Here is a 57671-nt window from a genome sequence, read left to right on the forward strand (position 1 = left end):
GCCGCCCGAGTACCTGCGCGAGCCGCAGATTGCGCTCGACGGCGGCGCCGACGGCATGGACCTGGTGCGCAAGATCGTCGCCGGCGCGGCCGAACGCCTCACGCCGAACGGCATCCTGATGGTCGAAATCGGCAACGAGCGCGATTATGCGGAAGCGGCCTTCGGCCACCTCGGCCTGACCTGGGTGACCACCAGCGCGGGCGACGACATGGTTTTCCTGCTCACCGCAGAACAATTGCAAGCACAGTAATCCCCACTCATTACAAAAAGTAGAACATGATCCGTTTCCTGAACGTTAGCCTGATGCGCGGCACCAAGCCGCTGCTGGAAGGCGTCGACCTTACCCTCAACCCGGGCGATAAAATCGGCCTGATTGGTGCCAATGGTGCCGGCAAATCGAGCCTGTTCGGCATGCTGCGCGGCGAACTGCACCCGGACCAGGGCGAGATCGATTTCCCCGCCAAATGGCGCATGGCTTACGTGGCCCAGGAAACGCCGCCGCTCGAACGCGCGGCGCTCGATTACGCCATCGACGGCGACGTCCACCTGCGCAAGCTGGAAGCGGAACTGGCGCGCCTGGAGTCCGAGCCGGAATCGACCGAGAACGGCATCGCCATCGGCGAGATCTACAGCGCGCTGGCCGACGCCGACGCCTACACGGTGCAGTCACGCGGCGAACAGCTGCTGCTGGGCCTTGGTTTTTCGCTGTCGCAGATGCAGCAGCCGATCGCCAGCTTCTCGGGTGGCTGGCGCATGCGCCTGAACCTGGCGCAGGCCCTGATGTGCCCTTCCGACCTGCTGCTGCTCGATGAACCGACCAATCACCTGGATCTGGACGCGATCATCTGGCTGGAAGACTGGCTCAAACGCTACGCCGGCACCCTGATCATCATTTCGCACGATCGCGACTTCCTCGACGAAATCGTCAACGTCATCGTGCACATCGACGAGCGCAGGCTGAAACGCTACTCGGGCAACTATTCCGGTTTCGAGCGCCAGCGCGCGGCCCAGATGATCCTGGCCGCCGGCGCCCTCGCCAAGCAGCAGCGCCAGCGCGCCCACCTTGAGTCCTTCGTGAACCGCTTCAAGGCGCAAGCCTCGAAAGCGCGCCAGGCCCAGAGCCGCATGAAGGCGCTGGAGAAAATGGAAGAACTGGCGCCATTGCGCGCCGCCGCCGAATTCTCGTTCGAATTCCGCGAGCCGCTGTCCGCACCGAATCCGCTGCTGGTGATGGAAGACGTGGACGCCGGCTACCACATCCTCGACGAGCATGGCGACAAGGTCGGCGACAAGGTGATCGTATCAAACATCAAGTTCTCCCTGCAAATCGGCCAGCGCATTGGTCTCCTGGGTGTGAACGGCGCCGGTAAATCGACGCTGATCAAGACCATCGCCGGCGAACTGATGCCGCTGACGGGCGACGCCACGCTCGGCAAGGGCCTGTCGATCGGTTACTTCGCCCAGCACCAGGTGGAAATGCTGCGCCATGACGAATCGCCCCTGTGGCACCTGGCCAAAATTGCGCCGACGGTGCGCGAGCAGGAGCTGCGCAACTTCCTGGGCGGCTTCAACTTCCCCGGCAATATGGTGACCAGTCCGATCCGCCCGTTCTCCGGCGGCGAGAAAGCGCGCCTGGCACTGGCGCTGATCGTCTGGCAGCGCCCTAACCTGCTGCTGCTCGATGAACCAACCAATCACCTGGACCTGGAAACGCGCGAGGCGCTGACCATGGCGCTGGCGCAGTTCGAGGGCACGCTGGTGGTGGTATCGCACGATCGCCACCTGCTGCGCGCCACCACCGACCAGTTCATCATCGTCGCCGACGGCAAGCTGCAACCGTTCGACGGTGATTTGGACGACTACAAGGACTGGCTGTTCCAGACCAAGCTTGGCAAGGGCACCACCGTGCTGCCGGCGGCGGGCAAGGACAACAAGACGGCTTTCCCGGTCGCGACCGCGGTGGCCGCGCCAGCCGCGCCGGTGGCCGACAAGAAGGACCAGAAGCGCCAGGACGCGGAGCAGCGCCAGCGCACGGCCGCGCTGCGCAAACCGATCGAGGGCAAGATCAAGCGCCTGGAAGAGCAGATCGCCAAGCGCAACGAGCAGAAGGCTGAGGTTGACGGTAAGCTCGGCGAAGCGAGCATCTATGAAGCAGCCAACAAGGCCAAGCTGAAAACGCTGCTGGCGGACCAGTCGTTCTACAAGAAGGACCTGGCGCAGCTGGAAGCGGAATGGATGGAGTTGCAGGAGCAGCTGGAAGGTTTGGCGGCTTAATACGCACGCACGGCCGTTACCCCTAAAACCGTCGCCCCCGCCGAGTGCCGCCTTGGCGCGGGGGCGGCGGTTTTCAGGTTAGCGGGAGCGCAGACATGCGCGCGTGACGATTCTCATGCTGCCTTTTGCGCACCGGCGACGCTCTCGCGCCGGATCGACATCAGCTTGTCGATGTCCACCAAAATCAGGCGCCGTCCATCGGTTTCGCCGAGCCCCATCAGGTAGTCGCAGCCGCTGTCGCGGGTCAGGCCCGGAATCGGCGAGATCTGGTCCGGGGACATGCGCACCACATCGGTCACCCCATCGACCACCATCCCCATCACGCACGTCGACAACTGCAGGATGATCACGTCGGTCATCGGGTCGGGCGAAGCGGCGCGCTCCGCGACGCGCTCCGCGACGCGCTCGTTGAACGCGACCCGCATGTCCACCAGCGGCATGATCACGCCACGCGACACCGCTACCCCTTTGACGATCGCGCCTTCCGAGGCGAAGCGTTCGAGCGACTTGAATGTGCGCAACTCCTTCACCTTGCGAAAATCGACCCCGTACTCCATGCCCCCCAACTGGAAGCTCAGGAACTCCATCTTGCCGATCGGGGCAGACTGCGTTGACATCGTGTGCATGGTGGTCCTTTCGTCTTTGCGGGGCTGCGGCAAGGTCGCGAAACCCCATCGTAATGCGCGTGTACAAGGCTCTCGTTGAGCGCGATCAAGGTTTCCAGCGGCCCGCCTGCGCTTGCAATGCAACGGGAACGCTTTACAATGGGGCGGCAATATTCCGGGGGACAATTGCAAACTTGAAGGGTGGACAATGTATCAATGGGTGAAGCGAATCTTTTCGGCTTCCGGGCCGGCGCCGGATGCACCTGGCCGGACGCCAGGCAGCCAGCCGGCACCCGCCGTTGCCGCCAGCGCGGCGCCAGCGGGCAACGCCGCCCAGCTCTCGTTCGAGCAGCGCGACGGGGTCAACGGCAGTTACTTCAATTGGCTGTTCGACAATACCGATGTGACCGGCCTGGATACCACGCCACACGAAAACCAGGTGCTCGACGCGCTGGCAGCCATCCTGGCGTCGCAGCAGTCGGGCGCGGCACTGGTGCGGCGCCTGCCCGGCCTGCTGCCGCAACTGCTGCAAAGCCTGCGCAGCGATAACTTTTCGGGCGCGCAACTGTCGCGCACCATTTCCAACGATGTGGTGCTGGTGGCGGCCGTGATCCGCATGGCCAATACCTCGTTCAAGGGCAGCGGCACCACCATCACCAGCGTCGAACACGCGGTCATGCTGATCGGCCAGGAAGGCTTGCGCCACCTGATCACCAGCGTCGCTTTCCGCCCCATCATCGACCTCAATTCGGGCCAGTACACGCGCCTGCTGGCGCCACGCATCTGGGACCAGTCCGAGCGCTGCGCGGTGGCCAACCGCATGCTGGCCGAGGACATGGGCATCGATCCCTTCGAGGCCTTCCTCGCGGGGCTGGTGCAGAACGTGGGGCTGATCGTCACCCTGCGCATCATGGACCAGATGAGCAAGAGCGAGAAAGAACTGGGTTCCGAGATGTTTTGCGCGCGCCTGGTGCGCGACGCCCGCATCCTCACCTGCAGCATCGGGCGCGAATGGAATTTCCCCGAGAGCGTGGTCAGCGCCATCGGCGAGCAGGCCGGCATGCGCAAGGGCGTGCCGGTGTCGCCGCTGGGACGCTTGCTGACCCAGTCCGATTACCTGAGCAAGGTACGCATCCTGGTCGACAACGAGCGCCTCGACAAGGGCGATCCGGTGCTGTTCAAGGGCCTCTCGCCACGGGCGATGGCGTGCTACCGCGAGCTCGATGCGATCGATGACGACGTGGCGGCAGCGCCCGCGGCGCCGGCGCCGTGAGCGCGACCATCGATCCGGGCCAGGTGGAGTTTTCCGCGATTCGCGCCCAGGGGCCCGGCGGGCAGAATGTGAACAAGGTATCGTGCGCGGTGCACCTGCGCTTCGACGTGGGCGCGTCGTCGCTGCCGGACGCCATCAAGGAACGGCTGCTGGCCCTGTCGGACCAGCGCATCACCCAGGCCGGCGTGGTGGTGCTCAAGGCGCAGCAATCGCGCAGCCTGGAGCAGAACAAGGAAGATGCGCTGCGCCGGCTGCAGGAGCTGGTCGACAGCGTGGCCGTGCTGCCTACGGTGCGGCGCGCGACGCGGCCGACCCGCAGCTCGCAGCGCAAGCGGCTCGACTCCAAGACCCGCAGCGGACAGACCAAGGCGATGCGGGGGAAGGTCAGCGAATAAGCGAATCGGCGATAGCGCGCCACCGTCGCGCTAACTCATACCCCGCTCTGCCAGTCCACCGCGCCCTCGTCCGCAACCAAAATCACTTCGCCCTCGGCGCGCTTGGTGCGCAGCTTGAGCTTGATGTCCTTGGCGGGAAAATCGTAGATGCTGGTGCCGTCCGGGTTGTAGGTCATCGAACGCACCACGGTTTCGCCCTCCAGCCGCTTGACCGCCACCGAACTGACGCCGGTGCTGTCGCTGCGCTGCCGCACCAGCTCCTCCACCAGCGTAGCGCCGGCCTGCTGCTCCGTCTCGGCCGCCTTCACCTCCAGCGATACCTTGGCGATCGCCTTCAAGGCCGGCCCCACCGCCAGCGCCATCTTCTGGAACATCGGCACCTGCTCCTCGGTGAGAATCAGCTCCTTCTTGCGCACCTTGGAGGCCAGCATGACGTACTTGCGCACGTCCTGCTCGTTGGTCATCGCTTCCATCTCGGCCTTGCGGCGCGCCGCCAGCTCGCCGAACTGCGTGACCCGCGCGGACATCGCCGCGATCACGTCATCCAGGCGCGCGGTGTCGGGCTGCAGCGCGAAGATGCTCATCTCGCTCTGGCGGCGCGGCCCGGCGCTGTTGATCGCGACCGTGCGCGCCGCGATGGCGCAGCCCTCGGCCTGGCTGATCACCACTTCATCGGCCATGATCTCGCAGTTCACCGCATGCGTGATCGTTACGCGCGTCCCCGACACGATGCAGCTCTCGGCGCGGTTGATGACCACCTCGCCCAGGCTGGCCTGGATCACCGAGCCCGAGGCCACGCCCTTGACGCGGATATCGCCGCGCGCATTGTGCGCGCTGCCGCCAACCAGGTTGCTGTTCAACAGGACCGTGCCGCCGCGCGAAATGATGCTGCCGAAGACGTCGGCGTGGATGATGATGCCCTCGCCTTCGACCACGCGCTTTTCCTGCACTTCGCCGAATTCCTCGAAGTCGCCGGTCAGCTTGAGGTTTCCCGTGGTGCGCGAACTGACGCCATCGCGGCTGACGATCTTGTCGCCCACCGAAATCTGCCCGCTCGCACTGTCCACGTTCAAAAAACCGGCCTGCTGCGCGATCAGGAATTCGCCCTCGCCCGATACCTCGACCACGGTGCCCGGACCGGCCATGGGCGCCACTTCGGCATCCTCGGGAATGGGCGGATCGATGCGCAGTCCGGACAGCTCGAAACCGGCCGTGCCTGGCACGCGCGGCACCTTCTTGAGCAGGCGCACGCCCTTGTCGACTTGCGGAAAGCGGTTCTGGAAGGCCATCAGATCGAGCTTGCCGTTGGCCAGTTGCAGCGGCGCGTCACTGCGATGCAGGTCGCTGGTCACTTCGATCACATGCGCGTCGCGCCCCGCGCGCGGTTCGAGCAGGCTGGCCACCACCACGCGCTCGGACTTGCCGCTGTCGATGGCCGCGCGCACCGCCTCGACGTCGATCCCGAAGCGGATGCCCTTGCCCCACATGTCGGCGATGAATTCGTCCACGTCGAGCCGGGCCACGGTCTCCGGTCCGTCCGGATCGTCGGGGTCGCTCACATACACCGGCTCGAAAACGTATTCGGCCTTGCCGCGATTGATCTTGACCGCCTTGTAGAGCTGCCGGCGCAGCGGACTGAACGGCTGGATATCGGAAGCGATGCGGATGATCACGTGGCCGTCTGGCGAGCGCGGCAACGGCGGCCCGGCCCCGTAAATGGCCTTGATCAGTAGCGGATAGTCGAGCTCGACCAGGTAGCTGGTGGCGAAGATGCGGTCGATGGCGGCGCTGAAGGTCGTGCCGAGCACGCTCGGGTCGCCGTACACGCCATCCGGGCGCTGGATGATGCACTGGTCCAGCTCAAGCGGCGCAGTCCCCGCCACCGCAGGCGGACGCGGCGCGCTGACGCCAGAAAATTCATTCGACACGACGGCGCTCCATGAGGGGCTTATATACCTGGCAAGTATATTTCGCTATTGGTAAGTTTTTTCTAGCGTAACAGCTTGTGTCGCCCAAAGAAACATTTTGATGCGCAATACTCAACAAATGTAACGTTTGGGCGGGAAGGCGGACAGCGGGGATGGTACCGGCGGGAACGGGCGCCGTGGCGCGCCCGGGAGGGGGTCAGCGGCGCGGCGCGTTCTTGTAGATATCGACGCCGACTTCGTTGATCTGGCGCCGCAGGTCGCGCCGTTCGTCGGGCGTCATCACGCGGCCGCCACGGCGGGCCGCATCGGCCGTGTTCTGGGCATTTTGCTCTTGCTGGGCCTGGAGCTGGCGGCGCTGCTCCTCGGCGCGCGCCTCGAACTGGCGCTGCTGTTGCTGGACGCGCTGGGCATCGACGATGCGCTGGGCGTCGCGTTCCTTGTCGCCAGGGTTGGCCTGGGCCACGGACAGACTGGCGCAAGCGAACAAGCAGCACACGGCGACGCGACGGACGAACGCATGCCCGCAGCGCTGAGCGCTTGCGACTGCCTTGGTTTGAATGTGCGCGTTATTCATCATAATTCCTCTTCCGCGATGCCTGGTAAACATATAAGCTTGACCTGCTTGAGCCCAGTGTATGACCATTTGCACCAAGGCATAAGCCGAATTGGGTAAAGTTTGTAACAGTATGTAATGACCTTCGTGCTGGGTGTTTTATCGGGCGATATGACGTTACCATAGCGACATGAATCTGACAAATCTGACAGCCAAATGAACACACCCTCGACCCCGATCTCAGGCAACAATACAACGCAGGCCAACGCCAATGGCCATGCCGCCAAAATTATGGTAGTCGACGACGACGTGCGCCTGCGCGATTTGCTGCGCCGCTACCTCACCGAACAGGGCTTTTCCGTGGTCACCGCCGAGAGCGCGCCGGCCATGAACAAGCTGTGGCTGCGCGAGCGCTACGACCTGCTGGTGCTGGACCTGATGCTGCCCGGCGAAGACGGCCTGTCGATCTGCCGCCGCCTGCGCGGCGCCGGCGACCAGACCCCGATCATCATGCTCACCGCCAAAGGCGAAGACGTGGACCGCATCGTCGGCCTCGAAATGGGCGCCGACGATTATCTGCCCAAGCCCTTCAATCCGCGCGAACTGGTGGCCCGCATCGGCGCCGTCCTGCGCCGCAAAGGCCCGGACGAGATCCCCGGCGCGCCATCCGAAACGCCGCAGTCGTTCGAATTCGGCCAGTTCGTGCTGGACCTGGGCACACGCACGCTCAAGAAAAATGGCGAAACGGTGCCATTGACCACCGGCGAATTCTCGGTGCTCAAGGTGTTCGCACGCCATGCGCGCCAGCCGCTCTCGCGCGAAAAGCTCATGGAACTGGCGCGCGGACGCGAATACGAAGTGTTCGACCGCAGCCTGGACGTGCAGATCTCGCGCCTGCGCAAGCTGATCGAACCCGATCCATCGTCGCCGCTGTACATCCAGACGGTGTGGGGCCTGGGCTATGTGTTCATTCCTGAAGGCCAGCCACGCTAGTGTTTTCGCGCGATTCGACCACGCCTGACGGCACGCGCCTGAACTGGCTCAGGAGCGGCCTGTTCTGGCGCACCTTCCTGTTGCTGAGCATCCTGACCACGGTGTCCATGGCGTCGTGGATCGGGATGATCAGCGCCGTGCAGCGCGGCCCGCAGGTCGAGCAGACGGCTGACCTGGTGATCTCGGTGGTGACCATCACCAAGGCCGCCCTGACCCACTCGGCGCCCGAACTGCGGCGCGAGCTGCTGTTTGAGCTGGTCAGCAACGAAGGCATCCGCATCTTCACGCTGGAAAGTTCGGACGCGGTCGACCCGCCGCCCGACAGCACCCTGATGCCGGAAATCGAAGCCATCATCAAATCCAAGCTGGGTGCCGACACGCGCTTTTCCAGCCGAGTAAACGGCACCGCCGGCTTCTGGATCAGCTTCAAGATCGACGACGACGGTTACTGGCTGATGCTCGAACGCGAACGCCTCGAAGGCTTGACGGGCGTGCAGTGGCTCGGCTGGGCGACGGTGGTCGGCGCCTTGTCGGTGGTCGGCGCGGCGCTCATTTCGAGCCTGGTCAACCTGCCGCTGGCACGCCTGACCGCGGCCGCGCGCGCCATCGCCCAGGGCAAGAAGCCGGACCGCCTGCCCGAAAAAGGCTCGAAAGAGATCATCGAAGCCAATCGCAGCTTCAACCAGATGGTGGAAGACTTGCAGCAGGTCGAATCGGACCGCGCCGTGATCCTGGCCGGCATCTCGCACGACCTGCGCACGCCGCTGGCGCGCATGCAGCTCGAACTGGAAATGGCCAAGCTCAGTAACGAGGCGCGCGAAGGCATGCAGTCCGATATCGGCCAGATGGACGCCATCATCGGCCAGTTCCTCGACTACGCCAAGCCGACCGAGGCGGCCACCTTCGTGCCGGTCGATATCAGCGACCTGCTGCAGGACACCGCGCGCGAAGCGGAGCGCATGCTTGACATCCATGTGACGACCCATATCGAAGAAGGCGTGCATGTGATGGGCAACGCGACCGACCTGCGGCGCGTCTTCAACAACCTGGTGGAAAACGCGCGCCGCTACGGCAAGACCGAGGGCAGCGATTTTACCGAACTTGATATCTCCTGCCGCATCAAGCCGCATGGCCTGGGCAAGCGCGTGGTGATCGAAGTGCAGGACCACGGCCAGGGCGTGCCGGACGACCATATCGAACTGCTGCTCAAGCCCTTCACGCGCATGGACAGCGCGCGCGGCCAGGCCAACGGCGCCGGGCTGGGGCTGGCGATCGTGGAACGGGTGGTCTCGCGCCACAACGCCGAACTCCAGGTCAGCAACCGTGACGGCGGCGGCCTGCGCATCGCGCTGGTGATGCCACTGGCCAGCTGACGGCGCGTCAGCGCACGATGTAATTGCCGATATCGAAACGGCGCGTGGCCCAGCGGTAGGTGAATGTAAAACCCGGCCAGACCGCGTAATTGCGCCCGCGCCCATCGAGGTACCAGCTTTTGCAGCCGCTGGTCCACACCGTGCCGCGCAGCTTCTTGTGCACCTTGGCGACAAAGTCGCGCTGCACGTCCGCCTTCACCTCGACCGAGTGCAGGCCCTGCGCCCGGATCGCCTTGATGGCTTCAACCACATAATTCACGCTCGATTCGATCATGTAGATCATCGAATTGTGGCCCAGCCCGCTATTCGGTCCGGTGACCGTGAAGTAGTTGGGAAAGCCGGCCACGGCGCAGCCCTTGTAGCAATCCTGGTCGTGCTCGAACAGGCGCTTGCCGCCGCGCCCGCGCACCTCGATGGAGCCGAGCGCATGCCCCACATGAAAGCCGGTCGCGTAAATCAGCACATCGACCGCTCGCTCGGCGCCGTCGGCATCGACGATGCTGTTGGCGCGCACCTCGGCTACCGCGCTGGTGACCAGGCTGACGTTGGGACGGGTGAGCGCCGGGTAGTAGTCGCTCATCACCAGTACCCGCTTGCAGCCCATGGTGTAGTCGGGCGTGAGCTGGCGCCGCAGGAGTGGGTCGGCCACCTGGCGATGCAGGTGGCGCAGGCCGACCGCATGCGCCAGGCGGAACAGGCGCGGCAGGTACAGATAGAGCGGCGCGTTCGCTTCGTAGATCGTGTAGTTGAAGGCGCGGTACAGCAGCCGCAGGGGCGCGAGCATGGTCAACAGCGAACGTTCGCGCGGGCCGATGGCGCGGTCGTGGCGCGGCACGATCCACTGCGCGGTGCGCTGGTAGACGTCGAGCTGCGCCACGATGGGCGCGATGTGCGGCACGAACTGGATCGCGCTGGCGCCGTTGCCGATCACCGCCACGCGCTTGCCGCGCAGGTCGACGTCGTGCTTCCAGCGGCTCGAATGAAACGACGGCCCGTTGAACGTTTCCATGCCGGGCAAGGCGGGTAGCGCCGCGCGGTTCATCGCGCCCAGGGCCGAGACCACGCACTTGGCCGTCAGCGGGCCGGCGCTGGTGTTCAGGGTCCAGTAGCCGCCCTGCTCCTCGAACTGCGCGCCCTCGTAGGCGGTGCCCAGGCGCAGGTGTGGCGCCAGGCCGAAGTCGCGCACGATGGCGCGCGTGTAGTCGAGGAGCTCGGCCTGGCTGGCCAGGCGGCGCGTCCAGTTCGGGTTGGGCGCGAACGAAAACGAGTACACATGGCTGGGAATGTCGACCGCGCAGCCGGGATAGGTATTGACTTGCCAGGTGCCGCCGAACTGCGCGTCCTTTTCGAGGATCACGAAATTGTCGATGCCGGCCTGCTTGAGCCTTACGGCGGCGCACAGGCCACCGAAGCCGCTGCCGATGATGACGGCATCGAACTGGGGAAGCGTCATCGGTTCGGCACGCGCGTCTGCACCAGTTCCGCCCTGAAGCGCGGCTTGCCGTCGCGTTCGAGCGCGTAGCTCAGTTTCAGGCCATCGGGCGAGACGCTCAAGGTCCAGACATTGGTGGCGGCGGCCGGAATCAGGCGCGCGGTATAGGCGTCGGCGTGGAACGCTTGCGCGATGGCGCTGCCGTTGCTGGCGGCCGCGCCGCCGTACATCGTTTGCGCGTCCGGGGTGCCGTCGGCGTGGCGGTGGTCGTGCTGCAGCGTGAGGCCGGATGGTGTGCGGGTGACGATCCAGGTGCGCGAGGTGTCCTCGCCCACGGCGAAGGGAATCCGGATGTCGCTGGCGTTGCAAGCGCTCACCGTGGCGACCAGCTTCTTGCCGGCGAAGGCTGCGCCGCCATCGTCGGGCGCGACCGACGCGCCTTCGTAGACGGCGCCGCACAACTTGCCGAGGTTGGCGAAAAAGGCGTCGCGCGGGTCGGGCGTGTCGGCCGCGCGGCAGGGCAGCGCCAGCGCGCTGGCCAGGACGATGGCAGTGGTGCGCAGGATCATGGGCTTGCTCTCGTGTGGTGATGGTGGCGATGACGATAGGCCTGCGCTCCGCAAAAGTCAACGTTTTAGCAAGCACGCGCTAAGCGCGAATCCGCACATACGTGCATATATGCAAGGGGTATAACGGTACGTCACCGTTCATAACCAGGAGAAGAAGACGATGAAGAAACTGTTAATTGCCGCCCTGATCGCCGGATCGCTCGGCAGCGCCGCCATTCCCGCCAGCTCGGCGGTGATCATCGTGCGCGAAGCACCGCCGCAACCGCGTTCCGAACGCGTGCCGCCACCGCGGCGCGGCTATGTATGGGCACCGGGACACTGGGACTGGCGCAACAATCATCACGTGTGGGTACGCGGTTCGTGGATGCGCGACCGCAGGGGCTACCATTACACCGCGCCGGCCTGGCAAGAGCGTGACGGCCGCTGGGAAATGCAGCGCGGTAACTGGGCGCGTGGACAGCGCGACAATGACGGCGACGGCGTTCCGAACCGTCAGGATGAACGGCCGAACAATCCGAATCGTCAATAATTGATGATGACGGGCTGGCCCGGCGCCACGCGTGGCGTCGGCCCGCGTACTGTTGCCTCAAGCTTCAGCACGGCGACAACTGGCCTCCGCACTGCGTGACGAGGTAGTCGCGCACCGCGTGCACGTCGGTAAACGGCATTTCCCCGATCACCTGGCGGATATGCCGCAATGCATCCCATAAAAATTCATAGTGCCCATCCTTGACCGGCACCAGGCTGTACACGCCTGTGGTGGTGGTGAAAAAGTGACGCTCGTTGGGCACGGTGAATGCCGGCATCAGCGGTGCCCCTTCATCGTCCCAGAAACGCCACAGCGTCGCCTCGACATCGACCGCGTCGCAATAGGCGGACGCGGTCAGCGCGTCGGGGAAGACGAGCAGGGAGCATTCTTCGGTGTCGGCGGCAAAGATCATGATGTCCAATCGTGAGCGCGGGGTGATGCTTTTTGCGGCAGCGCCCGTCCCTTCTCTCAACCGTAACACATAAAACAACATTGCGCGACTACTTGCCGTGCTACCGAACCGCCCACCTTATCAGCCTGCTCCATTTGCACCATCACCTGCGCTCTGGCGCGTGGGAAATGGCGTGGGTCTAGGCCGCCAGCGCCTTGCGCACCGCGCCGGCATCGGCCGGCCGCACCACGCGTGCCACTTCCTGGCCATCTTTCATGACCACCACGGTCGGCCACAGCTTGACCTTGAAGGAACGGCCCAGCGGCCGGCCACTGCCATCTTCCACCTTGATATGGCGCGCGTCCGGAAAGGCGGCCAGCGCCTCTTCAATCAGCGGCGCCGCCGCGCGGCAATGGCCGCACCAGTCGGTGCCAAAGTCCAGCACCACCACGCCCGCCGTGGCGTCGATGTCGCTGCGATCCGGCTGTGCCGGGGAATATGCTGTGCTCATGAGTCTGCTCCTGATGTCATTCGCATAAGCCTACCGCAAAACCGGGCGCATGGCAGCATGCCTCGCATGGTTTGAACCGGAAACATTGCCAATTGCCAATTGAATGGCTACAATAAACCCTTTCATAAGTAGGGTTATCATGGCGATTGAACTGTTCAATAACGGCAAGCACATCTGCCTGATGTTCTCCGACTTGGTCGATGAAGGCGAGGGAGCGTCGGTGCAGTCGAACCAGTTCCTGATCGTTCAGGACGGCACCGGCATCCTGCTCGATCCGGGCGGCGTGCTGACCTACAACGAGCTGTACATGGGCATGAGCAAATACTTTCCGCCCAAGGAGCTGCGCTACGTGTTCGCTTCCCATGCCGACCCCGACATCATCGCCTCGCTGCCGCGCTGGCTGGCCGGTTCGGATACCAAACTGCTGATCTCGTCCATCTGGTCGCGCTTCGTGCCGCATTTTTGCGCGCAAGGCAAGACGGAAGGCCGCATCATCGCCATTCCGGACGAAGGCACCCTGTTGCCGCTGGGCGATACCGAGTTCCAGATCCTGCCCGCCCACTTCCTGCATGCGGAAGGCAATTTCCAGTTTTACGATCCGGTCAGCCGCATCCTGTTCTCGGGCGATATGGGCGCATCGATGTTGCCGGAAGGGCTGGCGATGGAACCGGTGCAAGATTTCGACAAGCACCTGCCCTACATGCGCGGCTTTCATTCGCGCTACATGGTGTCGAACAAGGTCTGCCGCTACTGGGTCGGGATGGTGCGCAAGCTCGATCCGGAATGGATGGTGCCGCAGCACGGCGCGCCGTTCAAGGGCCGCGCCATGATCGCGCGTTTCCTCGACTGGATCGAGACCCTGCCCTGCGGCGTCGACCTGATGACCCAGGAGATGTACCAGGCGCCGCGCAGCATCACCGTCACCCTCTGATAATTGCCGAGGGAAAATAAATATTCCCACGACACGATTGCCGAAGTAATATCGTACTGACATGGCCGGGGAGCTGCCGCCGCTCCCCGGCCGTGCGATGTTGATGCGATGTTGTTGATCAACTGGTCCGCTGCGCGCCTTGCGCGGCGGCAGTCACTTTGGGAGTCACCCTGGAAATGCATAGTCAAAAATGGCTTGTCGCCGCTTGCAGTCTGCTGGTTTTCCACTCCGCGTTCGCCCAGCAAAAACCGTCCCAGCCTCCGCCGTCGCAATTTCCCCTGCTGCTGATCGGCGCCTCGTTCGCCGAAGGTAAAACGCCCTACCACGGTGCCGATGCGCCGCTGGGCGGCATTGCCGTCGGCTTCGGCAATTACCTGAGCTTGGGCCAGGCACTGACCCGCCACCGCAAACTGCCCGGCTATGTGATCAACGAGGCGCAAGCCGGCGCGGGCACCTTTGCCCATCCGTTCTGCGCACCCGGCGCCGCCACCTGCGGACCGGCCGGCTGGGACAGCTACCAGACCCAGCTCGACCGCGCCCTGTCGCGCGTGGCCCTGCCGCCGACCTTTACGTCGTACACGGCCAAGTACGTGGTGGTGACCACTGCGAACGATTGCCTGCACGCGGACGCCGCCGGCGTACCCCAGCCGGAATCGCAGCCATGCACGCTGGCCGACATGAACGCCAGCGTGGATCGCCTTGTTTCGGTAGGCAAGTTTGCGCTGTCGAAAGGCATCACGCCGATCTTCGATGTCGCTCCACAGTATGACAATCTGGATCTGCCGAAGTTCCAGTCCTCGTTCGGGCTGGCGTGGGTGATCGGCGAGCAGGATTACAAGCAGTTGCGCACGCTCGGCGCGACGCGCCTCAAAGCCGAGCTGCCGGGCGCCATCGTGCTCGATATCTGGAAGGATTACACGCATATCGGCGACGGCATCCATCCGGACGACGAGACAGCCGAAAAAGCGGCGGACGTGATCGCCAAGCACTTGCGCAAACTCGACCGCTAAGCGCAAGCGGGCCGGTTCAGCGCGTCAGCACCGTCGCGCCGAGCCGGTCCGCCAGGAAGTCCACCAGCGCCGCCACCCGCGGCGCCAGCGCGCCCTGCTTGTAGAACACGGCCCACACCGGCTGCGACCACGGCAGGGTGAGCGGCGCGAGCACCGGTACCAGCCGGCCCGCCGCGACATCGGCGCGCGTCAGGAAATCCGCCAGGCACGCAATACCGGCGCCGGCCAGCACCAGGTGGCGCAGCGTTTCGCCGCTCGATGCGGTCACGGCCGGCGTCACGCCGACGCCCTCCCCGCCCGCGTCCGCCAGCGGCCAGGTGTTGAGCGAGGCCGGCGCGGTAAAACCCAGCAGGCGGTGCGCACCCAGTTCCCCCACTGTGGCCGGCACCCCATGCCGTGCCAGGTACGATGGCGCGGCCAGCAGGCGCAGGGCGCTGCTGCCGAGACGGCGCGCGTTGAGGCTGGAGTCGGCCAAGTGGCCGATGCGGATGGCCACATCGGCCCGTTCTTCGATCAGGTCGACCAGCGTTTCGCCGCTGGCCAGTTCGAGCCGGATCAGGGGATAGGCATCCAGGAAGGCCGGCACCAGCGGCGCGACCAGATGGTCGAGCGCGGGCGTGGCGGCGTTGACACGCACCAGCCCGGACGGCTGGGAGCGGCGCGCGGACACTTGCGCTTCGGTATCTTCGAGTTCGGCCAGGATCTTGCGCGCGCGGCCGAGCAGCCAGTCGCCCTCTTCGGTCAGGTCCTGGCGCCGCGTGGTGCGGTGCATCAGCGTCATGCCGAGCTGGGATTCGAGGCGGGCAATGGCGCGGCTGATGCCGGATGGCGTTTGCCCGAGCCGCTCGGCGGCGGCGGAGAAGGAACCGGTATCGATGACTGCGGCAAACGCACTCAGCGCTTCGACGTCGATCATTGCTCGCTCTCCCTTGTGTGCGCCCGTGTCAGACGGGCATTGTACGGGAGAGCGGCGGCCGGACGTGTCAGGGAGCCATCGCGGGCATGGCTGCCTGCGCCGGGATCGTTGGCAGGGCAATGCTGCGCAGCGCAAACGGCCCGCTCGCCTGCCCGCGCCGCTTGCCGAACAAGACGCCAAATTGCGATTCGACGACCATCACTTGCCCGTCCCGGACGACGCCGCTGACCGGTTCGGCCAGGTTTTCTGCGAACGAGCTCAAGGTGGGCCGGGGACCGCGCAGGTCGACCATCGTCACCCGTCCGTTGCCACCGGCGATGTCGTTCTCGAAGGCGAGCAGGACGCCGGGGGCTAAGGTGCGCAGCGCATCGCCTCCCGCCAGCGGTCGCGGCAACGGCACCACGACCGGCGTGCCGGCGGCGCCATCGGCATGCAGGGGAACGCGAAGCAGGCGGCCATCCGAAAAAGTGGACAGGTACAACTTGGCCCCGTCGAGCGCCACCCCGTTGCCATTGAACCGGGCGCCGCCCAGCAAGGGGTGCGTGATCCACGGCGTCAGCGTGGACGTTGCGGGATCGAAGCGCAAGATGCGCGGCTGGGCGGTATCGCTAATATATAGCCGCCCATCGGGGCCACGCGCCAGGTCGTTGCAAAAGCCACCCTCGGGCAAGGGCCAGCGCCCCAGCAGGGTGCCTTTGGCCAAGTCGAAGGCGAGCAAGGCTGTGGGGTTCTTGGGCGTTCCGGCAACGCCAAGGTCGGCGCTGCAAGCGTACAGGCGGCCGGCCGCATCGTCCGCCAGCAAGCCCTGCACCGACATCAAGCCGCCCTCCCCGGCCGCGACGAATGGTTCGGCAGCGCTGGCGCCCGGACGGATCTGGACGATGGTCGATTCGGTCGCGCTGCCGGTGAACAAGGTGCCATCCGCGGCGATGGCCAGGCGTTCCGGGAAAAAGCGGGGCGGGAGCTGCTGCGCGGACGCGCCCGCCGCCAGGAGGAGATTGATGCCGAATGCGAACGCTGTACTGCGCGCGCGCAGCGCCATGTGGGGGAGTAAATGCATTGCCGTTTCCTTGTAAGCAGTCGATGAAGGACAGCATGACAGCTTGGGCATTCATGAAAAAGAGCTTGGCGCTCATCAGATAACTGAATATTATTCAGTAATGACCATGATCCATCTGGACGCTTTGTCCGCCTTTGCCGACATCGTCCGATGCGGCAGTTTTCGCGCGGCGGCGGCGGAACGCGCCGTCACGCCATCGGCCCTGAGCCATGCCATGACCAAGCTGGAGCGCGACCTCGGCGTGCGCCTGCTGCGCCGGACCACGCGCGCCGTGGCCCCGACCGACGCCGGCAAGCGTTTGCTGGCCCGCGCCAAGCCGGCCCTCGACGATATCGCCGGGGCGCTGGAAGAGTTGAACGAGGTGCGCGACACGCCGTCCGGACGGTTGCGCATCACCGCACCGCGCATGGCGGCGGCCACCGTGCTGGCGCGGGCGCTGCCCTCGTTCGCGCGCGCCTATCCGCGCATCGAGCTGGAGATCAGCGTGGACGACGGTTTCCAGGACCTGGCGGCGAACGGTTTCGATGCCGGCATCCGCCTGGGAGAAGCCTTGCAGCCAAACATGGTGGCGGTGCCGATCAGCGCGCCGGTGGCGATGGCCGTCGTGGCCGCGCCGGCTTATCTGGAGGCCCATCCGGCGCCCGAAGCGCCGGACGACCTGGCCGCGCACGCCTGCATCCAGCTCAGGCTGATCAGCTCCGGCACCCTGTATGGGTGGGAATTCGAGCGCGTCGCGCAAAAGCGGGTGGTCCACATCGGCGGCAAATTGATCATGGATGATCAGGAATTGATCGTGCGTGCCGCGCTCGACGGGCTGGGTCTGGCGTATTCGGCGCTCGATTACGTGGCACCGCATATCGCGCAAGGGCGGCTGCGCCGCGTGCTGGCCGACTGGACGCCCGAGGGGCCGGGGTTTTGTTTGTATTATCCAAGCCGTAAGCATTTGCCTGCGGCATTGCGCGCCCTGATCGAGCATGTGCGCTACAGCGCGTAAAGCCCCCCCACCGCCCTCCACGAGGCGCATCACTAGCGCCTCCATTCGTGACTCCCAGTCACAAGTCTAGTGTGCCATAGGGCATTTTTCTTCCTTCTCTTTCCGCGCACACTGCATGGCATCGCAAACCGCCTCACTGGAGAATCCATGCCACTCGCACTCTGGGCGCTGACACTCAGCGCTTTCGCCATCGGAACGACCGAATTCGTCATCGTCGGCCTGATCCCCACCATTGCCGCCAGCCTGGGCGTGTCCGTTCCCTCCGCCGGCCTGCTGGTGAGCCTGTACGCCCTGGGCGTGGCCATCGGCGCGCCCGTGCTGACCGCCCTCACCGGCCGCGTGCCGCGCAAGCAATTGCTGCTCGGCTTGATGGCGCTGTTCACCATCGGTAACCTGGTCGCCTGGATGGCCCCCGGCTACTTCGCCCTGATGGCCGCGCGCGTGCTCACCGGCCTGGCGCACGGCGTGTTTTTTTCGATCGGCTCCACCATCGCTACCAGCCTGGTGAGCAAGGAAAAAGCCGCCAGCGCCATCGCCCTGATGTTTACCGGCCTGACCGTTGCGCTGGTCACGGGCGTGCCGCTGGGCACCTGGATTGGCCAGAGCTTTGGCTGGCAGTCGACCTTCCTGGCGGTATCGCTGCTGGGCGTGATCGCCTTTATCGGCAGCTACGTCCTGGTGCCGTCCAGCATCGCCATGAGTCCACCGGCGAGCCTGATGACGCAACTGGCCGTGCTCAGGAAACCGCGCCTGCTGCTGGTGTACGCCATGACCACCCTGGGCTACGGCGGCACCTTCATCGCCTTCACGTACCTTGCCCCGATCCTGCAGGAAGTGTCTGGCTTTTCGGCATCGAGCGTGAGCCTGGTGATGCTGGTCTACGGCGTGTCGGTCGCATTCGGCAACATCTGGGGCGGCAAACTGGCCGACAAGAAAGGCCCGATCAAGGCTTTGCAGATCGTGTTTGCGTTGCTGGCCGTGGTCTTGCTGCTACTGACCTTTACCGCATCGAACATGTGGCTGGCGCTGGGAACGGTGCTGCTGTGGGGCGCAGTTGCCTTCGGCAATGTCCCCGGCTTGCAAGTCTACGTCGTGCAGCGCGCCGAACGCGACGCACCGCAGGCGGTCGACGTGGCATCGGGCCTGAATATTGCCGCCTTTAACGTCGGCATTGCCCTCGGCGCCTGGGGTGGCGGGCTGATCGTGACCCACGTGGGACTGATGGCCACGCCATGGATAGGCGCCATGATCGTGCTCGGCGCGCTGGGACTGACGACGCTGGCCGGCTGGCTCGACCGCCGCGATGGACTGGTGCATGTGGCGGGAACAAGCCGCGTGGTCGCGGCGCACTGAGCACCAGCGTGCGGTCACAAGTTGCGTGGTCGCGGCGCACTGAGCACCAGCGGGCGGCAGCAGGCTGCGGGCTGCGACAGAACCCGCAGCCAATAACATGTCCTCCACCCGACCGGCGCACGCCCGCCGCACTCAGCGGTCAAGCTCGGGGTAATGCCGGAAAATCCCGTCTTCATTAAACGCAATCCGGCGTTTCGACGCCAGATAGGCGGCAATATTCGGCCGCTGTGCCACATGATCATGCAGCGCGGCCAGCCCGGGATAGTCCGGTTCCAGCCGCTTCATGGCCTTGGGAAATGCATAGCGCAAGCCCTCCATCACCTGGAACATCGATAAATCCGCGTAGGACAGGCGCGTGCCCACCAAAAACCCACCACGGCGCTTGGGCTGCTGGAGCACGCCCTCAAAGTAAGACAAGAACTTCGGAATCCGGTTCCCGATAAAATCGGCGGCACGTCGTTTGGCTTCCTTTTTCTGATCCTCGTAATACAGCGACACGCCGACGGGATGATGGGTGTCGTGCGCCTCGTTGACGAGATCGGCAATGGTCAGCTGCAACTGATGCACCCACAAGCGGCCAGCTTCGGCGCGCGGCGCTAGGCCATGGCGGGCGCCGAGGTACAGCAGAATGTTGGCGGTCTGGCCGATGGTCAGCGCGCCGGCCGTCAGAAAAGGCGGCGCGAACGCTGGCGTGGCCTGGGCGGCAAGCGCGGCGGCAACCTTGTCGGCGCCATTTTTCTGGCGTCCCACGTCGATATACCCGACGCCGGCTTCCTCCAGCGCCAGGCGAATGAATTCGCCGCGCCCCTGGATCGTGGGCCAGTAGTAAAGTTCGTACGTCATCGTGCCTCCCTTGCATGGATCAGTCGTGCGGGGATTATGGCCCATCCCGCCGAATGCCCGGCGGACGGCAGCGGCGCCGTTTTCACCCTCCCTACGCAAGAATCCCCTGCTTGAGCGATAATTTGCCACCATTCGTTTGCCCATACAAGGATCCACCGTGCTCAACTTCGACTTCTACAATCCGACGCAGATCCTGTTCGGCCAGGGCCAGATCGCCGCCATCGCCAAACAGATCCCCGCGTCCGCGCGCGTGCTGCTCGTCTACGGCGGCGGCAGTATCAAACAAAACGGCGTGTACGACGACGTGCTGGCCGCCCTGGCTGGCTTCACCGTCACCGAATTTGCCGGCATCGAACCGAATCCCAGCTACGAGACGCTGATGCGCGCCATCGCCCAGGTCAAGGCGGAGAAAATCGACTTCCTGCTCGCCGTCGGCGGCGGATCGGTCATCGACGGCACCAAGTTCATTGCCGCCGGCGCCCTGCTCGACGAAGATCCGTGGACCATCCTGGAAAAGCGCGGTAACAATATCGTCGCCGCCATGCCGTTCGGCGCGGTGCTGACCCTGCCCGCGACCGGCTCCGAAATGAACAGCGGCGGTGTCGTCACGCGCAAGTCGACGCATGAAAAATTCTCGTTCATGAGCCGCAAGTGCTTCCCCAAGTTCGCCGTCCTCGACCCGGGCAAAACGTACTCGCTGCCCGCGCGCCAGGTCGGCAATGGCGTGGTGGACGCCTTTGCGCACGTGATGGAGCAGTACATGACCTATCCGGTGGGCGCCAAGGTCCAGGACCGCTTTGCCGAAGGCCTGCTGCTCACGCTCATCGAAGAAGGCCCGCAGGCACTGGCCAATCCCGACGATTATGACGTGCGTGCCAACATCATGTGGTGCGCCACGCTGGCCTTGAATGGCCTGATCGGCTCCGGCGTGCCGCACGACTGGGCGACCCACATGATCGGCCACGAGCTGACCGCCCTGCACAATCTCGACCACGCCCAGACGCTCGCCATCGTTTTACCGAGCATGCTGCGCGTGCGCAAGGAAGGCAAGCGCGCCAAGCTGCTGCAATTCGCCGAACGCGTGTGGAACCTGTCCGGCGGCGATGAAGATACCCGCATCGAGGCGGCCATCACCCGCACCGAGGAATTCTTCGAGCAGATGGGCGTGAAAACGCGCCTGGGCGACTACGGCCTGGGCGCCAAGGACCTCGACGGTATCTTGGGCGCGCTCGAAGCGCACCGCATGGTCAAACTCGGCGAGCAGCGCGACGTGACGCTCGACGTCAGCCGCAAAGTGCTGGAAATGAGCCTGTAACACAGGCGCCAGGCACGCCGCACACGCTGGCGCGGGCAGCGCCGCCCGGGCCAGCTGTGATAAAATCGACATTCGCTAGGGGTCCTGGGATTTGTTTTCCGGGTGAGAGATACCCTCCGTACCTGATCTGGATAATGCCAGCGAAGGAAAGCGCAAAGTAGTCCCCTCCTTTGTTTGCTCCCCCGTTGGCTCCGGCTTTTTCAAGCAACGCACCGCACGCCGGCGCGTAATACGAGCACACTATGTCATCGCCAAAATTCAAGCAGTCCGTCATCGCCCTGTCCATCGTGCAGGCGTTCGCCTTTTCCGCTCACGCGCAAACGACCTCGCAGGCCATGCCTGAAGTCGTCGTCACCGGCGCCAAGCAGCTCGGCGCCGGCCACGCCAGCGTGGCCGGCTTCTCCGACACGCCGCTGCTGTACACGCCGGCCACGGTGGTGTCGATCAGCCGCGAACAGATGCAGGACTACAGCATCCGCAACAGCACCGACGCCATGAAGTTCGACGCCAGCGTCAGCGATTCGTACAACGCCGTCGGCTACGCCGAGCAGTTCTCGATCCGCGGCTTCGCACTCAATAATGGCGCGAGCTACCGCAAGGACGGCATCGCCATCGCGGGCGACACCCAGATCCCGCTCGAAAACAAGGAGCGTATCGAGATCCTCAAGGGCCTGTCCGGCCTGCAGGCCGGCGTGACCGCGCCGGGCGGCATCGTCAACTACGCGCTCAAGCGCCCGACCGCCGCGCCACTGCGCTCGGTCACCGTGGAAGCGCGCGAGCGCGGCACCGTGTATGGCGCCATGGACCTGGGCGGCCGCTTCGAGGATAAGCGCTTCGGCTACCGCGTCAACGCCGCCGGCGAGCGCCTGCGCTCCTACGTCAAGGGCGCGGATGGCGAGCGTTCCTTTGTTTCCGGTGCGTTCGACTGGCAGATTTCGCCGCAGGCGCTGCTGCAGCTCGACATGGACTATCAAAAGAAAACGCAGATCACCGCACCCGGCTACCAGCTGATTCGCGGCGTCGCGCTGCCGACCAATATCTCGCCGAAAATGCTGCTCAATGAACAGCCGTGGACCAAGCCGGTCGACACCCGCACCAGCAATATCGGCCTGCGCTTCGAGTACCTGATCAACGACGCCTGGCGCACGACGATTACCGCCAACAAGCATGAATTCAAGCGCGACGACTTCACCGCCTTCCCTTACGGTTGCAGCAACGAGGGCGAGGGTTTCTATCCGGGCTACTGCTCGAACGGCGACTACGATGTGTACGACTACCAGAGCGTGGGTGAACGCAAGTCGCCGCTCGGCGCGCAGGCCCTGTTGCAGGGCAAGTTCGCTACCGGCGCGATTGGCCACGAACTGACCATCGGTGCGACGTATCTTGAACGCAGCGACAAGGCCGGCGAGTATGTGTACGACTACGTCGGCTACAGCAATATCTACAACAACCTGATCGTCCCGCCGGTGGACGCCAGCCGCACGACCGGGCCAATCACCGAACGCCTGAACGACCATGAACGCGGCTTCGTGGTGCAGGACATCCTGTCGCTGGGCGCGCAGTTCAAGCTGCACACCGGCTTGCGCTATGCGGCCATCAAGCGCAATGCGACCACAGACACCAACTTTTTGCTGCCGAACGTGGCGCTGGTGTACAACCCGACGCCTGACTGGACGATCTACGGCTCGCTGGCGCACGGAATGGAACACGGCGGCGTGGCGCCGAAGCGCACCACCAATCAATTCGCGTCGCTCGAACCGAGCCGCTCGAAGCAGGTGGAATTTGGCGTGAAGGCGATGGTCGGCGATGCGCTCAGCATGTCGGCGTCGGTGTTCAGCATCGTCAAGGGGCTGGAATACACCAACGCGGCCAATACGTTCGTACGCAGCGGCGAGCAAAAGCACAATGGACTGGAACTGGCCGCCCAGGGCAAGGCTGGCAAGGACTTGAAATACAGCGTCTCGCTGATGGCGCTCGATACGCAGCAGGAAGGCACGGGCACCGCCTCACTGGACGGCAAGCGCGTGACCAATGTACCGAAGTTCAAAACGGCGACGGTGCTGGAATATGCGGTGCCAGCGGTCGCGGGTTTGAAGGTCAACGGGATGTGGCAGTACACCGGCAAGAAGGCATTCGACATCGAGAACAAGACGATGGTGCCGGGTTACAGCGTGTTCAACCTGGGCACGGCGTACGCGACGCGATTCGCCGGTGTGTCGACGACCGTGCGCGCGACGGTCGACAACGTGGCGGACAAGTTCTACTGGCGCGATGTGACCCCGGAACTGGGTGGATATCTGCTGCCGGGTGCTCCGCGTACGGTGCGGGTATCGGCGCAGTTTGATTTTTAAGTAAAGTACCGACACCGCTAACCGGAAAACCGTCGTTCCTGCCATTGGCAGAAACGACGGCGAAGAGTTAGCGATACGCGGTAAGCAACCGTATCGCCTGCACCATCCGCTCGTCCAGACTCCCTGTCACCAGCGAATACCCGATCCCCCGCTCGTCAAGCATCTGAACCACCTGCTCATGAATCGTCTGGCGCACCGCCTCCGATTCGCGCTGCAAACCATCCGCCTCCCACGGCCCATCCGGCGCCGTCACGAGCGTTATCGCATAGTCATGGCGCTGCTCCAGCACTGACAACTGCGCATCGACCCTGTTCCAGTACCAGCGGCTATAAATAGCCGTCATCAGCGGCGTGGTATCGCAGAACAGGAAGCGGCTGGCCTGCCGTGCCGCCGCGTCTTCGCGCGCCATCTGGGTCAGCGCGATCGGAAACTGGTCGCTCTCTTGCGGCACGCGGCCGGTGGCATCGACAAACTCGCGCAGGTACTCGGGCACCCACACGGTTCCGAAGTGCGTCGCCAGCGCGGCGGCCAGCGTCGACTTCCCTGACGATTCGGCGCCCAGGATGGCAACCCGCAGCACCGGCGTCATGGCTTGCCGTCCGCAACGCGCGCCCAGGCGCGCCATCCGAAGCACGCCATCACGACAAACGCCGCATACAGCACCGCCGTCGCATGCAGGTCCTTGTGGATGTACAAACCGACATACAGCACATCGACCACGATCCACACGATCCAGTTTTCAACCTTCTTGCGCGATAAAAGCAGCTGGCCGAGCAGGCTGCCCGCCGTCAGGAAACCGTCGATGTGCGGCACGTCGGTGTCGGTCAGGGTGCGCAGCGCGTAGCCGATCGCGGCGAACAGCACCAGCCAGCCGGCGATGCCGCCAATCCAGCCACGGGGGCTCGAGCGCGTCGCCACCAGCGGCGCATGCTGCTCACCACCATGCAGCCACTGATACCAGCCCCATACCGACACGGCGATGAACACGCCTTGCAGGCCCATGTCGCCGTACAGGCGCGCGTTGAAAAAGACGACGCCGTAGACGGCCGACGAGGCGATGGCGAACAGCCACGCCCAGTGAATCTGGCGGATATTGAGCACGACGGTGATGACCGACAGGACCAGCGCCGTCAATTCGAGCCGTGTGGTGGCCAGGCCAAGCAGGACAAAGGATTCGTTCATACGGAGGGAGTGGCGGAAAGTGGCGCAATTGTAGCGTATGCGCCGCTTTCCAAAAGGTGGGAACGCGGTCCCCACCTTGAGCTCATTTATTTACGCGGGTACTTGATGGTCATTTCCTTGAGCAGGTTGTCGGCATGGTCGACTTCCTTCATCACCCACAGCATGTAGCGGATGTCCACGTGAATGGCGCGCGTGATGTCGCCGTCGAAGTACCAGTCCTTGGTTACCGATTCATAGGTCGAATCGAAGTTCAGGCCAACCAGTTCGCCGCGCTTGTTCATCACGGCGGAACCGGAGTTGCCACCCGTGGTATCGGCGCTGGACAGGAAATTGACCGGCACCGTGTTCAGCACCGGGTCCTTGAACACGCCATAGCGCTTCTCCTTGACCGCATCGAGCAGCGGCTTCGGTGCGTTGAACGGCTCGGTGGCGGTGTGCTTCTCGACGATGCCTTCGACCGTCGTGAACGGGCCCTTGACGATGCCGTCGCGCGGCGAGTACGGCGCCACCGTGCCGAAGGTCACGCGCAGGGTCGAGTTGGCGTCGGCGTAGACCGGCTTGCCTTGCGACTTCTTCCACGCGATCACGGCCGACATGTATTGCGGGATGATGCGTTCGAGGTTGCCGTCGATTTCCTTGCGGCGGTTTTCCAGCGCCATGGTCACCTCATGCAGCTTGACGGCCAGCTTGATGAAGGCGTCGTCCGATTTGGCAAACGCCGCCGCATCCTTGCCGATCCAGCCCAGGCGCTTGGCGGTGTCGCCCAGGTCCGACTGTTTGTACAGCGCGCCGACGGCGTCCGGCGCCGGCAACAGCGCGTCCAGGCCTTGCGGATGCATCTTCGCGGCCAGCTTCTGGTAGCGCTGCAAGCCGGCGCCAAAGCGCGCCTCGTCCACGCTGCCGACGTACGATTGCTCAAGGCGGATCAGGCGCGCCTTGATGAACGACAGGTCGCGCTCCTGGTAAGCGGATTCGCGCTTGGCATCGGGCTTGGCCGCTTCCAGCGCCAGGCGGTAGACGGTGCGCGCGCTTTTCAGCAGGTCGCTGTTACCAGCGACCGACCAGGCGAATTCCTGTTCCGACAATGCCATGTCGGCGGCGATGGCGGCGTCCAGGTCGGCCAGCAGCGTCGGCGACACGCCCTGCTGGTTACCCGGCTTGTTGAACCAGGCGCGGAACTCAGCGTCCTGCACATCCTTGATGGCGGCGATGTCCTTGCGTGCGAAGCCGTCGAGCAGGCCCTGGGTTTTCTTGAGCACGTTGTTGATGCCCTTGACCACGCTGGCGTAGCGCACGTCGTGGGCGGCATTGCCCCTGGTGGCGGCGGCGATGACGGCCAGGTCGGCCTGCATTTCGGCCACGCGCACCGGGAAGTTGGCGTCGCGCGCGAAGCGGATCTCGGACGGCAGCTTGTAGCGGCTGGTGCGGCCGGGGTAACCGGCCAGCAGGATCGGATCGCCATTCTTCAGGCCTTCGGCCGAGACGACCAGGAAGTCCTTGGATTTGTACGGCACGTTGTCGGGCGACGGATCGGCCGGACGGCCATCCTTGCCGACGTAAGCGCGCAGGAAGGAGTAGTCGCCGGTCTGGCGCGGCCACTCGAAGTTATCGACCTCGCCGCCGAAATTGCCGATCATGTCCGATGGCGCGTACACCAGGCGCACATCGCGGATCATCAGCTGGCGGATGCGGTAATACTCAAGGCCACGGTGAAAGCTCGGTACCGAGCAGCGATACGCCTTGTCGGTCTCGCATTCGGCGGTCAGCGCCTTGATGCGGTTCTGGACTTCCTCATTGCGCTCGCGCCCGGACATCGACGGCGACAGGCCCTTGAGCACGCGGTCGGTGACGTTTTCGACTTTTTCCGTGACATAGACCAGGGTATTCGGGCCGCCCGGCAGTTCGGCGTCGCGCGTCTTGGCGAGGAAGCCGTTGACGATGTAGTTCTTGTCGGCGGTCGAATTGCGCTGGATGGCGCCATAGGCGCAGTGGTGATTGGTGACCACCAGTCCATCGCCGGACACGAACGAGGCCGAGCAGCCGCCCACCGACACGATGGCGCTCATGGGATGCTTGGACAGGTCGGCCAGCTTCTCGGCAGGGATGGTGATGCCGATGCGTTTCAGTTCCGACGACAGTTGCGGAAGCTGGTATGGCTGCCACTGGCCTTCATCGGCATTCGCGGTAGCGAATACGCCGAGCAGGGCGACGGGTAAGGCGATGGATTTCAACAAGATATACCCCAGAAGATAAAAGCAAGCGGGGAGTATATCGCTGATGCAAAGCGGTGGAAATGATTTTGTCGGGGGCGTATTGACGGCCGGCGTACCGGAAGCGGACGGTAGTCGGCGGGCCGATGGCATCGGCAACGCCCTGCGTTACAATCGACAGTTGACAAATAATCACCTACATTCCATGTCCATGCCCTCCGTCGTCGTCATCAGAAACCCCATGAAAGCGGCGGGCGTGCCGCCCGATCTGCTGGTACTTCATCGCGGCCAGGTGCGCCAGCCTGTCCCCGCCCTGTTGCAGGTGCTCGGTGCATTTTGCGACGACGGCGACGGCGGCGCCATCGTGGCGGCAATCGCTGTCGACGGGCGCCATGGCTACCTGAACGCCAGCGGCGACTGGATCGTCGAACCCACCTTGAAAGACGCGCGTTCGTTCGGCAGCGATGGACTGGCGCGCTTTTGCGACCAGGGCCTGTGGGGCTACCGCAACCTGAAAGGCGACGTGGTCATCGCGGCCCAGTACGAAAAGGCGGAAGCGTTCAATTTCGGCCTGGCCGCCGTCAGGACCGGCAACCGTCAATGGCGCTACATCGATACCAGCGGGCAGTTCGCATTCGACGGTTTCCTGCGCCATGCCGGGCCGTTCACAGCGGCCGGCCTGGCCGTGGCGCGCGGCTCGACCTACAAAGGCGGCTACATCGACCGCAGCGGCGCGTGGGCGATCGCGCCACGTTTCGAGCGGCCGGCGCCGTTTTCAGCACTTGGCGTGGCCCCGGCCACCGAGGATGGCGAGCTGTATGGCATCATCAACCAGCAGGGTGAATGGGTGCTGGCGCCCTGCCACAGCCAGATCGACGCCTTCAACGACGATGGTCTGGCCTACTTCCAGGCTGGCCAGAATCACGAAGGCTACCTCGATGCGAGCGGCGTTCCGGTCATCCGCGACATGTACAAGCTATCGCCGAGCATGTGCGGCGGCATCGTTGTACTGAACAACCTGAGATACGTGACTGCGCGCGGCCCGCTGGCATTCGACGCTACCCTGGACTGGTTCGGCGACTTCAACCCGCACGGCTTCGCGCTTGCGCGCGCCTGCGGCGCGGCGCGGGGACCAGTGTGGGGCATCGCGCGCGCGGATGCGACCTTCGCGATGGCGCCAGCCGACATGCTTGAACCGCTGACGGACAAGGACCACAACATGGCCGGATCACAGGCCGGCACGCCACTGGCCGCTTTCCTCGCACGCGACGGCAGCATCGCCATGCTCGACCGCGATGCCCGCGTCATGTTCCGCCTGCGCGCTCAAACAGGCCCCAATGGCAGCTACGCGGCGCTGTACGACGATGCGGACCGCCTGCTGTGGCAAGGCCCGCCTTGCGCCGCGCTGCAACTGCCGCAGCCCTACGTATGCGCGTCCGCTGAGGCGCTGCTGGTCGAAGTGCGCTCCGTCGACGGGCTGGTCCCGTATGCCGAATCGATGGTCGCGGCAACCAATGCCAAACTTCACAACATCGGCGTGCTGCTGCAAGCCGTGGAAAACGGCGAAGAGGAGACAGAAGGCGCTTACGCCTACACCACCGGCTACGATGACGTCTTCAACCAGGACGACGATCCAGCCCCCGGCGCCAGGCTGGCAAGATCGCTGCGCACCAGGCGCCGTATCTTTCGCTCCTACCTCGACGAGGGCGAGAACATGCGTTTTGAATTCCTCAACGATGAGCGCCACGACATGATGACGGAGATGTACGCGCGCTGCGTGGCGCGCCTGGCCGCGCATTTCGGCCCGCCCTCGCCCGATCCCGACTACGCCGGCGCGGCGCCGGCGGCGGAGACACTGGCCTGGCGCATCGGGCAGCTGTGGCTGGGAATCTGGGCCGACAGCGAATATGGCGACGGCGACTCGTGGCAGCACATCTGGCTCATCTGCGCGCCGTCCCGCGAAGCGCTGGAAACGGCGCTGGCAAGCCACCGCGTTCCCTGAGCGTCCACTATCACCGCCCAATCGACTGACACATGCGACATATGATTACCCAGCCTGCCCTCATCCGAAACTACATGATTCGGCCAACCGACGAGTGGAACGAACTGCTCGTGCTGCACGATGGACAGGTCCACGTCGCGTCGCCCGGACTGCTGCAAGTATTCGGGCCATTTCTCGATGACGGCGCAGGAGGGACTATTGCCGCCGCGATGGCCGTCAACGGCATGTACGGTTATCTGAACGCCAAAGGCGAATGGGTGGTGGCACCGACGCTCGAATATGCGTTTCCGTTCAGCGAAGGACTGTCGCATTTCTGCGAAGATGGCTCATGGGGATACCGGAACCTGGGTGGAAAGGCCGTCATACCGGCACAGTTCATGCGGGTGGAACCGTTCCGGCAAGGCCTCGCCGCGGTTCAGGTGGGGCGAAACAAGTGGCGCTACATCGACATGAGCGGTCAATTCGCTTTCGACGCCAGCTTCGGCCACGCCAACTCGTTCAGCGTGGTCGGCCTGGCCGCCGCGCGCGGCACCTCGAGCAAATACGGCTACATCGACCGTACTGGCGCCTGGGCGATTGCGCCGCGCTTTGCACTGCCTTACGCATTCGCGCCAGCAGGCGTAGCGCCGGCAACCGAAGAAAACGACAAATATGGCCTCATCGACCAGCAAGGCAAATGGGTTCTTGAGCCGTCTTACGAGCAAATCCACGACTTCAATGACGATAATCTCGCCTTCTGCAGGGAGTCGTACAACCATGAAGGCTATCTCGACACGCATGGTGTGCTCCTCATTCGCGACATGGACCGCTTGTCGCAGACCATGCAGTGCGCAATTGCCGTCGATTCCCATCGCACGTGCATGACTGCGCAAGGCGAGCTGGCATTTGACGCGTCCCTGGACTGGTGCGACCAGTTCAACGCCGACGGCTTCGCAGTAGCGCATCTGCGCGGCGCAACGCAAGCGCCTGCATGGGGTATCGCGCGCACCGACGGCACCTTCGTCCCGACACCCGCCGACGTCATTGAACCGCTCCGGGTTCAACACGCGCATGTCGTTCCGTCGGAAGCGAACACGCCGCTGGTCGCCTTCCTGGCGAGCGACACCCGTTTCGCCCGCCCGGATGGCGCCCCGCCCGCCAGGAGCATCGTCCTGATCGACCGCGATGCGCACATCGCCTACCGCTGGTATTCCGAGCCATGCCCCGAGGGCAAATACGCAGCGCTGTACGACGGCGCCGGCCAGCTATTGTGGAAAGGAGCACCAAGCGCCGTGCTGCATGCGCCGCTGTTCTTCTTTTCAGCGTCCGCCGATTCGCTCCTCACTGAACTTGGAAAGTTCGACGAGCTGACCGGGCTGGCCGAATCGATGGTGCAGGCAGCCGAGGCCCGGCTCCACGCTATCGACGGCTTGCTGCAAGCGCTGGAAAGCGGTGAGGACGAAGAGAACCCTGTATATGAGAACCTGCCCGGGGACTTCGAAGAGTACGACGACGACCTCGACATCGGCGAGCGGCTGGCGAAGTCCATGCGCACGCGGCATCGCATCTTCCGCTCCTATCTGGACGAGGACGAGAACGCGCGCTATGAGTTTCTCGCCGCCGAGCGGCAAGCGCTGATGGAAGCGATGCACGCGCGCAGCGTGGCGCGCCTGACCGAGCACTTTGGCTTGCCGGCGCGCGACCCCGATTACGCCGGCGAAGCGGCCACCCCCGACACCATCGCCTGGTGCATTCAACTTGACCAGGCACTGGCAGGGCCGGAATCGAACCAGCTGTGGCTGGGACTTTCCACCCAGGTCGGCTATGGCGACGGCGACGTATGGCACCACATCTGGCTGGTGTGCGCGCCATCGAAAGAGACGCTGGAAGCGGCTATGGGAGGCCGCACCCTGGCCCACCATGGGAGCGACGAAGATGACAGCGATCCCGCGCCCGGCGCTGGCAACGACTGGCTGGCCCGCGTACGCGCATCGCCCGACACCATCGTCACCATGCCCGAGGAACTGATCGACGACGCAATCGCCGATGCCGCCATCGAGTCCGACATCCGGGCTTACCCGTTTCTGCCGCCGCGTTTGCAAACCGCTGCACGGCTGGAGGCGCTGATCCGGCGTGATGCGTCGACGGCGTCCAGCATCCCGCCGGTGGCCATGAGCGCCGACGGCCTGGCCCTGGCGCGCTCACTGTATGCCGACAATCCCGAGTGGAAGTATTACGACGCGCGCAATTCGGCGATCCAGCAGGAACTCGATCATGAATGCCTGGACCATATCTGGGGCTGCCTGCTCGACGAGAAAACGTGCGAGACCGCCTTGTTCAATGATGCGGATATCCGCCAGGTTCCGTGGTGGCTGCACAGCGAGAAGATCGTCGGCATGGCGTTGGCCGCGAACATCAACAACGTCTATTTCATTGCCCGTTCGGCGATCACACCGGAACTTGCCGAGTACGTGGCCAGCCGGGGCAACGCCAAGCTGATGGCACGCATCCCGCCCGCGCTGCTGACCGGGGAACTGTGCCTGCGGGCGGTTCTGAAGAACGAGGACGCGTTTTCCGCAGTGCCCGCTGCGCTCAGGGAGGCAGTGGTCCACGCCCTGATCGCGCGCGATCCGGAAGCGGCTGACGGCACTGGAAGCCGCTGGCACGCCTTGCGCGCCTGGACACATCTGGCCAACGGTGATCCCGATGCTGCCATCGCCGACGCGCAGCGCGCGCTCGGCCACACCGACGCTCCGGTGCACATGCACTTCGTGCTTGCCAGCGCCTGGCGCGGCAAAAGCGATCTTCAGCGCGCCGCACTGGAAGCTGCCAAGGTGCTGTCGCTGTGGAGCGACTACGTTCCACCGTTCGATCCGGACGCCGACATCGCCTGGCTGAACACCCTGGCACAGGGAGCGACAAGCCAGGCGGACGACGCAACGCTGCTGGAAGAACTGGCATCGCAGCCGCAGCTGCTTGCAACCATCCCGGGGCGACGCATCACGCGCGCCATGGTCGACCTGGCCGTTGGCGTCGATGCGCAAGCCGTGCGATTCGTGCCGCGACGCCTGATGACGACGGCGCTCTACGAACTGGCATTCCGGGAAGGCTGCAAGCAGTTCGAGCAGCTTCCGCCGTCGGTGATGAGCGAGGCGTTTTGCCTCTCCGCCGTGAATGCGCAAGACTACCAACTGAAACATGTGCCGCCGGAGTTGCGCACCCTTGCCTTGTGCATCGCATCGGTGCGCGAACGCAGCTGGGTCATGGACGACGTACCGGCGCCACTGCGTGAAGCCGTCCGTGACGCACTCGCCAAGCCGTCCGCCTGAACAATCACTTACATGAAAGCCGTCCACACATGATCGCGCAGCCAATCCTCATCCGAAACTACATGCACGGCCCGGGTGAAGAGCCCTACCTGCTGGTACTGAGCCACGGTCAGGTAACGCAGCCCGCCCCGGCCCTGAACCGCGTCCTGGGCGCGTTCAACGACAATGGCCAGGGCGGCGGTATCGCGGCGGCACAGGCGACCGATGGCCGCTATGGCTACCTCGATACGCACGGCACGTGGGTGGTCGAGCCGACGCTCGACAACGCGCGTACCTTTGGCGACAACGGCCTGGCGCGTTTTTGCAGCGATGGGCGATGGGGTTATCTTGACCTGACAGGGAAAACCGTCATCGCGCCGCAGTACGAAAACGCACAGGCATTTTGCGCCGGACGGGCGGCCGTGCGAACGGCCACGAACAAATGGACCTACATCGACACCAGCGGTAAACCCGCCTTCAAGGGCACCTTTCGCGAGGCCCGCAGTTTCAGCGATGCCGGTCTGGCCGTGGCGAGCACCAAGCGCGACTTGTTCGGCTACATCGACACCACCGGCGCCTGGGCCATCGCGCCGCGCTTCGCAAGCGCACTGGCGTTCGGCGCCCAAGGCGTGGCACCGGCCTCGGAAGACGGTGAGCTGTTCGGCTTGATCGGCCTCCAGGGAGAGTGGCTCTTGCAGCCTTGCCACCGGAAGATCGGCCCATTCAATGCCAACGGCCTGGCCTATTGCGAAGAAGCCGGCGAGCGCTGGGACGATGGCGGCTACATCGACGCGCGCGGCGAGCATGTGATCCGCCACAAACGGCGCCTGTCGCAGGCCATGTCGTGCGGGATCGCGGTGGAAGCCGACAGCGAGTACGTCAGCGCGCAAGGAACGCTGGACTTCGGCGTGTACGTCAGCTGGGCGCACCGTTTCAACCAGTTCGGATTCGGCACCGCACGTTTTGCCGGCGTCGAGCGAACGCCGCAGGGCGCTGTCGACCTGCCGCCGGTATGGGCCATTGCCAGGGACGACGCAAGCATTGCCATGCCGCCCGCCGGCGTGCTCGAACCGCTGACGGACGACGGCTGCATGGTCGTACCGGCCGAGGCAAACACGCCACTGGCGGCCTTCATCGCCAGCGACATGAGCATCGCCTTGCTCGATCGCGACGCCCGCGTGGCGTATCGTCTGCGCGCCGAGTGGGGGCCGCAAGGCCGCCACGCGGCACTGTACGATGCCGCCGGTGCCCGGCTCTGGCAAGGTGCGTCACATGCGACGCAGCATATGCCCCATCCGTTTTTTTCGGTGTCCGCCGATGCGCTGCTCGAAGAGATCGATAGCGTGGACGACCTTATCACCTTCGCGCAAGCGATGATGCTGAAGACGGAAGAAAAACTGCACAATATCGACGCCCTCCTGCACGCGGCCGACGGCACGGATGAAGTTGAGGATGAAGAGGACGACGAGGACGAGGACGATGACGATGACCTCGACAGCGACGAGAGGCTGGCAAGATCGGTCAGCACCTCCCGCCGCATCTAACAGTCCTACGTCGATGGACACGTGAACGCAGTGTACGAATTCCTCAGTTTTGAACGCGAGCGGATGTCCGAAGCGATGTACACACGCTGCATGGAGCGGTTGGTTGCCCACTTCGGACCGCCCGACCCGGACCCCGACGTTCCGGATGGCTCGCCGGCCGCCGGGCTGCCTGCGTGGCAGGTCGCGCTGCGCCAGCCGATTGCAGGTCCGGATGCGACCCGGCCCGAGTCGAACCAGTTATGGCTGTCCATCGAGCTGGAAAGCGACAATGGCGACGGCAACGAGTGGCACAATATCAGCCTGCTTTGCGCCCCTTCAAAAGAGACGCTGGAGGCCGCGCTCGCAGGGCGCTGTCCGGTTGCTCCGGCGCCCCCCGTCGAAGAAAAACCCGTGCCGCAAACCGCGCAGGAATGGTTTGACTGGGCCTATGGTACGAAACACGCCATCACGCACATGCCGCCGGAACTGATCGACGACGCCGTCGCGGACTACGCCGTCGAGCGTGACGCGGAAGCCCTGCAGGAACTGCCGGCGCACCTGCAAACGCCGGCCCGGCTGGAACGGATCATCAGGCATAGTGCGGATCACGCTGCCGACGTGCCGGGCAGCTGCATGACGGCCGAGGGACTGGCCCTGGCCCGCTCGCTGTACGGGGATGACGACGACTGGTGCCGGCGCGACAAGCGCAGCTCGCGCGTTCCAGCCACGTTTGACGTCAACTGCCTGTACGAGGTCTGGGGCTGCCTGGTTGACGAACAATTTTGCATGAACGCCCTGGCGGCCGGCGCCGGTCTCGGCTCGGCCCCCCTGTGGCTGCGCAGCGAAACCATGTACGCGAGGGTCCGGCTCGGCAGCAGCGCCAACCTGCGCCACGTCCCCCGTGCGTCCATCACGGCGGACATGGTCATGCGCGTCGATGCCAGCGATCTCGCGCTGATCCCGGAAGCGTTCCTGACCGCCGATGTATGCGCGAACTGGATCAAGACCGACCCGATGTCGCTGGGCTACCTGCCCGAAGGGCTGCGCAGCCCCGAGCTTTGCCTGGCGGCGATCAAGCGCAACATGCAGGCGTTTTCCGGCGTGCCGGATGCGCTCAAGGAGGTTATCGCTACAAGCGTCATCGCACGCCAGCAGGGCCCGGCCGGGACAAAGGAAACCGGCTGCCGCTGGCATGCACTGCGTGCCTGGACCCGGCTGTGGAACAGGAATTGGGAAGGCGCGATCAGCGACGCGCTGCTGGCCCTCGGGCAGGTCGACGATCCCGCGCACATGCACTACGTACTGGCCAGTGCATACCGCGCGAACGGGCAAGCGTTTCGGGCCGCCGGGGAGGCAGCAAACGTGCTGTCCTCATGCAGCGATTATGAGCCCGAATTCGGGCCGGCGGTCGATACGGACTGGCTGCGCACCATCGCGCGCACCGCTTTCAACGAGGCCGATGAGGCGACGCTGCTCGATGAACTGCGCTCCAATCCGCTGGTGCTGTCGCAAATCCCCGCGCGCCGCATCACCCGGGCGATGGTGGACCTGGCGGTCGGCATCGACCCGGAGGCGGTAGCCCATGTGCCAAAGCGCCTGATGACGGCCGCACTGTACGCGCTGGCCGTGCGCACCAATAACAAGCACGAAAGCCGGGTGCCGCCCGCCTTCCGCAGCACCGGTAAAGCTGGCTGAGGTCAGCCGGCCTTGGCACGCTTGCGCTTTTTGGGGGCCAGCATGGTGCCGGTGCAGGTGGGTGCGCCGCAGCGGCATTCAAACGCCTTTGCGCTCGCCCGTGTCTTCGGCGATCTGCTCATTGGCCGACGCCACGCGCAGTTCGGCGGCGGCGATGTCGGGTCCACTTCCATGCGCAGGCTGCCGCCGCCCAACTGCGGCTGGTGGCCGCAGGCCATGTCAGCGCTGCGGCCATGTCGACGCCCGCGGCGTATGGACCGGCACTGCTGACATGGATGACGCGCGCGGCTACTGTGACGAGGGCATGGCGCGCTTGAGCGAGGCCGTCCCGGCCCCGCTGTCGCCTGGCTTACAGACTATCGAACCATCCATCAGCGGAAGGCACGCCGACCAGCTCGATCGCCGCCGCGGAATGGCCGGCCCGCTCGGGCGCATTCAGGTCGCCCGACGTGCGTGGGGCCGAGATGGTGTTGATCGCGGCGGTGATCGGAGCGTGCATATACATGACATCCGTTTCGTTCGTGACACTGGCCAACAGCCCGCGCGCGGCGGCTGCCGCCGCACTGCCGCTGTAAGCCGCCGCCCGCTCGACCGTATCGAGAGCGAAGGTGAAGGTCGATGCCACATCAATCTTGTTTGCCACCGTGGTGCTGTCAAGCAGCCCCTGGGGCGAGGTATTCGACTGGGCACCGGCCATGATCGACAACGATGCGTTGGCACGGGTCAGTACGCCCGAGTCGATCGCCTCCGACCAGAACTTGAGTCCACTTTCGGCCGGCGCCCGGTTCAGCACATTGTGGAAAATGGCGTCAACGAAGGACTTGCTGTCGCCCTGGTAGAGAAGCTTCGATTCCGCACTCAAGCCGAAGGAATCGATCAATCCCTTGATGGCTGGATCGAGCGCATATTTCGCCGCCAGCTCATTCGCACTGCGTGGCGCGCCCATGCCGATCAGCTGGTCCTGGAAGCTTGCCAGGCCCTTGGGGTCGGCCGCGCGCCCGAAATACGCAATGTACAGCGACTGGGCCAGGTCGTTGTAGGTGATGGTGAGCGGCTTGCCGTTAAATTCGATCTTTTCGATGTTGGTCAGAATATCAAGATCGGCAAAGACTCCCGCCTGGACGCGCAGTTCGGCGCCGTGTTTGACAATCGAATACCCGACCTGCTGTACTTTATAGACCACCGTGTCGATGCCGGCACCACCGTCGATGTTTTCGTTTTTCGCAGTCGCGGTCAAGCGGTCATCGGCTGCCGTTCCGATCACATTTTCGCCCGCCGGGCGGACCGCGTCACCGTGAATAGCAATGCTTAACGCGCTCGAAAAGGGGCTTTTGTCCCACCCGGGTGTGATGTAGAACTTGCCGGAATAGGGAGCGACGAAGTCACGGACCGTATCCGTTGCAGCCAGGTTGTCGTTACTGTACGCGACAACGTTACCGAACTTGTCGTACAGTTGCAAAACGAGGAACGGATATTGGTTGTTGTTGGCGTTGTTATCGCTGGACAAGGAGTAGCTCCTGTCCTGAACGGCGTCAAAAGCAAACGTAACATGATCAAACGCGGTTTTCCCGCGGTTTTGAAAATAGGCGATGGTGTTATCCCGTTGAACAACTGACGGGTCTCCAAACGGGCCGTAAGGCTGGAACGTCAAGACATGGGCGCTGGCCATCTGCGCGGCGCTCAAATCAGGCAGCGCATCAATCGTCAAATAATGCATGAATAAGGATTTCAATATGATAAAAGTTGCTTAATTATAACACATATTTCCCAATATACTTGATGATCGATACCGCCCAAGCGCCGGACGGCGTGTAATCGATACCACACCGGCAAGCAATCAAGCGGCAAGCGGCTCAGCGACGCTTGCGTTTTTTCGGTGCCAGCATGGTGCCGGTGCAGGTGGGCGCGCCGCAGCGGCATTCGAACGCCTTTTTCACGGCCGGCGTGTGGCGCTCTTCGTAGATCAGGGCGTAGTTATATTTGAGTTCTTCGTCGCGCATGATCGGGTGCAGCGCATGGATGAATACCCTGCCCTCGTCTTCCTGCGCTTCGCAATTCGGTTCGCAGGCGTGGTTGATGAAACGCGAATCGTTGCCGCCACGGCCACCGTCGATGACCATGCCGTCGGCCAGCGAAAAGAAAAAGGTATGGTTGACCGGGCCGCCGCCAGCTTCGGCGCGCGCCGCCGATTCGTCGGACGTGATGCGCTCGCCCGTGTATTCGGCGATCTGCTCGCCCGGTTCGATATCGCGTGTGGCGAATACGCCGTTGCCGTGGATGGTGGAACGCCGTACTTCGTAGCAGGCGGGTTCGGTTGTACCGGATGTGGAGGGTGTGGTCGTCATCCGCGTATTTTACTGCGCTTGCCAGCCGCCGCCCAATGACTGGATTAACGAAATCGCGGTGCTCTGGCGGTCGCCCTGCGCCTGCACCAGCGCGCGCCGCGCTGACAGCGCACTGGCCTGGGCCTGCACCACCTCGCTGTAACCGACCTGCCCCGCCTTGTAGCGATTGAGCATCTGCGCCTCGACCTGGTCGGCCGACTCGGACGCCTGGCGCCGCAGCACCATCTGCTGCGCCAGCACGCGCGTGGCGGAGAGCTGGTTTTCCACGTCGCCAAAGGCGTCGAGCACCGTCTGGCGGTAGCGCGCCACCGCCGCCTGCTGCCCTGCTTCGGCACCCGCCACGCTGGCGCGCGTGGCGCCGGCATTGAACAGGCTTTGCGCGGCGCTCAGGCCGAAGGACCACAGCGCGCTCGAGGCGCTGAACAGGTCCGACACCCTGCTGCCCGCATTGCCCACGGAGCCGGTCAGGCCGATGTTGGGATAGTAGGCCGAACGCGCGATGCCGATCTGCTCATTGGCCGACGCCACGCGCCGTTCGGCGGCGGCGATGTCGGGCCGCCGCTGCAACAGCGCCGATGGCACGCCGACCGGAATCTCGGGCACAAAGGCTAGCCACGGCGCCGCCGCCAGGGTGAAGTCGGCCGGCGCCTTGCCCAGCAAGATGGCGATGGCGTGCTCGAACTGGGCCCGCTGGCGCACCAGCGACAAGGCGTCGATCCGGGCGTTGGCCAGTTGGGTGCTGGCCTGCAGCACGTCGGATTTGGCGGCGATGCCGGCATCGAAGCGGTTCTGCGTGATCTGCAGCAGCCGCTGGTAGCCTTCGATGGTGGCCGCCAGCAGCGCCGCCTGGGCATCGGTCTGGCGCAGCACGAAGTAATTGGCCGCCAGTTCGCCCTGGGCCGACAGGCGCGCCGATGCCAGGTCGGCGGCGCTGGCGTGGGCATTGGCGCTGCCCGCGCTCGCGCTGGCGCGCAAGCGGCCCCACAGGTCGGGTTCCCAGCTGGTGCCGATGTTGAGCCGGTAGTTGTTGTCGGCGCCGGCATTGCGCGTGCCCGAGCGCTCGCCGCTGGTACTGAGCGACACGCTCGGGAACAGGGCCGCGCGCTGCTGCTGCACCAGCGCGCGCGATTGCGCATACGCGGCTACGGCGGCGGCCACGTTCTGGTTCGAGACCTCGATCTGCCCGGCCAGTTCGTTCAAAACGGCATCGTTGAACAGGGTCCACCAGGGGCCGCGGTCGAGCGCATCGGCCGGGGCGGCGGGCGACCAGCCCTGGGCTTCCTTGAATGCGGCCGGTTCAGGCGTGGTGGGCTTCACGTACGCCGGGCCGACGGCGCAGCCGCCAAGCAGGAGAGCCGCCAGCGGTAAAAGACGAAGCAACGGAATGGCGCGCATAGGAATACTCATTGTGGATTGGGTGAGGCAGCATTGTCGGAATGATGACCAAGCTGGCGCTCGGCGGGGCTGCGGCGGCGCAGCTTGTCCATCACGACGTAGACGACGGGTGTGGTGAGCAAGGTCAGTACCTGGCTGGCGATCAGGCCACCGATGATGGCGATGCCGAGCGGGCGGCGCAGCTCCGAGCCTTCGCCAAAGCCGATCGCCAGCGGCAAGGCGCCCAGTGCCGCCGCCAGGGTGGTCATCAGGATCGGGCGGAATCGCAGCAGGCACGCTTCGCGCACCGCTTCGAGCGGCGTCAGGCCGCGCGTGCGCTCCGCTTCCAGCGCGAAGTCGATGATCAGGATCGCATTCTTCTTCACGATCCCGATCAGCAAAAACACGCCGATCAGGGCGATGATTGAAAATTCCATCTTGAACAGCAGCAGGGCCAGCACGGCACCCACGCCGGCCGATGGCAGGGTCGAGAGCACGGTGATCGGGTGCACCAGGCTTTCGTACAGGATGCCGAGCACGATGTAGATGACGACGATGGCGGCCGCGATCAGCATCGGCTGCTCCTTGTTCGATTCATCGGCCGCGCGCGCCGTACCCTGGAAGCTGCCGCGCACATTGTTCGGCAGGCCGATGTCGGCCTCGGCCTGCTTCACCGCCGCCTGCCCGTCGGCCAGGTTGCTGCCCTGCGCCAGGTTGAACGAAACGGTCGTCGCCAGTTCGCCATCCTGGTGGTTGACCGAGGTCGGCGTGGAGCTTTCGGCGAAGCTGGCAATCGCCGACAGCGGCACCATGGTGGTGGCAGCGCCGCTCAAAGCCTGGCCGCTGGATGGATCGCGCGCGGCGGTGGTGTTGGCTGGCGTGGCCGCGCCGCCGGCGCTGGCGGTGCCGCGCGAGGGCAGGTACACGTCGTTCAGCGCTTCGGGCGACTGCTGGTACTGCTTCGCCACGCCCATGATCACGCTGTACTGATTGAGTTCGTCATAGATGGTGGTGACCTGGCGCTGGCCGAATGCGTTATACAGCGCATTGTCGACGTCGCGCGGGTTGATGCCCAGGCGCGCGGCGCTGTCCTTGTCGATCTGGACGAACATCTCGACGCCGTTTTCGGCCTGGTCGGTATCGACATCGACCAGCGCGCTCTGGCGCTTCATGGAATCGGCCAGCTTGCCGGCCCACAGTTTGAGGTCGGCCCGGTTGTCGCTCTTTAAGGTGTACTGGTAGGTCGAGTTGGACTGGCGCCCGCCCATGCGCAAGTCCTGCACCGGGTTGTGGAACATCGACACGCCGGTGACCTTGGCCAGTTGCGGGCGCAGGCGCGCAATCACGGCCTGGCCGCCGTCGCTGCGTTCGGACACCGGTTTCAGGTTGATGAACATGAAACCGCCGCCGGCGCGCGCGCCACCGGTAAAGCCGACCACCGTGGCCACCGCCGGGTCGCGCCGGATGATGTCGACCAGCTGCTTCAACTTGGCCTGCATGGCCTGGAACGAAATGCTCTGGTCGGCGCGCAGGCCGCCGCTGATCTGGCCCGTGTCCTGTTGTGGAAAGAAGCCCTTGGGCGCGGCGCTGAACAGATACACATTCAGGCCGATCACGAATACGAAAATGAGCATTACCAGCGCGATGCTGCCCAACGCCCAGTCGAGCGAATGCTCGTAGGCTTTGTGGATGCGGTCGAAACCGCGCTCGGCCCAGCGCGCAAGGCGGCCGGGCTGGCGCTCACGGTCGGCGGGTTTGAGCAGCCAGGCGCACATCATCGGCGTGGTGGTGAGCGAAATCACCAGCGAAATCATCACCGCCGCCGACAAGGTCACGGCGAACTCGCGGAACAGGCGGCCCACCTGCCCGCCCATGAACAGCAGCGGAATGAACACCGCCACCAGTGACAGGCTGATCGACAGCACCGTAAAGCCGACTTCGCGCGCGCCCAGCAGCGCCGCCTTCATGCGGTCCATGCCGTTTTCGATGTGGCGGGCGGTATTTTCCAGCACCACGATGGCATCGTCGACCACGAAACCGGTGGCCACGGTCAGCGCCATCAGCGACAGGTTGTTCAGGGAAAAACCCAGCATGTACATCACCCCGAAGGTGCCGAGCAGCGACACCACCGTGGCCACCGCCGGGATGATGGTCGCGCGCACGCTGCGCAGGAACAGGCTGACCACCAGCACCACCAGCAGGATGGAGATCATCAGGGTCAGCTCGATTTCGGCGAGCGAGGAGCGGATCGAGTTGGTGCTGTCGGACGCCACTTCCAGCTTCACGTCTTGCGGCAGCTGCGCCTGGAGCGAGGGAATCAGGGAGCGCACGCCGTCCACCGTTTCGATGACGTTGGCGCCGGGCTGGCGCGTGATCAGCACGATCACCGCCGGCTGGCCGTTGAACAGGCCCAGTGTATTGACGTTTTCGACGCCATCGATCACGTCGGCCACGTCGTCCAGGCGCACGGCGGCGCCGTTGCGCCAGGCGACCACCAGGCTGCGGTAGTCGGCCGCGCTGCGCCCGCCGGTGGCGGTGCTGGCCTGCGAGTAGATTTGCAGGCGCATGCCATTGCCTTCGATCGCACCCTTGGGCCGGTTGGCATTGGTCGACTGGATCGCGGCGCGCACGTCCTCGGTCGAGACGCCGTAGCGGTTCAGCGCATACGGCAGCAATTCGACGCGCACCGCCGGCAGCGAACCGCCGCCGATTTCCACGTCGCCCACGCCCTGCACCTGCGCCAGTTTTTGCTGCACCAGGTTCGATACCGACTCGAAAATCTGGCCCGGCGACTTGGTCTTGGACGTCAGCGCCAGGATGATGATGGGCGCGTCGGACGGATTGGCCTTGCGGTAGGTCGGATTGCTTTTGAGGGTGGACGGCAGGTCGGCGCGCGCCGCGCTGATGGCCGCCTGCACTTCGCGCGCGGCGGAATCGATCTTGCGGTTCAAATCGAACTGCAGGCTCACGCGCGTCGATCCGCTGCCACTCGACGAAGTCATTTCGTTCACGCCGGAGATCACGCCCAGGCGCCGCTCCAGCGGCGTGGCCACGCTGGTCGACATGGTGTCGGGGCTGGCGCCCGGCAGCGACGCGCTCACCGAGATGGTCGGGAAATCCACCTGCGGCAGCGGCGAGACCGGCAGCACGAAGAACGCGCCGATACCGGCCAGCGCGATGCCGAGCGTGAGCAGGACGGTGGCGATCGGGCGCCGCACGAATGGCTCGGACAGGTTCACTTGGCCCCCTCGCCCGCCACGATGGCGTCCTTACGCGGCCAGCGCCGCGCCAGGCTGTCGAAGCCGAGGTAAATCACCGGCGTCGTAAACAGCGTGAGCATCTGGCTGACGATCAGGCCACCGAAGATGGCCAGGCCCAGTGGGCGGCGCAGTTCGGCGCCCTCGCCCCAGCCGAGCATGAGCGGCACCGCCGCGAACAGCGCGGCCAGGGTGGTCATTAGAATCGGGCGAAAGCGCAGCAGCGCGGCCTGCCGGATCGCCTCGCGCGGGGCCATGCCCTGCTCCCGCTCCGCCTCGATGGCAAAGTCGATCATCATGATCGCGTTCTTCTTGACGATGCCGATCAGGAGAATGATGCCGATAATGCCGATCACGCCCAGGTCCTGGCCGCTGATCATCAGCGCCAGCAGCGCGCCCACGCCGGCCGACGGCAAGGTGGACAGGATCGTCAGCGGATGCACATAGCTTTCGTACAGCACGCCGAGCACGATGTAGACGCACACCACGGCCGCCAGGATGAGCCACAGCTGGTTCGACAACGACGCTTGATAGGCGCCCGCTGCGCCGAGGAAGGTCATGCTGACCGACGCCGGCAGCTTGATTTCCAGGGCGGCGGCGCGGATCGCCTCGACCGACTGGCCCAGCGAGACGCCCGGCGCGGTGTCGAAACCGATGGTGGTGGCCGGGTATTGCGCCACGTGGGTGATTTGCAGCGGTGCCGGCTGCTCGCTGATGTTTGCCACCGCCGACAGCGGCGTGGTCTTGCCGGAGCCGGTCTTGATCGGCAACTGGCCCAGCGCGGCGATCGACATGTGCGGGTCGCGCTGGGCTTCCAGGATCACGCGGTACTGGTTGGTCTCGGTGAAGATGGTTGAGACGATGCGCTGGCCATAGGCGCTGTACAGGGCGTCGTCGATGGAGGCCGCCGTGACCGACAGGCGCGAGGCGGTATCGCGGTCGATGCCGACGAAGGCCGAGACGCCGGTGGCGCCTGCGTCGGTCACCACGTTCGTCACCTGCCTGTTCTGCTGGAGGTGCTTGACCAGCGTGGCCGCCCACTGGCTGACGGTGGCGCTGTCGGCCCCCTCGAGCGAGACGCGGTACAGGGTCGGGCCGCTTTCGGCGTCGATGGTCAGGTCCTGGGTCGGTTGCAGGTACAGGGTGACGCCGGCCACGTCGGCCACGCGGCGGCGCAGGCGCTCCATGATCGCGGCCTGGCTGGACGCCTTGTCGTGTTTCAGGTTGATCAGCATGCGGCCGGCGTGCAGCATGGTGTTATTGGCCGCATCGACGCCGACGTTGGAGCTGATCGACTCCACATCGGGATCGGCCAGGATCGCATTGCCGGCCGCCTGCTGCAGTTCGGCCATGCGGTCGTAGGAAATCGACTGGCGCATTTCCACGCGCGCCTGGAGCTGGCCGGTGTCCTGGGTCGGGAACAGGCCCTTGGGAATGAGCACATACAGCACGGCCGTGAGCACCAATGTAGCCAGCGCCACCAGCAGGGTCAGGCCCTGGCGCGCCAGTACCCAGTCCAGCGCGTGGCCGTAGCGGACGATCACGCGCTCAAAAAAAAGCTGGGTGCGTTGCGCCATGCGCCCCGGCTTCTCGTCCTCATGGCTGCGCAGCCAGCGCGCCGACATCATCGGCACCAGCGTCAACGACACCACGCCCGAGATCAGGATGGTGATCGCCAGGGTAATGGCGAACTCGCGGAACAGGCGCCCCACCACGTCGCCCATGAACAGCAGCGGAATCAGCACGGCGATCAGCGACACCGTCAGCGAAATGATGGTAAAGCCGATCTGCGCCGCGCCCTTGACGGCGGCCGCCATCGGCGTTTCGCCTTCTTCGATGTAGCGCGCGATGTTTTCGATCATGACGATGGCGTCGTCGACCACGAAGCCGGTGGCGATCGTCAGCGCCATGAGGGACAGGTTATTCAGGCTGTAGCCGAGCAGGTACATGGCACCGCAGGTGCCGATCAGCGAGATCGGCACCGCCAGGCTGGCAATGACGGTGGCGCGCACGCTGTGCAGGAAGGCGAAGATCACCAGCACCACCAGCGCCACGGCCAGCAGCAGTTCGAGTTCGACGTGGGTAACGGAGGCGCGGATGCCGGTGGTACGGTCCGACAGCACGTCGAGCCGCAGCGCGCCGGGCAGGCTCGCTTGCAGCTCGGGCAGGCGCGCCTTGATGGCGTCCACCGTGGCGATGACGTTGGCGCCGGGCTGGCGCTGCACGTTGAGGATGATGGCCGGCTTCATGTTGGCCCAGGCGCCCAGCTTGACGTTTTCGGCGCTGTCGACCACCTTGGCCACGTCCGACAGGCGCACCGGGGCGCCGTTGCGGTAGGCGATGATCAGTTTTTCGTAATCGGGCACGGTCAAGAGCTGGTCGTTGGCGTTGATCGCGTAAGAGCGCGTGGGACCGTCGAAGTTCCCCTTGGCGCTGTTGGCGTTGGCGCCCGAGATCGCGCTGCGCAGCGTGTCCAGCCCCAGGCCGTAGGTGGCCAGCGCGCCGGTATCGGCCTGGATGCGCACCGCCGGCCGCTGTCCGCCGCTCAGGGTGACCAGGCCGACGCCCGCCACCTGGCTGATTTTCAGCGCCAGGCGCGTGTTGACCAGGTTCTGCACCCCGGTCAGCGGCACCGTGTCGGACGTGATGGCCAGGGTGAGCACCGGCGCGTCGGCCGGGTTGACCTTGGCGTACACCGGCGGCGCGGGCAGGTCGGCCGGCAGCAGCGAGCCGCCGGCGTTGATCGCCGCCTGCACTTCCTGCTCGGCCACGTCGAGCGTTTGCCCCAGGCCGAACTGCAGCGTGACGATCGACACGCCGGACGCGCTGGTGGAACTCATGCGCTGCAGGCCGGACATCTGGCCGAAGCGGCGTTCCAGCGGCGCGGTGACGGTGCGCGCCATGACTTCCGGGCTGGCGCCCGGATACAGCGTCTGCACCTGGATGGTCGGGAAATCGACCTGCGGCAGCGCCGATAGCGGCAGGAACTTGAAGCCGACAAAGCCGGCCAGCACGATCGCCAGCATCAGCAGCGAGGTGGCGACCGGGCGCTGGATGAACGGAGCGGATGGATTCATCGCGCGCCCTTCATTTCGGCGTTCCTTCGCGCTGGCGGCGACGTCCGCCAGCGGCACCGGCAGCCGGCTTGTCGGTCGGCAGGGTCACTTTGGCGCCATCCTTGAGACGGTCGGCGCCTTCGGTGATCACCTGCTCGCCGGCTTTCAGGCCGGTTTTTACTTCCACCTTGTCGACCGTGGCCTGGCCGCGCGTGACCGGGCGCACCGCGACCGTGCGCTCGGCCGGATTGAGCACGTACACAAAGTCTCCCGTGCTGCCATGTCGCAGCGCGGTCACCGGCACCACCACGGCATCCTTGATGGTGCGCAGTTCCAGGCGCAGGTTGACGAACTGGCTGGGGAACAGCGCCTGGTCGCCGTTGGCGAAGCGCGCCTTGGCGCGCACGGTGCCGGTCTGCACATCGACCTGGTTGTCGAGCGCCTTGAATTCGCCTTTGGCAAGCGAGTTGGTACGGGTGCGGTCGAACGCGGTGGCGGCCAGGCTGGCGCTGTCGCGGATGCGCCCTTGCAGGTCCGGCACGCGGTCTTGCGGCACCGCGAATTCGACATCGATGGGCGCGAGCTGGGTGATCACGGCGATGCCATTGGCGTCGCCGCTGCCGACCAGGTTGCCCATGTCGATCACGCGCAGCCCCACCCGGCCCGTGATCGGCGCCTTGACCTGGGTGTAGCTCAAATTCAGGCGCGCCACGCCTTCGGCCGCGCGGTCGCTCATGGCGGTGCCTTGCAGCTGCTTGACCAGCGCGGCTTGCGTGTCGACTTCCTGGCGCGCGATCGAGTCTTGCGCGAGCAGCGTGCGGTAGCGCTCCAGCGTGACCCTGGCGCCATCGAGCTGCGCTTCGTTGCGCTGGCGCGTGCCGGAGGCCTGCATCAGCGCCATCTCGAACGGACGCGGGTCGATGGTGGCCATCACCTGGCCCGCCTTGACCAGTTGTCCTTCGCTGAAGTGGATCTTTTGCAGGATGCCCGACACTTGCGGACGCACCGTGGCCGTGGCGGCGGCGGTGACGGTGCCGAGGGCGTCGAGGATGACCGGGATGTCGGTGCGTTCGGCCGTGGCCACGCCGACCGTGGTCGCCATGCCGCCGCCGCGCCCACCACGGCCCCCGCCGCCACCACCACCGGGGCCGGATGGCGCGCCCGGCGCGGCGCCTGGGCCGCTGGCAGGGCTCTGGTGGGTCAGGTACCAGGCCAGTCCGCCCAGTCCGGCCATGGCGAGCACGGCAATCACGCTACCGATGATCTTGGCACGGCGGCTGCGCCGTGGCTGGGAAGGTGATGGGTTCATGCTTTTCCTTGTCTTGATTGCAACGATTATTCAAGGAACTCTAGCACGGACAAGGTAAACGGCATGTTTCGGGGGAGACAGCAACGGGCGCCAACAACAGGCGATTCATGGGCGGTATGGACATGCGCACGCCGCCACCGGGCGCGAACGCCTGGCGCAGGATGCCTTGTCATAGGGAGCAGAGGTACTGAAGGCGACTTTGTAACAGGCTACATGGCGTTACAAAGCCGCTACAAATCGATGGCTGGTCGGGCGGATGGGCATGGACTGCCCATCCGGATACAGCGGCAAAACGTCAGGGCGCCGTGCACATGCAGTGAGTGACCGCCGTAAATGGCTTGCGGTCCTTGGCCATGTCGGACAGCCAGCCCAGTTCCTTGCTCACTTCGGCCACGGCGCTCGATGGCACGCCGGTTGGCATCAGGCCCAGTTTGACCTCGATGTTGACCGCGTGCGCGGCGCTCACGCCGAACACGGACGTGAGCACGCGCTCGAATGCCGACACCTCGCGCTCGACGTAAGCGACGCGGTAGCCGTCGGCCAGCTTGGCGCGTTTGGCGGCCGACTTGAGCGCATCGGTGTAGCTGCCGATGGTGTCGACCAGGCCGCGTTCCTTGGCCTGCACGCCAGTCCACACGCGGCCCTGCCCCACTTCGTCGATCTTCGGCTGGGTGGTCTTGCGCGCCGCGGCGGCCTTGGTGGTGAAGTCGCTGTAAATATGGTTGATGCTGCTCTGGATCAGCTGGGCGAAGCGCGGGTCGAGCGGACGCATTGGATTGTAGGCGTCGGCCAGCCAGGTGGTGGTCACGCCGGCAGTGTGGATGCCCAGTTTGTCGACCACTTTTTCGGCGGTCGGCAAGATCGCGAACACGCCGATCGAACCGGTGATGGTGGCGCGGTCGGCAACCACTTCGTCGGACGCCATCGAAATCCAGTAGCCGCCGGATGCCGCCACGCTGCCCATCGACACCACCACCGGCTTGCCGGCGGCGCGCGTCAGTTCCAGCTCGCGCCGGATCAGTTCCGAACCGAAGGCGCTGCCGCCGGGCGAATCGACGCGCAGTACGACCGCCTTGATCTGCTTGTCCTCGCGCGCCTTGCGAATCAGGTTCGCGGTGGACAGGCCACCGATCGAGCCCGCAGGTGCATTGCCGTCGCTGATTTCGCCGGCGGCCACGATCACGCCAACGGCCTCGCCCATCAGATCCGGGGTCGTGCGCATCAGGTACTCGCCGAATGCAACCTGGCGAAAGCTCGTGCCTTCATCGTCCCTGGCGCCGCGCGCGATCATCAAGGCGCGCACTTCGTCGCGCGTTTTCAGGCCGTCCACCAGTTTGCTGGAGAGGGCCAGCTTGCCGGTGTCGCCGCCGGCTTCTTCCATCAGGGCAGGAAGGTTCTCGATGCTCTTGGCGATCCAGCCGGCCGGCAGCTTGCGGTTTTTTTCGACGTCGGCGGTGTAGCCGGCCCACAGTGCCTTGTAGAGGAAGGCGTCCGCTTCGGCGGCCTCCGGCGACGGGCCATTGCCAATGTACGGCTCGGCGAAGCTCTTGTAGGTACCGACCTTCATCAGGTTGACCGTCACGCCAACCTTGTCGAGCGCATCGCGGTAGTAGTTGCGGTAACGGCCGAAGCCTTCGATCATGACCGCGCCCATCGGGTGCAGATAGACCTGGGTGGCGTGCGAGGCGATGCTGTACTGGCGCTGGTCGAACGAGCTGCCCCAGGCAATGACGGGCTTGCCGGACGCCTTGACGCGGTCGATGGCCAGGCCGACTTCATTGAGCATGGCCAGGCCGGCGCCATCCATCTCGTCGAGCAGCAGCAGCACGCTGCTGATCTGCGGGTCCTTGGCGGCCCGATCGAGCACGGTGAGCACGTCGCGCAGCTGCACCGACCTGCGTACTTCGCCAGCGCCGGCGTTGGCCATGAGCGCCTCGCGCACGTTGCCGCTGTGCTGTTCGACCAGGTTGCCCTTGATTTCGAGCACCAGCGCGGTCTGTTTCGCGATCGGCTTGACGCCGCCGCCGCCGAACATGGCGATCAGCAGGAATACGACGATGACCAGGAACAGCACGTTGAGCACGCCCCGGCGCGTGCTGTCGACCGCTCTCCAGAACACGCCGAAACCACGGCGAAGGGAAGACAAGGGTTTGAATGACATCGGTACTCCGGCAGAAAAATGAGGGGGTTGGTAAAGGCTAAACGTCTACTGTAAGCGAAATTGCCGGGTCCCGTCCGAAATGCGGGGCGCGCCCAGGGCTGGAAATCGCCCACAAGCCGGCAAACACCAATATGCCATTAATCATGAGCAACTCAAGCCCAAGGCGATAACTTCCCAACAGCAATGTTTGATTATATTCAAGGAAAGCGCAAATGACCGGCCCGCCGACGGCCACCAGCGGCACCCAGCAGTCCCTGAGCGTGCGCCGGGTCAAGATGCCGAAGGCGAACAGGCCGAGCAGCGGACCGTAGGTATAGCTGGCCACTTTCAGGATCACGCCGATCATGCTGGGACTGTCGACCCATTTGAAGGCCATCACCAGCACCAGGAACAGCAGGGCGAAACCCAGGTGCACGCGCTGGCGCCAGCGCACCTTGTCGTGCTCCGCCAGGTCGTGGCGGCGGGTCAGGCCAAGCAGGTCGATGCAGACCGTCGAAGTGAGCGCGGTGATGGCGCCGTCGGCGCTGGGGAACAGGGCCGAGATCAGCGCGATCAAAAAGATGATTTGCAGCGCCACCGGCAAGTGGCCCATGACGATGGCGGGGAACAGCTTGTCGCCGCTGGCGGACACGCCCGCCAGCGGCGCGTACAGGTACAGCAGGCCGCCCAGGAACATGAACAGCGACAGCACCACGACCAGGATCACGGTGAGGCTGAGCAGGTTTTTCTGGGAATCGGCCAGGGTCTTGACGGAGATCGTCTTTTGCATCATCTCCTGGTCCATGCCGGTCATGCTGAGGACGATGAAGGCGCCGGCCACGATCTGCTTGAGGTAGAAGTTGGGACTGTCGAAGGACGTGGTAAATATGCGCGACAGGCCGCGCTCCTGCATCTGGGCCAGGCCCTGGCCGACCGACAGGTCCATCTGGCCGAGCAGGATGGCGATGCAGGCGACCAGCCCGAATAGCATGCAGCTCGTTTGCAGGGTATCGGTCCAGACGATGGTCTTGACCCCGCCCTGGTAGGTGTACATCAAAATCATGGCCAGGATGACCAGGGTGGTGAGCCAGAACGGCACGCCCAGGCTATCGAGGATGATGGCCTGCAAAATGTTCACGACCAGGTACAGGCGCGCGGTGGCGCCCAAGAGGCGCGAGAGAATGAAGAAGGAAGCGCCGCTCTGGCAGGCGCGCCGGCCGAGGCGCTGGTTCAGGTAGTCGTAGATCGAGGTCAGTTTCAGGCGGTAGTACAGCGGCAGCAGGATGAACGCGACCGCGATGTAGCCGATCACGTAGCCGATCAGGATCTGCATGTAGCCGAAACCGTCGCGCCCCACCGCGCCGGGCACGCTGATGAAGGTCACGCCGGACAGGGTGGTGCCGACCATGCCGAAGGCGACCAGCTTCCAGTTGCTGCTTTTATTCCCAATGTAGAAGCTGTCGTTGGTGGCGTTGCGCGAGGTGGCCCAGGCTACGCCCAATAGCAGGGCAAAGTAAGCGATGAGGATGCAAAGAAGTAAAGCCGGGGACATGACATTGCCTTGGATGATAGAACCGGCAGCAATATACACCCAGCCGGGCCGGGGCAGATGTTCAAGGCCGGGAAATCAGCTCGACGATGTTGGCCCGCACCCGGTCGCCATCGACCAGCAGTTCGGCGGCGCTGACGGGCAGGCTGAAACGGCGCGGGCCGGCGCTGCCGGGGTTCAGGTACAGCAGCGGGCCGCGCTGTTCGGCCAGCGGGCGGTGCGAATGGCCATACACCACCACCCTGACATCATCGGGCAGCGCGGCCGCATCGAGCTGGCCGATATCGTGCAGCGCAAACAGGCGCACGCCGCCCACGGCCAGGGTGGCACTGTGCGGCACGCTGGCAGCCCACTCGCCCGTGTCGTTATTGCCGCGCACGACCGTCAGGGGCGCGATGGCGGCCAGTTGCGCCAGCATGGCGGCATTGCCGATGTCGCCGCCATGCACGATAAAGTCGCTACCGGCCAGGAAGGCCAGGGCTTCGGGACGCAGCAAGCCATGCGTGTCCGATAGGACGCCGATGCGCAGCAATCAGACCCCCTTACCCGCGACACGCCGGAACGGGCCGATGCAGGCATCGAAGGACTCGGCGGCGCACATCACGAACAAGAAGCCGGATGGATGAAAACGAATGAAATTGGTGCCCGTGGCGCCGGTTTTCATGACCTTGCCCGAGCAATCGGGCTTGCCGTTGACTTTGACGTTCTTGTCGACCAGCTTGTAGAAGCCGGCGGCGCTCGGCTTCGCGGGAATGTCGAAGGTGCTTTCCGAGACCTCGGCGGCGCTGATCACGAGCGTGGTGCCGTCGCCGCGAAAGCGGTAGGTTTCGGAGCAGCTGCCGTCGGGCAGCGTCAGCTTCCAGATGCCGAGGATGGGATGGCTGGCCGCCAGCGGCGCGCCGTGGGTGGCGGGCGCGAGCACGGCCAGTGACAGCGCAAGGGCAGTGAGCATACGCATGGCGGCTTCCTTTTCGGGCGATCATGGCGACAGCTTGAAGTTTGCACCATTTTGCGATTGCGTGCAGGAGGCGAGTTTTGATGTGCGGATAGCGCGATGCGCGCTGACGAGGGACGGACGGCGCCCATCCCCCTTGGGTAAGCGGGGGGCATGGCGCCCCCGCGCTGGTGCGGATTACTTGCTCTTTGCCGGCGCCTTCGGCTTGGCCGGACGGCGGCTGCGCGGAATTGCCTTGCGGGCGGACTTGGCGGCGGCTTCCTCACCGGCCGGCAGCTCAAGCGCCACCAGTTCCGGTTCCGGTTCCGGTTCCGGTTCCGGCTGCGGTGCCGGTTCAGGCGCCACGTCGGCCTGCTTGGCAGCCTTTTTCGCCGCAGGTTTACGCGCGGGGCGGCGTTTTTCCTGCACTGGCGGCGCCAAGCTCAGTTCCGCTTCGGCCGGCTGTTCTTCTTCCTCGACCTGCGGGACCGGATCGTACCAGGCCGGAGCGGCCGTAACCGGCTGCGCCGCTTCCGCTACGACGGCCTCGGCCACCGGCTCGTTGCGGTTGCGTCCTCCGCGTCCACGACGGCGCGACGACTCGGGAACCACCGGCGCCGCATCCGCCGTTTCCGGCTGCGGGTCGTACCAGGCTGGCACGCTCGCTACCGGCTCGGCGTCCTCCGCGTCGACTGCCGCTTCCTCCGCCTCCAGCACCTCCGGCGCGGCCGCGTCGACCGTGTCGTTGCGGTTGCGTCCACCACGGCCACGGCCGCGACGCGACGATTCCGGCTTGGCCGCCGCCTCTTCGGCTACCTCGGCTTCCAGCGGGGCGTCCTGCATGGCCGGCGCTTGCTGCTCCACCGCGTGCGCATGGTTGTTGTTGGCGGCATTGCTGCTGCGGTAAACGTAGGCGCCGGATTTTTCGTCACGGCCGAATTCGAGCATGCCACGGTTCTGCGCTTCTTCCAGCAGGTTGCCGAAGGTGCGGAAGCCGTAATAGGTTTCGTTGAAGTCGGGACGGCGGCGCTTGAGCGTGTCTTTCAACAGCGACGCCCAGATCTTGCCGCTGTCGCCGCGCTCGGACACCAGCGCATCGAACATTTCGACCACCAGGTCGATCGCCTGCGCCTTGCGCGCTTCGAGTTCTTCCTTGCGGCGGTTGCCTTCGTCGGGCGAACGCTTCGGCTGCGGCTGCACCTTGCGCTCGTCGCGCTTGGCGGCCGCGCGCTTCACTTCGCGCACCAGGTCATCGTAGAAAATGAATTCGTCGCAGTTCGCCACCAGCAGGTCCGAGGTGGACTGCTTGACGCCCACGCCGATCACCTGCTTGGCGTTCTCGCGCAGCTTGGAAACGAGCGGCGAAAAATCGGAATCGCCGCTGATGATGACGAAGGTGTTGACGTGCGATTTGGTGTAGCACAGGTCGAGCGCATCGACCACCAGGCGGATGTCGGCCGAGTTCTTGCCGGACTGGCGCACATGGGGAATCTCGATCAGTTCGAAGTTCGCTTCATGCATGGTGGCCTTGAAGCCCTTGTAGCGCTCCCAGTCGCAGTACGCCTTCTTGACCACGATGCTGCCCTTGAGCAGAAGCCGTTCGAGGACCGGCTTGATGTCGAATTTTTCGTAGTTCGCGTCGCGCACGCCGAGTGCGACGTTCTCGAAGTCGCAAAACACCGCCATGCTGATATTGTCTGAGGATGAAGCCATATGATCTGTTCTCTAATAATGGTTTTGCCAAGCTGATCTTGGATTATACGCAACAACCCGATATGGGCAATTACTGCCAGCTTTCGGGTGTGGCGCGGGCGCTGTAACCGGAGACGAAGCGGGTGGCCGCGCCGCTGGCCGGGTCGTACACATGGCGCTCCACGCGGCCGATGTCGGCGCCGTACACGTGGATGCTGACCGAGACCGCGCCGGGGCTGGCATTCGAGACGCGGTGAATATCGCCCACGCTGGGCGAGACGATGTCGATCGCGCCCGCCGCCAAGTGATGGGCGCCGAGTGCGGCCAGCGGGCCGGCGCCCATGGGAGGCGCGAATTCCTCGCACTGTTCGGCGCCGCGCAGCACGCCGACCATGCCCCAGACGGTGTGGTCGTGCACCGGTGTGGCCTGGCCCGGACCACACACGAAACTCACCACCGAAAAGCGGCCGAGCGGGTCGCAATGGAGCAGGTATTGCTGATAGCGGTCGGGATGGGGCTGGGCGAAGGCGGCGGGCAGCCAGTCGTCATGCATGACGAGATCGGCGAGCAGCGCCCTGCCCTGCTCCAGCATGCGGGTTTCGTCGTGCGCCGCCGCATCGGCAAGGCGGGTAAAGGCGTGCACGAAGTCGCGCAGGCGGGCCGGGTTGTTCATCGCTTCAGCTCCAAGGTGCCCCTTCGCGCGGGGCGGGTGCGGTGAATATAACATTGTCCTTGCGCTTGACGCGGCTGGCCGCCGCTGGCACACTCCGGGCTTCTATTGACTTTCCACAGGAGACTACACCATGCATACGAATGATATTGCCCTCCTGTCGGCCGCCTGATCCGCCACAACCCGCCTGCCTGCTGTTCCTCTGGACTGAGCATCGTGTGTTGATGCGCGCCTGATCGCGCGCCGACCTCCGTTTTCCTTTGCCTGCGTGCTGTTGCGCGCGGCTTGTGCCCGCGCGCGTCGCGGGCTTGACGAATCCGGGAACACCTTCTCACCATGATCCACATCGATTTTGAATCACTGCGCACTATCGGACTGACGCAATCGGTCGCCAGCCAACTCGCCACCCTCGACGAACTGGCCGAGGGCACGCGCCTGGCGCGCGTCACTGAAATCCACCGCGACTGGGCCGTCATCCACGACGGTGCCTTTGAGTCGCGCGCGCGCTCGCTCAACCGGCTGGTCCAGTCGCTGCAAGCCGGCGGCGACGCCCTTGCCGTGGGCGACTGGGTACTGGTCGAAACCCACGCCCACGACGAGCAATGGCTGTCCGAACGGCTGGCGCCGGTCACGCATCTGGCGCGCCGCACCAGCGACGGGCGCCGCCAGTCACTGGCCAGCAATGTCGACACCGCGCTGCTGGTCATGGGCCTGGACCACGACTTCAACCTGCGCCGGCTGGAACGCTACCTGGCGCTGGCCGAATCGTCCGGCGTCGAGCCGGTGGTGGTGCTGACCAAGGCCGATATCGGCATCGACGTCGAGGAACGCATGCGCCAGCTCACGGAGCGCCTGCCGCGCCGCGTGCAGGCGTTTGCGCTCAACGCCCTGGGCGACGAGCCGGCGCGCGTGCTCGCACCCTGGCTGGCGCCGGGGCAGACGCTGATCCTGCTCGGCACCTCCGGCGCGGGCAAGTCGACCCTGACCAATGCGCTCTCGTCGAGCAGCCAGGAAACCGGCGGCGTGCGGCGCGGCGACAACCGCGGACGCCACACCACCACCGCGCGTTCGCTGCACCAGTGCCCGAGCGGCGCCTGCATCATCGACACCCCCGGCCTGCGCTCGTGGCAGCCGGATGCCGACGAGGAAGCGCTGGCGGCCAGCTTCGACGACATCGGCGAACTGGCGCAGCATTGCCAGTTCCGTGATTGCGCGCATGAAGAGGAACCCGGCTGCGCGGTGCGCGGCGCGGTCGATCCGGACCGTTTGCTGAACTACCGCAAGCTGCTGCGCGACGCCCGGCGCAGCCAGCAAACGCCGCTGGAACGCATCGCCGCCCGCAACAAGTGGAAGGTGATCATCAAGGCCCATCACGCCAAGGGCCGGCAGCAGCACGACTAAGGCGTCTGCTGGCCGACCCGCTGCTCGACTTTGGCGCGCTCGATGAAACGGGTAACGTCTTCGTCGAGCAGCAAGCCCTGGTCGCGCAGGGCTCGCGCGGCAAGCGCCACCGCCTTGGCGTATTCCAGCCGCGTGGGGTAGCGCTGCGAGAGCGCGCGGCGCGGGTCGCCCGCGCGCGGCAGCGCCGCCAACGGCACCGACAATCCATTCAGGCCGCATAGCTGGCCTTCCGCAAAACCGCCACGGCGCAGGTTCCAGCCTGCGTAGGTGGCCAGCGGCACCTCCACATCGGGCAGGCGGATGCCTGCGATATCGTGGCCGTCCACATCGGCCATCGGCACCAGTACCTGATAGCGCTTGTCCGCCGCCGGCTTGGGCGGCAGGCTGGCGTAATCGACCACCGTCAATTCATTCAACCCTTCCGGATACGTCACGCCGAGCGCGCGCAGGTCCGGAAAACCGACCGCGTCGCGCTGCGGCGGCACCAGCATGGCGTCGCCGATGCGCGGATAGCGGCTGGCCGGCGGCTCCTTGCCGCTGCGCGCCCACGCCACCAGATGATCGAGCAGCACGCGCACGGCGGGACCCTGCTGCGCCGTATTATTGGTCCACTTGCAGTTGCCGACCGTCGCCCGGCTCGCCGTCATGTGCTGGGTCGACGCCATGAGATAGGTGCGCACGCCCGGCGGCAGCGCGATGTCCTTGCCGGCGCCGTCGCTCACCACCAGCGAGGCGCGGCCCTGCCAGAATTCGGTGCTGCTGTCGACGTGCATCAGCTTCGGACAGCTGTCGCTGGCCTGGCAGCGCGCGAAGATGCCGTCGGTGGCGCCACTGACCGGATCGGTGGTGACGGCGTAACTGAATGGGAACTGGTCGCCGTAGCTCCAGTGGTTCAGGTGCTGGGTGGAGTAGCGTTCCGGCCGGCCGAAGCGGCGGTTGACGAAGCTCTTGCGGCTGCCGGCGATGAGCGGCATGGCGCCGTCGAATACCCTGCCGCCGCGCGGGTCGGCATTGAAACCCTGCCAGATCAGGTCACGCAGAAAGCGCCCCGACTGCGACACGCCCATGGCCAGCGTGACGTCCGGCTTGATGTCGGCCAGCGGATTGGGCTGGCCGGCGCCGTCGGCAAGGCTCGATTTGAGGTGGCTGGCGACGTCACGCAGCGCCGCCATGCCCAGGCCCATCACCACCGGATCAGCCGCCTCGTACTGGAACTGGTAGATCGCGCCGGCGTCAAACCCGCGCGGGCGGGCGACCTCGATCCGCGTGGGACTGTGGTAACTCCACGCGCTGGCCGGCAGGGTCACAGGCACGGCGGTGGCATGGGCGCGCACGCTCAGCACCGCCCCGGCCTGCCCGCTGGACGCCGCCGGATACGCCAGGTCGATGGTGCCGGTGGGCTTGATGTCGTCGAAGATTTTCTCTTCGACGCTCTGGCCGGTGAGCGGCTGGCCGTCCGCGCGCGCGACGGGAAAGGCGGTGCCGGCCACGTCGCCGTTGGCCGCGATGCCGATATCGCCCTGCCAGCCGATCCACGCCAGCGTATGCCCGCGCCGCATCAGGAAGCCGTTGCCCGTGTCGCCTGCGCCGGCCTCGTTGACCATCTGGAGCGCCAGCTTGCCGCCACGGTTGGGGATATCGAGCAGGAGCACGCGCGAGGCCCGGGCCGCGTCGCGCGGGCGCAGGAGGATCACGTCGGTATCGTACTTGACCCAGCCGCCGGTGGTGGGCGCCTTGTCGAGGTCGACGATGGCGCGGTTGGCCGGGTGATGCGGGTCGATGCGCATATGCGCGATGGCGACGATCTTCTCGTAGGCGCCCGCGTCCTCGAAGACCTTGCCGTCAAAGGCGGGGCCACGGCTGACGATTTCCAGGCGTTCGACCTGCGCGGCCGGCGAACCCGGACCGCCGGGCGCGGCGCAGGAGGCCAGCATGGTCAACGCGAAAAGGCAGGACAGGCGGCGCAGGCAGGTCAATTGTTGGCTCCTTGAGATGAGCCAGACGATAGCATGGCAGGCCGGGTCAGGCAAAGACCAGCGAGCGGTGGGCCGCCGTGCCGGCGCTCACGCCATCGGCGGCGGCCCAGGTGGCGTTGTGCCACATGCGCGCCACGTCGCCGGCCGCGAACACGCCGCGCACGCTGGTTTCCTGGAACTCGTCGGTGCGCACATATGCACCGAGCGGGCCTTCGTCGAACGCGCATCCGAGCTGCCGCGCGAGCGGGCTGGTTGACACCTGCGTGGCCAGGAAGGCGGCATCGGCCGGCACCAGTGTGCCATCCGCAAGGATAATCCCATCCAGCGCCGGCGCTGCGCCGCCGAGCGCCACCACCGGACTGTGTTCGATGCGGATGCCGCGTGCGCGCAGGACCTGCTCCTGTTCCGGGTCGAGCGCGATGCCGTTGGCGCAGTAGGTGACGAACGGCGACCACTCGGCGATCAGCTGC

45 protein-coding genes and 1 riboswitch (2 of these 46 only partly in view) are annotated in these 57671 nt (G+C 65.1%); of the genes, 18 read left to right on the plus strand and 27 right to left on the minus strand.

Annotated features, from left to right (window positions below; genetic code table 11):
* Both prmB and F2P44_RS03105 read left to right on the plus strand, forming a co-directional pair.
* Positions 1–250 carry the final stretch of a 50S ribosomal protein L3 N(5)-glutamine methyltransferase gene (prmB, locus tag F2P44_RS03100; protein ID WP_167084934.1) on the plus strand. It extends 641 nt beyond the left edge of the window, so only the last 250 of its 891 coding nucleotides appear in the window; the start codon falls outside the window, past its left edge; it ends in the stop codon at positions 248–250.
* A 26-nt stretch (positions 251–276) separates the two neighbouring features.
* A complete protein-coding gene (locus F2P44_RS03105; RefSeq protein WP_167084936.1) occupies positions 277–2274 on the plus strand; it encodes an ATP-binding cassette domain-containing protein in 1998 nt (665 codons plus the stop codon).
* A gap of 113 nt (positions 2275–2387) precedes the next feature.
* On the opposite strand, the gene F2P44_RS03110 is transcribed toward F2P44_RS03105, so the two are convergent.
* On the minus strand, positions 2388–2900 hold the full coding sequence (locus F2P44_RS03110; RefSeq protein ID WP_308609934.1) for a chemotaxis protein CheW: 513 nt from the start codon (positions 2898–2900) through the stop codon (positions 2388–2390).
* A 199-nt stretch (positions 2901–3099) separates the two neighbouring features.
* On the opposite strand from F2P44_RS03110, the gene F2P44_RS03115 reads away from it, so the two are divergent.
* Together F2P44_RS03115 and arfB are read left to right on the plus strand one after the other, a co-directional pair.
* Entirely contained in the window at positions 3100–4152 is a 1053-nt protein-coding gene (locus tag F2P44_RS03115) for an HDOD domain-containing protein (protein WP_370662627.1), read from the plus strand.
* Positions 4149–4547: an alternative ribosome rescue aminoacyl-tRNA hydrolase ArfB gene (gene arfB, locus F2P44_RS03120; RefSeq protein ID WP_167084940.1), complete on the plus strand. Its 399-nt coding sequence runs from the start codon at positions 4149–4151 to the stop codon at positions 4545–4547. The genes F2P44_RS03115 and arfB overlap by 4 nt, the downstream gene beginning before the upstream one ends.
* A 35-nt stretch (positions 4548–4582) precedes the next feature.
* Here arfB and F2P44_RS03125 read toward each other — a convergent pair whose 3' ends face one another.
* On the minus strand, positions 4583–6475 hold the full coding sequence (locus F2P44_RS03125) for a flagellar assembly protein A (RefSeq protein ID WP_167084942.1): 1893 nt from the start codon (positions 6473–6475) through the stop codon (positions 4583–4585).
* Between the two features lie 196 nt (positions 6476–6671).
* The gene (locus F2P44_RS03130) at positions 6672–7049 is read right to left on the minus strand and encodes a hypothetical protein (RefSeq protein WP_229423348.1); all 378 of its coding nucleotides are present in this window, start codon (positions 7047–7049) and stop codon (positions 6672–6674) included.
* A gap of 270 nt (positions 7050–7319) precedes the next feature.
* On the opposite strand from F2P44_RS03130, the gene ompR reads away from it, so the two are divergent.
* Positions 7320–8021: an osmolarity response regulator transcription factor OmpR gene (gene ompR / locus F2P44_RS03135; protein ID WP_229423363.1), complete on the plus strand. Its 702-nt coding sequence runs from the start codon at positions 7320–7322 to the stop codon at positions 8019–8021.
* A complete protein-coding gene (locus F2P44_RS03140; RefSeq protein WP_370662628.1) occupies positions 8021–9394 on the plus strand; it encodes a sensor histidine kinase family protein in 1374 nt (457 codons plus the stop codon). Before ompR ends, F2P44_RS03140 begins: the two co-directional genes overlap by 1 nt.
* A 7-nt stretch (positions 9395–9401) precedes the next feature.
* On the opposite strand, the gene F2P44_RS03145 is transcribed toward F2P44_RS03140, so the two are convergent.
* Together F2P44_RS03145 and F2P44_RS03150 are read right to left on the minus strand one after the other, a co-directional pair.
* Positions 9402–10847, minus strand: a complete 1446-nt coding sequence (locus F2P44_RS03145) for a flavin-containing monooxygenase (protein ID WP_167084944.1) — start codon at positions 10845–10847, stop codon at positions 9402–9404.
* Entirely contained in the window at positions 10844–11395 is a 552-nt protein-coding gene (locus F2P44_RS03150; RefSeq protein WP_167084946.1) for a hypothetical protein, read from the minus strand. Before F2P44_RS03150 ends, F2P44_RS03145 begins: the two co-directional genes overlap by 4 nt.
* 160 nt (positions 11396–11555) lie before the next feature.
* Between F2P44_RS03150 and F2P44_RS03155 the strand changes: the two genes are divergently transcribed.
* Positions 11556–11924 carry a YXWGXW repeat-containing protein gene (locus F2P44_RS03155; RefSeq protein ID WP_167084948.1) on the plus strand — a complete coding sequence of 123 codons (369 nt, stop codon included), beginning with the start codon at positions 11556–11558 and terminating at the stop codon, positions 11922–11924.
* A gap of 64 nt (positions 11925–11988) precedes the next feature.
* Here F2P44_RS03155 and F2P44_RS03160 read toward each other — a convergent pair whose 3' ends face one another.
* Entirely contained in the window at positions 11989–12336 is a 348-nt protein-coding gene (locus F2P44_RS03160) for a hypothetical protein (RefSeq protein WP_167084950.1), read from the minus strand.
* A gap of 178 nt (positions 12337–12514) precedes the next feature.
* On the minus strand, positions 12515–12826 hold the full coding sequence (locus tag F2P44_RS03165) for a thioredoxin family protein (protein WP_167084952.1): 312 nt from the start codon (positions 12824–12826) through the stop codon (positions 12515–12517).
* Between the two features lie 139 nt (positions 12827–12965).
* Here F2P44_RS03165 and F2P44_RS03170 point away from each other — a divergent pair, with 139 nt between their 5' ends.
* Positions 12966–13757, plus strand: coding sequence for an oxygen-binding di-iron domain-containing protein (locus F2P44_RS03170; protein WP_167084954.1), 792 nt, complete (start codon positions 12966–12968; stop codon positions 13755–13757).
* Positions 13758–13933: 176 nt separating this feature from the next.
* Positions 13934–14767, plus strand: a complete 834-nt coding sequence (locus F2P44_RS03175) for an SGNH/GDSL hydrolase family protein (RefSeq protein WP_167084956.1) — start codon at positions 13934–13936, stop codon at positions 14765–14767.
* Between the two features lie 16 nt (positions 14768–14783).
* Here the strand turns inward: F2P44_RS03175 and F2P44_RS03180 are convergent, their stop codons facing one another.
* Both F2P44_RS03180 and F2P44_RS03185 read right to left on the minus strand, forming a co-directional pair.
* The gene (locus F2P44_RS03180) at positions 14784–15683 is read right to left on the minus strand and encodes a LysR family transcriptional regulator (RefSeq protein WP_167084958.1); all 900 of its coding nucleotides are present in this window, start codon (positions 15681–15683) and stop codon (positions 14784–14786) included.
* 67 nt (positions 15684–15750) lie between these two features.
* Positions 15751–16743, minus strand: coding sequence for a hypothetical protein (locus F2P44_RS03185; protein WP_167084960.1), 993 nt, complete (start codon positions 16741–16743; stop codon positions 15751–15753).
* Between the two features lie 100 nt (positions 16744–16843).
* Between F2P44_RS03185 and F2P44_RS03190 the strand changes: the two genes are divergently transcribed.
* A complete protein-coding gene (locus tag F2P44_RS03190) occupies positions 16844–17737 on the plus strand; it encodes a LysR family transcriptional regulator (RefSeq protein WP_167084962.1) in 894 nt (297 codons plus the stop codon).
* A 147-nt stretch (positions 17738–17884) separates the two neighbouring features.
* Positions 17885–19090, plus strand: coding sequence for an MFS transporter (locus tag F2P44_RS03195; RefSeq protein ID WP_167084964.1), 1206 nt, complete (start codon positions 17885–17887; stop codon positions 19088–19090).
* A 132-nt stretch (positions 19091–19222) separates the two neighbouring features.
* On the opposite strand, the gene F2P44_RS03200 is transcribed toward F2P44_RS03195, so the two are convergent.
* Positions 19223–19933 carry a glutathione S-transferase gene (locus F2P44_RS03200; protein ID WP_167085211.1) on the minus strand — a complete coding sequence of 237 codons (711 nt, stop codon included), beginning with the start codon at positions 19931–19933 and terminating at the stop codon, positions 19223–19225.
* Positions 19934–20090: 157 nt separating this feature from the next.
* On the opposite strand from F2P44_RS03200, the gene F2P44_RS03205 reads away from it, so the two are divergent.
* Positions 20091–21248, plus strand: a complete 1158-nt coding sequence (locus tag F2P44_RS03205) for an iron-containing alcohol dehydrogenase (RefSeq protein ID WP_167084966.1) — start codon at positions 20091–20093, stop codon at positions 21246–21248.
* 67 nt (positions 21249–21315) lie between these two features.
* A riboswitch (TPP riboswitch) is annotated at positions 21316–21414 on the plus strand.
* Positions 21415–21490: 76 nt separating this feature from the next.
* Complete coding sequence (locus tag F2P44_RS03210; RefSeq protein ID WP_167084968.1) at positions 21491–23599, plus strand: TonB-dependent siderophore receptor; 2109 nt, start codon at positions 21491–21493, stop codon at positions 23597–23599.
* Positions 23600–23666: 67 nt separating this feature from the next.
* On the opposite strand, the gene F2P44_RS03215 is transcribed toward F2P44_RS03210, so the two are convergent.
* The 3 genes from F2P44_RS03215 to F2P44_RS03225 form a co-directional block, all read right to left on the minus strand.
* The gene (locus F2P44_RS03215) at positions 23667–24188 is read right to left on the minus strand and encodes an AAA family ATPase (protein WP_167084970.1); all 522 of its coding nucleotides are present in this window, start codon (positions 24186–24188) and stop codon (positions 23667–23669) included.
* Complete coding sequence (pnuC, locus tag F2P44_RS03220; RefSeq protein ID WP_167084972.1) at positions 24185–24781, minus strand: nicotinamide riboside transporter PnuC; 597 nt, start codon at positions 24779–24781, stop codon at positions 24185–24187. Before pnuC ends, F2P44_RS03215 begins: the two co-directional genes overlap by 4 nt.
* A gap of 86 nt (positions 24782–24867) precedes the next feature.
* On the minus strand, positions 24868–27015 hold the full coding sequence (locus F2P44_RS03225; protein WP_229423349.1) for a S46 family peptidase: 2148 nt from the start codon (positions 27013–27015) through the stop codon (positions 24868–24870).
* A 217-nt stretch (positions 27016–27232) separates the two neighbouring features.
* Here F2P44_RS03225 and F2P44_RS03230 point away from each other — a divergent pair, with 217 nt between their 5' ends.
* The 4 genes from F2P44_RS03230 (at position 27233) to F2P44_RS03245 (ending at position 35498) form a co-directional block, all read left to right on the plus strand.
* Positions 27233–28993, plus strand: a complete 1761-nt coding sequence (locus tag F2P44_RS03230) for a WG repeat-containing protein (RefSeq protein ID WP_167084975.1) — start codon at positions 27233–27235, stop codon at positions 28991–28993.
* A gap of 74 nt (positions 28994–29067) precedes the next feature.
* A complete protein-coding gene (locus tag F2P44_RS03235) occupies positions 29068–32301 on the plus strand; it encodes a WG repeat-containing protein (protein WP_167084977.1) in 3234 nt (1077 codons plus the stop codon).
* A gap of 29 nt (positions 32302–32330) precedes the next feature.
* Entirely contained in the window at positions 32331–33824 is a 1494-nt protein-coding gene (locus F2P44_RS03240) for a WG repeat-containing protein (protein WP_167084979.1), read from the plus strand.
* A gap of 21 nt (positions 33825–33845) precedes the next feature.
* Positions 33846–35498, plus strand: a complete 1653-nt coding sequence (locus F2P44_RS03245; protein WP_167084981.1) for a DUF4116 domain-containing protein — start codon at positions 33846–33848, stop codon at positions 35496–35498.
* A 349-nt stretch (positions 35499–35847) separates the two neighbouring features.
* Here the strand turns inward: F2P44_RS03245 and F2P44_RS03250 are convergent, their stop codons facing one another.
* The 12 genes from F2P44_RS03250 to F2P44_RS03305 form a co-directional block, all read right to left on the minus strand.
* Positions 35848–37215 carry a DUF4214 domain-containing protein gene (locus F2P44_RS03250; RefSeq protein ID WP_167084983.1) on the minus strand — a complete coding sequence of 456 codons (1368 nt, stop codon included), beginning with the start codon at positions 37213–37215 and terminating at the stop codon, positions 35848–35850.
* Positions 37216–37351: 136 nt separating this feature from the next.
* Positions 37352–37843, minus strand: coding sequence for an SET domain-containing protein (locus F2P44_RS03255; protein WP_167084985.1), 492 nt, complete (start codon positions 37841–37843; stop codon positions 37352–37354).
* Positions 37844–37852: 9 nt separating this feature from the next.
* On the minus strand, positions 37853–39238 hold the full coding sequence (locus F2P44_RS03260; RefSeq protein ID WP_167084987.1) for an efflux transporter outer membrane subunit: 1386 nt from the start codon (positions 39236–39238) through the stop codon (positions 37853–37855).
* An 8-nt stretch (positions 39239–39246) separates the two neighbouring features.
* Positions 39247–42456, minus strand: a complete 3210-nt coding sequence (locus F2P44_RS03265; RefSeq protein ID WP_167084989.1) for an efflux RND transporter permease subunit — start codon at positions 42454–42456, stop codon at positions 39247–39249.
* Positions 42453–45551 carry an efflux RND transporter permease subunit gene (locus F2P44_RS03270; RefSeq protein WP_167084991.1) on the minus strand — a complete coding sequence of 1033 codons (3099 nt, stop codon included), beginning with the start codon at positions 45549–45551 and terminating at the stop codon, positions 42453–42455. The genes F2P44_RS03265 and F2P44_RS03270 overlap by 4 nt, the downstream gene beginning before the upstream one ends.
* Positions 45552–45561: 10 nt before the next feature.
* A complete protein-coding gene (locus tag F2P44_RS03275) occupies positions 45562–46839 on the minus strand; it encodes an efflux RND transporter periplasmic adaptor subunit (RefSeq protein ID WP_167084993.1) in 1278 nt (425 codons plus the stop codon).
* Between the two features lie 295 nt (positions 46840–47134).
* Entirely contained in the window at positions 47135–49000 is a 1866-nt protein-coding gene (gene sppA, locus F2P44_RS03280) for a signal peptide peptidase SppA (RefSeq protein WP_167084995.1), read from the minus strand.
* Positions 49001–49037: 37 nt separating this feature from the next.
* Entirely contained in the window at positions 49038–50531 is a 1494-nt protein-coding gene (locus tag F2P44_RS03285) for a sodium:solute symporter (protein WP_167084997.1), read from the minus strand.
* 61 nt (positions 50532–50592) lie between these two features.
* Positions 50593–51060, minus strand: a complete 468-nt coding sequence (locus tag F2P44_RS03290) for a metallophosphoesterase family protein (protein ID WP_167084999.1) — start codon at positions 51058–51060, stop codon at positions 50593–50595.
* Positions 51061–51486 carry a hypothetical protein gene (locus F2P44_RS03295; protein ID WP_229423350.1) on the minus strand — a complete coding sequence of 142 codons (426 nt, stop codon included), beginning with the start codon at positions 51484–51486 and terminating at the stop codon, positions 51061–51063. It lies immediately after the preceding gene.
* 174 nt (positions 51487–51660) lie between these two features.
* Positions 51661–53175 (minus strand): NYN domain-containing protein, encoded by a 1515-nt coding sequence (locus F2P44_RS03300; protein ID WP_167085000.1) that lies wholly within the window; start codon positions 53173–53175, stop codon positions 51661–51663.
* A gap of 70 nt (positions 53176–53245) precedes the next feature.
* Positions 53246–53827 carry a cysteine dioxygenase family protein gene (locus F2P44_RS03305; protein WP_167085001.1) on the minus strand — a complete coding sequence of 194 codons (582 nt, stop codon included), beginning with the start codon at positions 53825–53827 and terminating at the stop codon, positions 53246–53248.
* Positions 53828–54160: 333 nt separating this feature from the next.
* Between F2P44_RS03305 and rsgA the strand changes: the two genes are divergently transcribed.
* Entirely contained in the window at positions 54161–55225 is a 1065-nt protein-coding gene (gene rsgA, locus F2P44_RS03310) for a ribosome small subunit-dependent GTPase A (RefSeq protein ID WP_167085003.1), read from the plus strand.
* On the opposite strand, the gene F2P44_RS03315 is transcribed toward rsgA, so the two are convergent.
* A complete protein-coding gene (locus F2P44_RS03315; protein ID WP_167085005.1) occupies positions 55222–57201 on the minus strand; it encodes an alpha/beta hydrolase domain-containing protein in 1980 nt (659 codons plus the stop codon). The genes rsgA and F2P44_RS03315 overlap by 4 nt on opposite strands.
* 46 nt (positions 57202–57247) lie before the next feature.
* Positions 57248–57671 carry the end of an NAD(P)/FAD-dependent oxidoreductase gene (locus F2P44_RS03320; RefSeq protein WP_167085007.1) on the minus strand. 470 nt of this gene lie beyond the right edge of the window, so only the last 424 of its 894 coding nucleotides appear in the window; its start codon lies off the right edge, out of view; the stop codon is at positions 57248–57250.

Source organism: Massilia frigida, from assembly GCF_011682175.1.
Taxonomy (GTDB): domain Bacteria; phylum Pseudomonadota; class Gammaproteobacteria; order Burkholderiales; family Burkholderiaceae_D; genus Telluria_A; species Telluria_A frigida.

What these genes read in the sequence shown, in the direction of transcription:
- F2P44_RS03285 (WP_167084997.1), bottom strand. Translation starts at nt 50,531, where the DNA reads ATGTCCCCGGCTTTACTTCTTTGCATCCTCATCGCTTACTTTGCCCTG.
- F2P44_RS03130 (WP_229423348.1), bottom strand. Translation starts at nt 7,049, where the DNA reads ATGAATAACGCGCACATTCAAACCAAGGCAGTCGCAAGCGCTCAGCGC.
- pnuC (WP_167084972.1), bottom strand. Translation starts at nt 24,781, where the DNA reads ATGAACGAATCCTTTGTCCTGCTTGGCCTGGCCACCACACGGCTCGAA.
- F2P44_RS03295 (WP_229423350.1), bottom strand. Translation starts at nt 51,486, where the DNA reads ATGCGTATGCTCACTGCCCTTGCGCTGTCACTGGCCGTGCTCGCGCCC.
- F2P44_RS03240 (WP_167084979.1), top strand. Translation starts at nt 32,331, where the DNA reads ATGATCGCGCAGCCAATCCTCATCCGAAACTACATGCACGGCCCGGGT.
- F2P44_RS03155 (WP_167084948.1), top strand. Translation starts at nt 11,556, where the DNA reads ATGAAGAAACTGTTAATTGCCGCCCTGATCGCCGGATCGCTCGGCAGC.
- ompR (WP_229423363.1), top strand. Translation starts at nt 7,320, where the DNA reads ATGGTAGTCGACGACGACGTGCGCCTGCGCGATTTGCTGCGCCGCTAC.
- F2P44_RS03105 (WP_167084936.1), top strand. Translation starts at nt 277, where the DNA reads ATGATCCGTTTCCTGAACGTTAGCCTGATGCGCGGCACCAAGCCGCTG.
- F2P44_RS03170 (WP_167084954.1), top strand. Translation starts at nt 12,966, where the DNA reads ATGGCGATTGAACTGTTCAATAACGGCAAGCACATCTGCCTGATGTTC.
- F2P44_RS03260 (WP_167084987.1), bottom strand. Translation starts at nt 39,238, where the DNA reads ATGCGCGCCATTCCGTTGCTTCGTCTTTTACCGCTGGCGGCTCTCCTG.
- F2P44_RS03275 (WP_167084993.1), bottom strand. Translation starts at nt 46,839, where the DNA reads ATGAACCCATCACCTTCCCAGCCACGGCGCAGCCGCCGTGCCAAGATC.
- F2P44_RS03250 (WP_167084983.1), bottom strand. Translation starts at nt 37,215, where the DNA reads ATGCATTATTTGACGATTGATGCGCTGCCTGATTTGAGCGCCGCGCAG.
- F2P44_RS03270 (WP_167084991.1), bottom strand. Translation starts at nt 45,551, where the DNA reads ATGAATCCATCCGCTCCGTTCATCCAGCGCCCGGTCGCCACCTCGCTG.
- F2P44_RS03200 (WP_167085211.1), bottom strand. Translation starts at nt 19,933, where the DNA reads ATGACGTACGAACTTTACTACTGGCCCACGATCCAGGGGCGCGGCGAA.
- F2P44_RS03305 (WP_167085001.1), bottom strand. Translation starts at nt 53,827, where the DNA reads ATGAACAACCCGGCCCGCCTGCGCGACTTCGTGCACGCCTTTACCCGC.
- F2P44_RS03190 (WP_167084962.1), top strand. Translation starts at nt 16,844, where the DNA reads ATGACCATGATCCATCTGGACGCTTTGTCCGCCTTTGCCGACATCGTC.
- F2P44_RS03195 (WP_167084964.1), top strand. Translation starts at nt 17,885, where the DNA reads ATGCCACTCGCACTCTGGGCGCTGACACTCAGCGCTTTCGCCATCGGA.
- F2P44_RS03175 (WP_167084956.1), top strand. Translation starts at nt 13,934, where the DNA reads ATGCATAGTCAAAAATGGCTTGTCGCCGCTTGCAGTCTGCTGGTTTTC.
- F2P44_RS03300 (WP_167085000.1), bottom strand. Translation starts at nt 53,175, where the DNA reads ATGGCTTCATCCTCAGACAATATCAGCATGGCGGTGTTTTGCGACTTC.
- F2P44_RS03210 (WP_167084968.1), top strand. Translation starts at nt 21,491, where the DNA reads ATGTCATCGCCAAAATTCAAGCAGTCCGTCATCGCCCTGTCCATCGTG.
- F2P44_RS03230 (WP_167084975.1), top strand. Translation starts at nt 27,233, where the DNA reads ATGAAAGCGGCGGGCGTGCCGCCCGATCTGCTGGTACTTCATCGCGGC.
- F2P44_RS03255 (WP_167084985.1), bottom strand. Translation starts at nt 37,843, where the DNA reads ATGACGACCACACCCTCCACATCCGGTACAACCGAACCCGCCTGCTAC.
- F2P44_RS03150 (WP_167084946.1), bottom strand. Translation starts at nt 11,395, where the DNA reads ATGATCCTGCGCACCACTGCCATCGTCCTGGCCAGCGCGCTGGCGCTG.
- F2P44_RS03185 (WP_167084960.1), bottom strand. Translation starts at nt 16,743, where the DNA reads ATGCATTTACTCCCCCACATGGCGCTGCGCGCGCGCAGTACAGCGTTC.
- F2P44_RS03165 (WP_167084952.1), bottom strand. Translation starts at nt 12,826, where the DNA reads ATGAGCACAGCATATTCCCCGGCACAGCCGGATCGCAGCGACATCGAC.
- F2P44_RS03145 (WP_167084944.1), bottom strand. Translation starts at nt 10,847, where the DNA reads ATGACGCTTCCCCAGTTCGATGCCGTCATCATCGGCAGCGGCTTCGGT.
- rsgA (WP_167085003.1), top strand. Translation starts at nt 54,161, where the DNA reads ATGATCCACATCGATTTTGAATCACTGCGCACTATCGGACTGACGCAA.
- F2P44_RS03160 (WP_167084950.1), bottom strand. Translation starts at nt 12,336, where the DNA reads ATGATCTTTGCCGCCGACACCGAAGAATGCTCCCTGCTCGTCTTCCCC.
- F2P44_RS03180 (WP_167084958.1), bottom strand. Translation starts at nt 15,683, where the DNA reads ATGATCGACGTCGAAGCGCTGAGTGCGTTTGCCGCAGTCATCGATACC.
- F2P44_RS03235 (WP_167084977.1), top strand. Translation starts at nt 29,068, where the DNA reads ATGATTCGGCCAACCGACGAGTGGAACGAACTGCTCGTGCTGCACGAT.
- F2P44_RS03110 (WP_308609934.1), bottom strand. Translation starts at nt 2,900, where the DNA reads ATGCACACGATGTCAACGCAGTCTGCCCCGATCGGCAAGATGGAGTTC.
- sppA (WP_167084995.1), bottom strand. Translation starts at nt 49,000, where the DNA reads ATGTCATTCAAACCCTTGTCTTCCCTTCGCCGTGGTTTCGGCGTGTTC.
- F2P44_RS03215 (WP_167084970.1), bottom strand. Translation starts at nt 24,188, where the DNA reads ATGACGCCGGTGCTGCGGGTTGCCATCCTGGGCGCCGAATCGTCAGGG.